We start from the raw sequence: 57,671 nt of genomic DNA, 5'->3' as shown, positions 1-57,671 counted from the left end.
TGCGCGATTCGCGCAAGGAGCCTGCTCGCTGAGAGAGCGTCTCTTCAAGACGTACTTCATTCCATCATCGTTTTGACGACTATAGTCAATGCTTTCCCAGTATATCGGGACGATTATTTTCTGTCAATCCGCAAAAAAGCCGGAAGATCCGAGGCGTTTCCCGAAGGAAACCCGATTCTTCCGGCTTGTTCGTCGTTTATTACCTTGTCAATATCAAAGGTAGAAATACGCCCTCCTGAATCGCACCAGAAGCGCGTGCGTTTCAGCAGAACGTAAATCTGTGATCAAGAGTTGAAAGGGTACTAGTTGGCCGCTTGAAGATGCGGGATCGATTCCGCGGCGCCGCTTACGCAGAACAAATCGTCCAGCGAGCTGAGCGTGCCGTCTTTTTCGACCTGATACACCGACATCTTGCCTCCGTTAACCGTCAATTCGATAAAACAGCTCCAGCAATAAAACTGATGCGAGCCGATTTTGCCGATATCTTTAGAACTGCAATTTGGACATTTCATTATGGGGATCACCTATCCGTCCGCTTATTTGAGAGTCGCCGAGAAACGCGGAAACTTGTTCCGAATTTGAACGATTATTCACAATAGGATACGCGAAGGCGTATCAAGATTTGATACGCACGCGGGCGATAATCGTTTCGATTTTTTGCACGACCGTCTCGATTTCCTGCGAAGTATTACCCAAGCCGAAGCTGAATCGAATCGCGGAGTTCAAAACTTTTTCGGGCAAATTCATGGCGCGCAGCACATGCGAGGTCTCGAGCGAGCCGGACGTGCAGGCCGATCCGCTGGCCGCGGCGATCCCTTCCATATCGAGGTTCATCAGCATCGTCTCGGTCCCCACCGCCGGGAAGCTGATGTTGATCACATGCGCCAACGTATGCTCGGGATCTCCGTTCACGACGAAGGCTTCTCGGCCGATCGAGGCTTCGAGTCCGCCGAGCAGTTCGCCGCGAAGACGCAGCGCTTCGGCATGCCGTTCGTCCAAACCGGACACCGACAATTCGACGGCTTTGGCGAAACCGGCCATGCCGGCCAGGTTCTCGGTTCCCGCCCGGCGTTTGCGTTCTTGGTTGCCGCCGTGCAGCATGGCCGGCAGCTTGATCTGCGGCGCGATATAGAGCGCGCCGATGCCCTGCGGGCCGTTGATCTTATGCGCGGAGAAGCTGATCAAGTCGGCGTTCAATTCGCCGCAGTCGATCTTCAGCGAGCCCAGCGCCTGCACCGCGTCGGTATGGAACCATACGCCGCGCTCGCGGGCGAAAGCTCCGATCTCGCGCACCGGCTGCACGGTGCCGACCTCGTTGTTGGCGAACATGACGCTGATCAGCGTCGTGTCCGGACGCGTATGCTCGCGAATCCAATCGAGATCGACTCTGCCCCGGACGTCTACCGGAATGTATTCCACTTCGAAGCCCTGCTCGGCCAGACGTTCCGCCGCATGCAGCACCGCGTGATGTTCGATCCGCGAAACGAGCAGATGCCGTCCGCGGTCGATCCGCGCATGGGCCGCGCCGAACAGCGCCGCATTGTCGCTCTCCGTGCCGCCCGACGTGAACACCAGATCGTGCGGCTTCGCTCCGATCGCCGCGGCGATCCGTTCGCGCGCGGAACTGACGATCCGCTTGGCGTCGCGTCCGAACGCGTGCACGCTGGACGCGTTGCCGAACGTGCCGGTCATGACGCGAAGCATTTCCTCGGCAACAAGCGGATGCACCGGCGTCGAGGCCGCGTGATCCATATAAATTCGGTTCATTGCCTTTTCACCTCGGATTTAAATGTAGAACATGTAGTTGTCGGGTTCGCCTTTGTCGCGGTAAGCGATCAGGTCGCCGAGCGTGGTCGAGTCGATGACGTCGGCGATCGCGTCGCGGATTTTTTTCCACAGATCGCGTTTGGCCGGGTCGTCTTCTTCGGCGAAGTCCACGACCGAGATCGGACCTTCCAGCACGCGGATGATCTCGCCGGCCGTCACCGTATCGGGATCGCGCGACAGAATATAACCGCCGTAAGCGCCGCGGATACTCTTCACGAGTCCTCCGTTGCGCAGCGGGGCGATGAGCTGCTCCAGATAATGTTCGGAGAGCGAGTTTTTTTCGGCGATGCTTTTGAGCGAGGTCGGACCTTCGCCGTACCTCGCCGCCAATTCCATCATGATGGTCAAGCCGTAACGGCCTTTAGTCGATATTTTCAATAGAGGCACCTCTTTCGATTCATTCGGGGTTCGATCGCGCCGTCTTCCCGGAATAGTCCGATTACCGCCAGCCGAATCCTTGGGATTATCCGCAAAGAGACGCGCCGTCGGCCCGGATTTGCTTCGGTCGGCACGCGGATAGGCATATACTTTGACTATCGTAACATAACCCGGGAGCGGGATGCACTACGCAATCGCGGTCCGTTCCGTAAAATGTCCGCGCACAGCGGAATCTTTGCCGGCTTCCGCCCCGTTCGGGAGTCGTCAATTTAAGGCTTTTGTGGTAAAATGCATGAAGACGCGCGCAGCGCGTTGTTTTGTTTTCATCTTATTTTATCATTTTCAGAAAATACCTCATAGAAGACGGTGATATTCATGCATAAATCTCCTCAAGAAACGCGCGTCGTCGTCGGCATGTCCGGAGGCGTCGACTCCTCGGTCACGGCCCTGCTGCTCAAAGAGCAAGGCTACGACGTGATCGGCATCTTCATGAAAAATTGGGACGACACCGACGAATTCGGCCACTGCACGGCGGAAGACGATGCCGAAGACGTTCGCCGCGTCTGCGAGAAGATCGGAATTCCTTATTATACGGTCAATTTCGAAAAAGAATACTTCGACAAAGTATTCACGTATTTCCTCGACGAATACAAACGCGGCCGCACGCCGAACCCGGACGTGATGTGCAACCGCGAGATCAAGTTCGGCGAGTTCCTGAACAAAGCGCTCGATCTCGGCGCCGATTACGTCGCGACCGGCCACTATGCCCGCGTGACGGAAGAAAACGGCGAGTTCAAGCTGCTGCGCGGCATCGACAACAACAAAGATCAGACTTACTTCCTGAACGCGCTGAACCCTTACCAGCTCTCCAAAACGATGTTCCCGATCGGCCATCTGCCGAAACCGGAAGTCCGTCGCATCGCCGAAGAAGCCGGACTCGCCACCGCGCGCAAAAAAGACAGCACGGGCGTCTGCTTTATCGGCGAGCGCAATTTCCGCGAATTCCTGAGCGGCTACCTGCCGGCCAAGTCCGGCGAGATGGTCGATATCGCGACCGGCGAATCCAAAGGCCGTCACGACGGCTTGATGTATTATACGCTGGGCCAACGTCAAGGCTTGGGCATCGGCGGTTCCGGCAGCGGCGAACCGTGGTTCGTCGCCGACAAAGATCTGGAACGCAATATCCTGTACGTCGTGCAAGGCGACAAACATCCGAGCCTGTATTCGACCGGCCTGATCGCGAGCGGCGTGACTTTCGCGTCCGGACGCGACGAACTGGCCAACGGTCCGTTGACCTGCACGGCCAAATTCCGCTACCGGCAGCCGGATCAAGGCGTGACGCTGACCCGTCTCGAAGACGGATCGGTTCACGTGTCGTTCGACGAACGGCAAAAAGCGATCACCCCGGGTCAAGCGGTCGTATTCTACGACGGCGAAGTTTGTCTCGGCGGCGGCACGATCGAACAAGTCGAGAAAGTGCCTTACGATATGCCCGCGGTCGCCAAGTAAGCGGCGGCCCTGCAAAAGAAATCCCGCTTTCGCGCCTTTGCCGGCGCGGAAGCGGGATTTTTGGTTAAACGCGGATCGGCCGTCCGGACTTCGTCGGGCCGACGGGATCGCCCGAAATTCGGGGCCGAATCTTATTGTCCGACGTCGCCGGCCGGTTGGCCTTCTTGGTCGGTATGCGAATCGCCGCCCGCGTCGGTATCGTCCACCGCCAGATCGGCCGCGGTCGAGTTCGGGTCCAGCCATTTGCCGATCGAATCGATCGTTTCCTGCAGATCGTCGTCGTCCAGCTCGTAATACCAAGCGTCGCGCGAGACCCCTTCGCCTTGCAGCATATGGCTGCTGATATTCGGCGTGGCGTCGCTCAGAATGACCGTCTTGGCAAGAGACAACATAAAGTCCGAAGTCATGTTGGTCTTGAAATTCTGACCGGCGATGCCGATCAGTTCGGGAATCTTCGCGATGTTTTCGACATTTTTCATCCGGTTCAGCATCTGCTTCAAGAAAATGCGATGGCGTTCCGTCCGCTTGAAGTCGGAATCTTCGCGGTAACGCACGTAATTCAGCGCTTCGGTACCGTCGTAGATCGGTTTGTTCGGCTCGATCGTGAATTTCTCGTGATCGGCCTGTTTGTTTTCGATTTTTTCGGTAATCGGAAGTTCGACGCCGCCCATCGCGTTGACCACGTCTTTAAGTCCGTTGAAGTTGATCGTGGCGTAATAATCCACGTCGTGATCCAGCAGCGCTTCTACCGTATCGACGCTCATCTGCGCGCCGCCGTAAGCGTAAGCCGCGTTGATTTTCGTTTTGGAACGGGTGCCTTTGATCGTCGGCGTACCGACCATCTTGACGTAAGAGTCGCGCGGAATGGAGACGAGCAGCACTTTGTTGTCCGCGGGGCGCACGACCGAATAAATGATCGAGTCGGTTCGGGCGATTTCTTTATCCCGCTGGTCGGTGCCGAGCAGCAAAACGGAGAACGGTTCTTTGCTTAATTCGGCGACGGACAGTTCTTCTTCTCCCCCGCCTTTGTTGTCTTGAGCGATCGGTTCGTACGATTTGTCCAACGTATCTTTGACCGTATCCGCGAGCAGAGTGTCGAACGCGAGCACCATCAATTCTTTGCGGAAGATGTATCCGCCTAACCCCAGAATCAGCACGACGCCCAATACGATCAGCCAAGCCCTGCCTCTGTTTTTCTTCGTTTTCTTTTTCTTCTGATGCCTTTGGGTCCTCGTCAATGCGCGAGGTTCGGCCGGCTGGTTTTTATCCATTTCGTTCGTACCTTTCTCTCTCCACAAAAGTCGTCGGCTTGCTACGTTGACCGTTTTCGACTCGATTTCAAGCCGGCGCTTCATCCGCAGAGCAATAGGCAAACGGAAACCATGAAACGAAAGCAGGTTACGGTTCAACGTACGGCGGCCCTTAAAATCCCTTATGGAAGCTAAATTAGACTTGCCTGCACAACAAAACGTCTTCGGACAAGCGAAACCAGAGCGTCCAAAGTGAAGACAACATTTAGATTACTACATTTCGTATGATTCTGACAATTCTAACATACGAAACCCGTCTTGTCCGCTCCACCGTTCTTCCCGCCTCTTATTTATTGTTCGCGGCGCCGCTGTTGATTCAGACGAATCTTGGACTCGTTTCCCTGCTCCGTCGCCTCGTAGAACACGGTCCCTTCCAGTTCGGGCGGCAAATAAGCCTGTTTGACGTAATGGTTCGGAAAATTGTGCGGATACCGGTACCCTTCGTGTCCCAGCTTCTCCGCGCCTTTGTAATGCGTATCGCGCAGATGCAGCGGCACTTCCGTCGTGCCGGTTCGGCCGAAAGCGGCTTCCGCTTTCGAGATCGCCGTATAGACGGCGTTCGACTTGGGGCTCTCGACGGCGAAAAGAATCGCCTGGGCCACGTTGAGCTTGGCTTCGGGCCAGCCGTTGTTGCGGTAAGCTTCCAATGCGGACACGGCCTGTACCATCGCCTGAGGATTGGCGAGCCCGATATCTTCGCTGCTGGCCGCGATCAGGCGGCGTATAAACGTCATCGGGTCCATGCCGAGCTTCTCGACGGCATACAAGAACCAATACAGCGCGGCGTCGCTGGAGCCGCGAATCGATTTGTGGAACGCGGACAGCACGTCGTACTGCGTCGACTCGTCGGCGCGCGCGATCGGCCGGCGCACCGATTCTTCGGCCGCTTCGAGCGTGACGCGCACGCTGCCGTCGGCCTGCGGCGGCGTGGTCAGCGCCGCCAGCTCCAGCGCGTTCAGCGCGCGGCGGATATCGCCGCCGGACATGGCCGCGATATGTTCCAGCGCGTCTTCGTCCGCGCTCAGATCCATGTAGCCGAGGCCGCGCCGCGAATCGGCCAGCGCGCGGCGCATGGCGATCAGCGCATGCTCCGCGGTCAGCGGATGCAGCTGGAACAGCGTCGAGCGGCTCATGAGGGCGCCGTTCACGTAATGGAACGGATTTTCGGTCGTGGCGCCGATGAAGATGATGGTGCCTTTCTCGACGGCCGGAAGCAGGGCGTCCTGACGCGAACTGTTGAAGCGATGCACTTCGTCCAGAAAAAGAATCGTTTTGGTTCCGTACAGCGCTTTGTCGTCGGCCGCCTGTTGAATGACTTCCCGCACGTCTTTGACCGTGGCGTCCACGGCATTGAGCCGCACGAATTTGCCTTGCGTATGATTCGAGATAATATGGGCCAGCGTCGTTTTGCCGCATCCCGGCGGCCCGTACAAGACGATCGAACCGACTTTGTCGGCTTCGATCGCCCGACGAAGCAGGCGTCCGGGACCGACGATATCTTCCTGGCCGATATATTCGTCCAGCGTCAGCGGGCGCATGCGATCCGCCAGCAGGCTTCCGCCCGCCTGCGAATCCGAGCTTCCGCCGTAATTGAACAAATCCAAAGAGGTCACGTCCTTTCGTTCCTTCATACAATATAGTGCCGTTCGGCCGCGAACGCAAATTCCGCCGCGCCGCCGCTTTCATCCGAGAACGGCAAAAGACCGCGGCTGCGCCGCGGCCTTTCCCGTCCGTTCGTCGACCTCGTCCGGCGTCGCGCCTCGGATCGCCCTCGCGTCTTTGAGCTCGAACGCTTTTCCGGCCGCAGAACGTTTACCGGAACAGATTGCTTTTCGCCAGATCGATCAATTCGTCGCCGTGGCCGCTCAAGACGGCTTTGACCGCCCAGATCGAAAATCCTCCGGCCTGCTGCATCGTGATCTTCGGCGGCATGGACAGCTCTTGGCGATTTACGGCCACGTCGATCAGCGCCGGACCGTCATGCGCCAGAGCGGTACGCACGGCTTCTTCCAGATTGCCCGCGTCGTCGACGCGCACGCCGTAGATGCCCATCGCGTTGGCGATCGCGGCGAAGTCCGTTCCGCCCAGTCCGGTACCGGTCTCCAAATAGCCGGCGGCTTTCATCTCCAGTTCGACGAACCCGAGCGCTTCGTTGTTGAATACGACCACTTTGACGGGCAGCTTGTACTGCTTGATCGTCAGCAGATCGCCCAGCAGCATCGACAGTCCGCCGTCGCCGGACAGCGCGATCACTTGGCGTTCCGGATGCGCGGCCTGCGCGCCGATCGCCTGCGGCATGGCGTTCGCCATCGTGCCGTGGTTGAACGAGCCGATCAGGCGGCGTTTGCCGTTCATCTGCAAATAACGCGCCGCCCATACGGTCGGCGTGCCGACGTCCGCGCTGAAGACGGCGTCTTCCGCGGCCAGATCGCTCACCACTTTGGTCAGATACTGCGGGTGGATCGGCGTTTGTCCCGGTTTGCCGGAAGCCAAGCCGTCGAGATCGTCGCGCACTTTGGCGTAACGATCGGCCGACTTCCGCAGATGATCCGGTTTCTTGCCTTCTTCGAGCAGCGGCAGCAGATGCTGCGCCGTCGCTTTGACGTCGCCGCAGACGCCGAGTTCGAGCGCCGCGCGGCGTCCCAGCGTCGCGGCGTTGATGTCTACCTGAACGATCTTCGCATGTTCCGGATAGAACTGGCGATAAGGGAAATCCGTGCCCAGCATCAGCAGCACGTCGCAGTCCATCATGGCATGATAACCGGACGAATACCCGATCAAGCCGGTCAAACCGACGAAATAGGGATTGTCGTATTCCAGATGTTCTTTGCCGCGCAGCGCGACGACCATCGGAGCCTGAAGCCGTTCGCAGAGCGCGAGCACTTCGGCATGCGCGCCTTTGCAGCCCGCGCCGGCCAACACGGTCACTTTTTTGCCGCTGTTCAAGATCTCGGCCAACTGCCGCAGTTCTTCGCCCGAAGGCACGACGACCGGACGCGGCGCATGAACGACCTTCTCGGGAATTTTGCTTTTGGTCTCTTCCGCGGCCACGTCGCCCGGCAGCACGATCACCGACACGCTCGAATGAGCCTGCGCGGCCTGAAGCGCCATCGTGATCGTGCGCGGGATCTGACCGCTCGTCATGATGGTTTCGCAGAACACGCTGCATTCTTGGAAGATCTGTTCGGGATGCGTCGCTTGAAAATAACCGCTGCCGATCTCGTCGCTCGGCACATGGGCGGCGATCGCCAATACCGGCAGACGGCTGCGGTGACATTCGTACAAACCGTTGATCAGATGCAGGTTGCCGGGACCGCTGCTGCCCGCGCAGACCGCGATCGAACCGTCGAGATCCGCTTCGGCTCCCGCGGCGAACGCCGCGACTTCCTCGTGACGAACATGAATCCAATCGATTTTTCCCGAACGGCGCACGGCGTCGATAACGGCATTCAGCGAATCTCCGGTAATGCCGTAGATCCGTTTGACTCCCGCTTGTACCAGTGCTTCTACCAGCGAATCCGCGATCGTTTTGCCCAATATGTCCATCTCCTGTCCATGATTTGCTCTTGCGTTCATTCATTCTTACCCGGACAGGCGGGTTGCTTAACGATCGCGGCAAAATTCGACATCGCGACAAGACCTACGCAAAAAGGACGGCAGGCGCCGCCCTTTCCTTTTGGCTATGTTGGATGGATCCTCAGGCTTCCGGCCAGCCGGTCTCGCTCCATTCGCCGCTGCAGTCCAAGAACGAAGGCACTTCGCCGCCGTGCAGGACCCACAGTTCATGAAGCGCGCGCGTGCAGCCGACATAGAGCATTTTCGCGTCCCATTCGGAGCTGCCGTAGTTGCTTGTTCCGGCATCCGCGATCACGACCGCGTCGAACTCCAAGCCTTTGGACAGATGCAGAGGCAGTACGGACAAACCGCCTTCGTATTGGGTCATGCTTCCGTCGATCAGATTGATCTCGGGAAATTCCGGTCTCAATGCCGCATGCAGCGCTTCCGCCTGTTCCTGCGTTCGCGTCAGCAGCGACACGGTCTTATGTTCGCGGTTCCATAACGTTCGCAGCGCCCGCGCGGCCGCCCGAACGCCTGCCGCTCCGTCCGCGCTGCCGAAATCGATCATGCGAACCTTGTCTCCGCTCCGGAACACCGGCACCGCTTCGATCGCGTTCGCCACGCCGCCGGACAGAATCACGTTGGCGAATCCGATGATTTCCATCGTCGAACGGTAGCTGCGCGTCAGCGCATGATACGAAGTCTCGTCGCCGCCGAACAGATCGCTCATTTCTTCCCAAGCATGAACGCCTTTGTAGGCATGAATGCCTTGCGACAGATCGCCGAGGATGGTAAACGAATGTCCGCGAACGAACCGATCGAGCACCCAGACTTGAAGCGGGGAAAAATCCTGCGCTTCGTCGATGACGATATGGTCGAACCGTTCCGCGCCTTCGATGCCGTTCAGCAGCAGATGCAGGTATAAGAGCGGCGGCAGGTCTTCTTCGCGAATCCGGCCGTCTTTGAGGTCTTTGCGCGTGGCTTTCAGCACCGAAGCCGGTATCGATTCGAACGCTTCTTGAGGCAGCACGCCGCGCGGATCTTTGGCGGCTCCGAAGATTTGTTTGTATAACGTCAGCGGAGAGAAATCCGGCCATTTTTTCGCATACGCTTTTTCTCGCGCCGCCGCTTTTTTCTTATGTTCTTTGCGCAGCGTTTCCGGCTTGACGTTCTTGAGTTCCATCTCGATCCAGCGGTGAATCCGGGCCAAGACCCTCTCTTTGCGCCCCGCCGCCGAATAATGTTTGTACTCGTCCGCATACCAATGCAGAATCGTTTCGTACGGCAAGGTTTTGCCTTCCCACGCTTCGAACGCGAGTTCCGGCGCGCCCGAAGCTTCGAGCGCGGAAGCGGCGGCGTCGAGCATGGCGCGGAAACGATCCGAACCTTTGAAACGGCCCGGCGCGTCGTCGCCCGGCGCCGTTCCGCCCGCTTCGCCGAACCAGAAGTCCAGCGTTTCCGCCGGATCGGCCAACATCGATTCGAGGCCGAGCAGTTTCGCCGCCCAATCCGTGAACGTACGCTGCTGGATATCGCCGACGCCGAGCTCCGGAAGCACGCCCGAGATATAGTCCAGGAACATGCCGTTCGGCGCGAAGATGATCATTTTCTCCGCCGATACCTGTTCTTGATACTGATAGAGCAGGAACGCCAGACGGTGCAGCGCGACGGTCGTTTTACCGCTGCCCGCTACCCCCTGAATGATCAACGCTTTGTTTTTCTCCGCGCGAATGATCTTGTCCTGTTCGGCTTGGATGGTCGAGACGATGTCGCGCAGACGATTGTCTTTGTTTTCGCCGAGTCGATAGAGCAGGAATTCGTCCGACACCGCCGGTTCTTCGCCGCCTCGCGTATACGTGTCCACCACGCGTTCCAGCTCGGATTTGCGGACCATGATATTGCGCTTGAGATGGACCGTGCCGCCGATCAGGCCTTCCGGCGCTTCGTATTCGATCCGTTCCTCGCCTCCGGTAAAGGAGTAGAACAAGCTCGCGACCGGCGCGCGCCAATCGATCACGATCGGCAGGCTGCCGCGATCGGGGCCGTCGAGTCCCGTTTTGCCGATGTAGAGCGGCGCGGGGACCGACCTTCCGTCTTCTTCGAAGTCCATGCGGCCGAAGTACGGCTCCGGCTCGGACTTCGCGAGGCGTTGACGGCGTTCTTCGCGCCCCGCTTCCAGTACTTGCTCGGTAAAATCGTGCCCGGTATACACCGGTACCGCCCGAAGGCGCGCAAGTTGGTTTCCGATCTCGCCGAGTACGGAAACCAACTTGTTTTGCTCTTCTTGATAGGCACTTTGAACGTCTTCACTCACTTCAGTTACCTCCTAAGAGAGCATTTTGCACAGAGGTTCTGGGGAACCGATCAGGCTTGACGGCCGGCCGCGCCGAAGCGCGAGCGGCCGCAAGCCGCACAAAATGCCGATAGTCATTCGCCGTGTCGCTCCGCCCGAATCCGGTACGAAGCGAAAAAGCAAAAGGACTATTAGCATAGCATAATTCGGAAAAAAGCACCTTAATTATTTTCGGACGACGCAAAAACGCGCTTTCCCCATTGAGAGAAAGCGCGTCGACGAAAAGAATGCAAGCCGGAAAAGCGGCGCGATCGGCGGCAAAGAACCGAAGCGGGCGAACTTATTTCCGCGCGCTGCCCTTCTTCTCTTATTGCTCTTGATCAGGCAGCGGATGCCCTCCGGCGATCATCAAGTCTTTGATCACTTCGCTGACCATGATCAAGCCCGCGACCGGCGGAACGAACGCGTTGCTGGCCGGCGGCTGTTTCGCTTTGCGGATCTTGGCTCCCGCGGGCGCGATCTGTTCGGTCACGTCCACGCGAGGTTTGATCGGCTTTTCGGTCGAAAAGACGACTTTGACGCCTTTTTTGATACCGTCTTCTTTGCGCAGTTTGTTGCGGATGATGCGGGCGATCGGGTCCATCTTCGTTTTGGAGATGTCCGCCACCTGAAAACGCGACGGGTCCATCTTGTTGGCCGCGCCCATGCTGGAGATGATCGGAATGCCGCGTTTCAAGCACTCTTTGATGATATGAATCTTGTAGATGATCGTATCCGAAGCGTCGACCACGTAATCGATCTTGTGTTCGAACAGCTGCTCGTACGTTTCTTCCGTATAAAACATATTCAGCACGATCGTGTTGATCTCCGGATTGATCAATTTGACGCGTTCGGCCATCAGCTCGGTCTTCTGCTGGCCTACCGTCGTGGTAAGCGCATGAATCTGACGGTTGATATTCGTGATATCGACGACGTCTTTATCGATCATGATCAGCGTGCCGACGCCCGAGCGCGCGAGCGCTTCGACCGCCATCGCGCCGACGCCGCCGATACCGAGCACGGCGACCGTGCTGTTCTTCAGCTCGTTCAGGCCTTCCGGCCCGATCGCGAGCTCCGTTCGGGAAAAAGCATGCAGCATAATGAGAGTTCCTCCTTCATCTTTGAATGACGGACCGCGGCGCCTGCGAAGCCCGGACGCTGCGGCACGAATTCCGATCCGACAAAGCGAAAAGACAGACCGACCGAAGCCGGCTGCCTTTTTTCGTTTGCGTTACGCCTGTTCGCTTTCCGCTGCCGCCGGTTTTTTGACCGGTTTCGGCGCGAGCTTGATATGCAGTTGATCCAACTGCCCTTTGTCCACCGCTGCCGGAGCGTTCATCAGCAGGTCGGTCGCGCTTGCCGTCTTAGGGAACGCGATCGTCTCGCGCAGGTTGGTGCGCTGCGTGAGCAGCATCACCAGACGGTCGAAACCGAACGCGAAGCCGCCGTGCGGAGGCGTGCCGTATTGGAACGCGTCCAGCAGGAAGCCGAACTGCTCCTGAGCCGTTTCTTCGGAGATGCCGAGCAGCTTGAACATTTTCTGCTGCAGCTCGTGTTCGAAGATCCGCAGGGAACCGCCGCCGACTTCATAGCCGTTCAGCACCAGGTCGTACGCCTGAGCGCGCACCGCGCCCGGATCGGTCTCGAACAGTTCGAGGTCTTCCGCCAGCGGACGCGTGAACGGATGGTGTTCCGCGACATAGCGCTTCGCTTCTTCGTCGTAGCTCAGCAGCGGGAAGTCGAGCACCCAAGCGAACTTGTAGATGCTGTCGTCGATCAGGCCGAGCTGGCGTCCGATCTTCAGGCGCAGCGCGCCGAGCACGTCGGCGACGACTTGTTTCTTGTCGGCCGAGAAGAGCAGCAGGTCGCCCACTTCCGCGCCGGTACGCTCGCGCAGCGCTTCGATGACTTCTTCGCTCATGAATTTGACGATCGGGCCTTTGAAGCCGTCTTCTTTGACTTGGATCCAAGCCAAGCCTTTCGCTCCGTAGCGCGCCGCGTAAGGTCCGAGATCGTCGATCTCTTTGCGCGTCCACGTGCCGCAGCCTTTGGCGTTCAGCACTTTGACTTGACCGCCGCTGCCGATGACCGAAGCGAAGACTTTGACTTCGCTGGTCTCGACGATGTCTCCCACGTCGACCAGCTCCATGCCGAAACGCAGGTCCGGCTTGTCGGAACCGTACTTCGCCATTGCGTCCGCGTGCGTCAAGCGTTGGAAAGGAAGCTGTACTTCGACGCCGATCGTTTCGCGGAACAGTTTCGCCATCAATTCTTCGATCATGCCCAGAATGTCGTCGCGGGACACGAACGACATCTCCAAGTCGATCTGCGTGAATTCCGGCTGGCGGTCGGAGCGAAGGTCTTCGTCGCGGAAACAGCGGGCCATCTGATAATAGCGCTCGATGCCGCTGACCATCAGCAGCTGCTTATAGATCTGCGGCGACTGCGGCAGGGCGAAAAATTCGCCTTCGTGCACGCGGCTCGGTACGAGGTAATCGCGCGCGCCTTCCGGCGTGCTCTTGGACAAGATCGGCGTTTCGACTTCCACGAATCCTTGATCGTCGAGGAAGTTGCGGAAGATCTTCGCGGACTTCGAACGCAGCATCAGCGTCTTCTGCATTTCCGGACGGCGCAGGTCGAGGTAACGGTACTTCAGCCGCAGCGATTCGTCGACTTCGACGCCGTCTTCGATGAAGAACGGAGGCGTCTTCGCCGCGTTCAGCACTTCGATCTCGGTCACGCGCACTTCCAGTTCGCCGGTCGGCAGGTTTTTGTTGATGGTCTCTTCGTCGCGTTTGACCACCGTTCCTTTTACCGCCAGAACGTATTCGGTCCGTACGCGCTCGGCAACGGTCAGGGCTTCGCCCGAATAAGCCGGGTTGAATACCGTTTGCACGATGCCGCTGCGGTCGCGCAGGTCAATAAACAAGACGCCTCCAAGGTCGCGGCGGGTCTGCACCCAACCGTTCAGTGTTACCGTTTCTCCGATTTGCGCGGACGTAATCTGTCCGCAGTGATGAGTCCTCAGCATCATATCGTGCATTCTCCTTTGGTTGAACCGTTTATTGGGGTCTTGCCGAAGCTTCGTGATTTCGCGAATTTATTTCAGAGCGGAAGCCAGCTCTTCCAGCTTCACCGATACCTGCTCGCCCGTCTCCATCGACTTGACGGCGATCTCGCCGCGTTCCAATTCGTCGTCGCCGAGAATCGCGGTGTAACGCGCTTTCAGGCGATCCGCCGATTTCATCTGCGCCTTCATCTTGCGCGATTGGTAATCGCGTTCCGCCGAGAAGCCGAGGCGGCGCAGCTTGTGCAGCTGCTTGGTGATCTCGCCGCTCGCTTTGTCGCCGAGCGCGATCAGATAGACGTCCAGCTTTTGCTCGTCGTCCATCTCCGTTTGCTGATCGGCCAGCAGCAGCTGCAAACGCTCCATGCCGATCGCCATGCCGATGCCCGGTTGGTCCGGTCCGCCGACTTCGGCGACCAGTTTGTTATAACGTCCGCCGCCGCCGATCGTGTCGATCGCGCCGATGCCGCTTTGCGTTTTGAACTCGAACGCGGTCAGGGTGTAATAATCCAGTCCGCGAACCAGACGCGGATTGATCGTGTAAGCGACGCCCATCGCGTCCAAATTGCTTTTGACCGCTTCGAAGTGGCTGCTGCTCTCTTCGTCGAGGCTGTCCAGAATGGACGGCGCGCCGACGAATTTGTCCTGATCGACTTTGCAGTCGAGCACGCGAAGCGGATTGCGGTCGATCCGGCTCTGGCAGTCTTTGCACAGGCTCTCGCGCATCGGGTTGAGGAACGCCAGCAGCGTATCGTTATAAGCGGCCCGCGAAGCGGCGTTGCCGACCGAATTGATCTCGACGCTCGTCCCTTTAAGGCCGATGTCTTCGAACAATTGCAGGCCGAACGCGATGACTTCCGCGTCGATCGCCGGATCGACGGAGCCGATCGCTTCGATGCCGAACTGGTGGAACTGGCGGTAGCGGCCGGCCTGCGGACGTTCCTGACGGAACATCGGCCCGATATAATACAGCTTCGAGACGTCCGGCTCTCCGTAAAGTTTGTTCTCGACATAAGCGCGCACGACGCCTGCCGTGCCTTCCGGACGAAGCGTCATGCCGCGGCCGCCCATATCTTGGAACGAGAACATTTCTTTCTGGACGATATCCGTCGTTTCGCCTACGCCGCGCTGGAACAGCTGCGTGTATTCGAAAATCGGGGTACGAATCTCGCGATAATTGAAACGACGGCACAGATCGCGCGCTTTACGTTCGACGTACTGCCATTTTTCGACGGTTCCCGGCAGAAAGTCCAACGTGCCTTTCGGTTTTTGAAAATCCATGGTTTCTCTTTCCTTCCTTTTCCGGCTTGCGGGGCCGGGTTCTTTTTATGAAATATCAAAAAGCCCCTCGTCCGCCGTCTATGCCGTTGTTACGCATAGTACAGGGACGAGGGACCGCATATACGAATCTCCCGTGGTGCCACCCACATTTCGGGATCGCCTTCCGTTGTTCAGTCGGCCGCGCACGGCCGATCTTCGGAAGAAACGATAAACCCGCTTCATTAACGACGGTTAACGCCCGCCTGTCTCGCGCATCGGCTACTTGAAGTCCAAAAAACGTATCGATTCCGATCGGAATCTTCCGTTTTTTCCGCCTTTCGCCGTGCGTTCTCGGGGAGGTCTTTCTTTCGGCCGCCGCGCGGAATTCTTCCAGCCTGAACGTTTGTCTGATTTCAAAACCCAGAACAAACGATCCGGAATTCCTCTCTTGTGCGCTTCGTTCTCCGAATTACTTTTTCCCGTCATCGAATCGTCTTATGTGCAGCAAGCCGAAAACGAACCGATCGTCCAAGCTCACTGCGTTTGTTATATTTTATGATTGTAATCAAGTACTTGATTAAAGTCAACCGTTCGACTCGGCAAAAATTCGGTCCGTTTGCCGCGAACTTCCGCGTTCATGAAAAATCCGCGCAAAAAAAGACCCGCCAGCTGCGCTGCGGGTCGTCCAAATTTATCTAAGGGGGTCATGCTTCTAATATACCCGCCTCTTGTTAAAGGAATGTGAATCTAACATTACGATTCGATTACAAATCCTCGAGCCGGGCTCAATCGTATACGTGAACGTAACCGTTGTTGTTGCGAAGTTTGCGGACGACCGCCGGATAATCCGCTTCGCTGACTTTGGCCGAAAGCGTATATCTCAGATCGCGCAGGTCCGCATCGGAAGCGTCTTCATAAGTTTCGTCCACTTCGTCTTTGTCGATCGGTTGGCCGCCCAGCGCGCCGGACTCGCGGTGAGCCGGCACCGGCACCGCTTGGTCGCCGATCATGCTGCCCGCGCCGCCTGAGCCGTTTACTCCGCCGCTGAATCCGGCATTCGACGTGCCTGCGAGCGGAACGAGCGGCACGACCACGCGGCCGCTTCCGCGGTCGCCTCCGTAACCTACGCCGCCTTGCAGTTCGCCGACTTCGAGCTGTTCGGTGCTGAACGTCATCAGACTCATTCTTGCGCCTTCGGCTTCGCTTTCCGTTTTGAAATACGCTTGGATATGTTTCGACATCGTGATTCCCTCCTCGTGTATTGGATATTCGCGGTACTTCGCAAAGCACTTATCTGGTGCACATATACGGGGTCATCGGGTCGAATCCGAGAAGTTTATAAGGGCAGCGGACCGGCCGAGCCGGTCTCACAGTGCCTTCAGGATTTCCCGCACGAACGCGGGCTCGTCGTCCGGCGTGCGCGACGTGATGAAGTTGCCGTCCACGACCGCTTCTTCGTCTTTGAATCTTGCGCCCGCATTGACCATGTCGTCTTGAAGCGGCGGGTACGAAGTAATCGTGCGGCCTTTGAGCAGATCGGCGCTGGCCAGAATTTGCGGCCCGTGGCAGATCGCGGCGATCGGTTTCTTCGACGCGTTGACGTCTTTGACGAACTGAAGCACGTTTTCGTCGAGACGCAGGTTTTCCGGCGAAGAACCGCCCGGAATGACGACGGCGTCATAGTCCGAAGCGCTGACCTCGGAGATGGCTTTATCCGTCGTGTATTCGGCTTTGCCTTGTTTGCCTTTAACCGTTTCTCCGGCTTTCAAGCCGATGATGTGGGCCGTGTGGCCGGCTTTTTGCAGCTCGTCGTACGGCACCTGCATTTCGGAATCTTCGAATTCGTTCGCGAGCAAGAATGCGATTTTACTCATCCGTGTCGAGCTCCTCTCTGCTTCTTCTTGATGTGTCGTTCTCGCTTTCTTATTACCCTGCCCTCCCTCGCTTCTAACACCGCGGCGCATGCAAAAAGAAAAACCGCTTCGCGCTGCCGCAAGGCAGGCGAAACGGTTATGCGGACGGCGCATGCCGTCATTCTTTGCTGTCGACGATCAAGGTGACGGGTCCCCAGTTGACCAGGGATACGTCCATCATCGCTCCGAAAACGCCGGTCTCGACCTTAAGGCCGCGGGCTCGAAGCGCTTCGTTAAACGCTTCGTAAAGCGCCTCGGCCGGCTCCGGACGGGCGGCAGCCATAAAGTTGGGACGTCTGCCTTTGCGGCAATCGCCGTACAGCGTAAATTGGGATACGGACAAGATCGAACCGCCCACGTCTTCGACGCTGTGATTCATTTTGCCCGATTCGTCTTCGAAAATCCGCAATCCCGCCGCTTTATCCGCGAGATACCGGGCATCTTTTTCCGTATCGCCGTCGGTCACGCCGACCAAGATCATCAGACCGTGCCCGATATTCCCTACCGTGCTGCCCCCGACTTCGACCGAAGCCGATTTGCAGCGCTGAATGACCATCTTCATGGAAAAAACATACTCCTTTGTCGGACCGAAGCCGAACGCTGCCGAGTCCTTATTGCATGATGCGGTGTACCGTATACACGTCGCGCACCCGTTTGATCCGTTCGACCACCGATTGCAGATGTTCGGTGTTGCGAATCAGGATCGTGATATGCACGAGCGCCATTTTATTTTTGTCCGCGCGTCCGGAAACGGCGGTCATGTTCGTCTTGCTCTCGGAAATGGCTTGCAGCACTTCGTTCAGGAAATCCCGACGGTCAAGACCCGTAATCTCGATATCGACGCTGAAGTTCGACTCCACGGCGTCTTCCCACTCGACCTCGATCACGCGCGCGGCTTCTTCGCCGTCGTTTGCCCCCGGGATGTTGGTACAGTCGGAGCGGTGCACGGACACGCCGCGGCCGCGAGTGATATAACCGATGATATCGTCGCCCGGAACCGGATTGCAGCAGCGGGCAAACCGAACCAAAAGGTTGCTCGCCCCTTTGACTTTGACGCCGTTGGTCGGACGTTTCTTTTCTTTGTCGGCCGGAGCGGCTTTCACTTCGCGGACTTCGTTCGTCAGCTCCAGATGATTGCTGTTTTCTTCCTGTTCGCGGCGCCATTTCTCCGTCAAGCGGGTGATGACCTGCGAAGCCGTGATGCCGTTGAATCCGATCGCGGACAGCATGTCTTCCGTATCGTTGAACGAGAACTTGTTGGCCACTTCGAGCAGTTTGTCGTCGCTCAGCCATTCCGAGACGTCGAGGCCCAATTTTTTGATCTCGCGTTCCAGACTTTCTCGACCTTTTTCGACATTTTCCTCGCGCCGTTCTTTTTTGAACCATTGTTTGATCTTGCTTCTCGCATGCGAAGACTGCGCGATCTTCACCCAATCCTGACTCGGTCCGTACGAATGTTTGGAAGTCAGGATCTCCACGATGTCGCCTGTTTTCAACTTGTGATCGAGCGGGACGATCCGTCCGTTCACTTTGGACCCGATCGTGCGGTTGCCGATTTCCGTATGGATGCGGTAAGCAAAATCGAGCGGTACCGATCCGGCCGGCAGCTCGATGACCTGTCCTTTCGGGGTGAACACGAACACGAGGTCGGAGAAGAAATCCATTTTGAGGGATTCGACAAATTCCGAGGCATCCTTCGCTTCGTTTTGCAGCTCGATGATCTCTTTGAAGAACGGCATTTTGTTCTCCAGTCCGCCGCCCGGCGAAACCGTCGTGCCTTCCTTATAGGCCCAGTGGGCCGCGATGCCGAATTCCGCCGTGCGGTGCATGTCCCAAGTCCGGATCTGCACTTCGGTCGGTTCGCCGTTCGGACCGACGACCGTCGTATGCAGCGATTGGTACATGTTCGCTTTCGGCATGGCGATATAGTCTTTGAAACGGCCCGGCATGGGCTTCCAGAGCGTATGGATGATGCCCAGCGTCGCGTAGCAATCTTTGACGTTGTCGACCAATACGCGAATCGCCAGCAGATCGTAAATCTCGTTGAACTGCTTGTTTTTGCTCGTCATTTTCTTGTAGACGCTGTAGATATGTTTCGGCCGGCCGGACAGATCCGCTTCGATGCCCATTTCGTCCAATTTCTCGCGGATGCGGACGATGACGTCGGAGATGAACTGTTCGCGTTCGGCGCGCTTTTTGTGCATGAGGTTGGCGATCCGGTAATACTGCTGCGGGTTCAGATAACGAAGCGCGATATCCTCCATCTCCCATTTGATCGCGGAGATACCCAGTCGATCGGCGACGGGACAGAAAATCTCCAACGTCTCGTACGCGATCCGCCGCTGCCCTTCTTCCGATTGGTGTTTCAGCGTGCGCATATTATGCAGCCGGTCGGCCAGCTTGATCACGATCACGCGGATATCCTGCGCCATCGCGATAAACATTTTGCGGTAATTCTCGTTCTGCTGTTCTTCCTTGGAACGGAATTTGATCCGTTCGAGCTTGGTCAGCCCGTCGACGAGCATCGCGCAGGTCTTGCCGAAGCGCTCCCGGATCTCGTCCAGCGACACGGTCGTGTCTTCGACGACGTCGTGAAGCAGAGCCGCTTCGATGGACGTGGTATCCATCTGCATGCCCACGACGATATCCGCGACCGCCAACGGGTGCAGAATATACGGTTCGCCGGACTTTCGGACCTGGCCGGAATGGGCCTTATCGGCGAATTCGTAGGCTTCCCGGATACGGGGAAGATCCGACTCTCGGATGTAAGCGGACGCCTTTTCAAGTAATCGTTCAATGCCCATTGAGTCCTTTCCGATTCCTTTCTATAAGAAAATGAAGCCTGTCCGCGAAACTGACGGCTTGTCTCCGAACATTGGCTCGGGACAAGCTCCTACGCATTCAGGCCTATCGATAGGGTTTTCCTTTCATTATGCCTTTTAGGACTACCTCCGTCAATGCGTGCAGGGAAATTGTTGCTTTCTTCACCATAACCTCATGAAAGCGCGGCGCGCGTGCGGCGGATCGGCTTTTGGTCACGCGATTGTCTAAATCCGAAAGTTATTCGCGTTTTTCGCGAAAATGTTATTGAAAAAAAACAAAAATCTCTGTAATCTAGCTAAGATGATCAAGCGCGTACGGATTTGGCTCTTTCGGCCTCGGCGTTCAGCCGTTTTCCACCCGTTTTTCTCATCCGCCAAGAGCCGCTCCCTCCGCTTGTCCGGAGCGGCTCAAACCTATGCCCTAAGGAGTGAGATTTTTTGCAGCGCGAAATCCAAGTGAATGAAAGACCGCCTTTCGCCCCCGGACTTCTGCTCAGTTTGCAGCATCTGTTCGCCATGTTCGGCAGCACCGTCTTGGTCCCGACCCTGTTCGGGGTGGACCCGAGCGTCATCCTGCTGATGAACGGGATCGGCACCCTGCTGTACATTCTGATCTGCAAAGGCAAAATTCCGGCTTATCTGGGATCGAGCTTCGCTTTCCTCGGTCCTGTCGGCGTCGTGCTGGTCGAGCCCGGCAACATGGAGAACTATTCCAAAGCTTTGGGAGCGTTCATCGTCATCGGCGTGGTATTCGTCCTCGTCGCCCTGCTGGTCAAAGCGGCCGGAACGGGCTGGATCGACTTCGTGTTTCCTCCCGTCGTCATGGGCTGCGTCGTCGCGCTGATCGGTCTCGAACTGCTGCCGACCGCGGCCAATATGGCCGGACTGCTGGGTACCGCAGACGCCGCGACGGGCAATGTCAGCTACAGCGCGAACGCGATCACCATCTCGATGGTGACGCTGGCGGTCACCGTGCTGGGTGCCGTATTGTTCCGCGGATTCCCTAAGATCATTCACATCCTGATCGGCATCGCGGCCGGATATGCCGTGGCCTACTTCATGGGCGAAGTCAACACCGCGGCGGTCGGCGAAGCCAGCTTCCTGTCCTTGCCGCAGTTCGCCACGCCGACTTGGGACGCGGCCGCGATCTTCACGATCCTGCCCGCCGCGCTCGTCGTCATCGTGGAGCATATCGGCCACCTGCTCGTCACGAGCAACATCGTCGGCAAAGACTTGTCGAAAGACCCGGGCCTGCACCGTTCGCTGCTCGGCAACGGCGTGTCGACCATCCTGTCCGGTTTCGTCGGCTCCACGCCGAACACCACTTACGGCGAAAATATCGGCGTTATGGCGCTGACTCGCGTGTACTCGGTATTCGTGATTGGCGGCGCGGCGATCATCGCGATCGTGCTGTCGTTCTTCGGCCAATTCTCCGCGGTCATCAGCAATATTCCGCAGCCCGTCATGGGCGGCGTGTCGCTGCTGCTGTTCGGCATCATCGCCGTATCCGGCCTGCGGATCTTCGTGGAACAGAAAGTCGATTTCTCCAAATCGGTCAACATGCTGCTCGCGGCGATCATTCTGGGGACCGGCCTCAGCGGCGTAACGTTGACGATCGGCACCGTAACGCTGAAAGGCATGGCCTTGGCGACGATCGTCGGCATCGTGGTCAATCTCGTTTTCCGTTTGATCGCGCTGATCGGTCTGTCCAACGAAAAAGAAGAAATCGAAACGGAAGTCAAAACGCCGGATATCTGATCCACTCGCCGGCAGTCTTATGCGAACGCCGAAAAGGCCGTGCTCCTCTTCTCGCGAAGAGGCCGCACGGCCTTTTTCTGCTGCCCGCCCGAAGGCGGTTATTCCTGTACGCCGCTTCCGGCCCCGCGAACGAACCCGACCCGCGGACTTCCCGCATCGGACGGAGACGACGCACTGCTGCACGAGTTATTTTCCCATGATACGGACATCCGGTAATGGAACGCTCCCGATCCATGTTATAGGAAAATAATTCCTGTTGACCAACGTCATTGCAGTTTGTCTCCGCCGGGCTTGGGTTTCATCGGAATGATCTTGCTCACGAACCGGTGAACCATCGCCGATTCTTTCGTCAAGAACGGCCCGAGTACCGCCAGAATCAATACGTAGATCGCCGCGAAAGGCTGAAGGATCGCCATCAGTCCGCCCGCCGCGCCCAGATTCGCCATAATGATGGAGAATTCGCCGCGCGATACGATGGTCAGACCGACGTTGGAAGAAGCTTTCGGCGACAGCTTGCCGCTGCGCCCGGCCAACATGCCCGCCGTGTAATTGCCGATGATCGTCAGAATGACCGCGCCGATCGCGAGCCATACCGCATTGCCTCCCAGACTGAGCGGATCGATCGTCAGACCGAAGCTGAAGAAAAACAAAGCGCCGAAGAAATCGCGGAACGGCAGGATCGCTTTTTCGATCCGATGCATATGCTTGGTCTCCGCGAGCACCAGTCCCACCAACAAAGCGCCGATCGCTTCCGCGACGTGGATCGTCTCGGAGAAACCCGCGACCATGAACAGCATCGCGAAGATCGTCGTCAAGAAGATCTCGTTCGACGAGACGCCGAGGATCTTGTTAAGGACCGGAACGAGCAGCCGTCCCACGATCAACACCAGCAGCATGTACCCGAGCGCGATTCCCGCAGACAGCAGAACGCCTCCGAGCGTCGTTGCGCCGCTGAGCAGCAGACCGGACAGAATGGACAAGTACACCGCGAGGAACACGTCCTCGAACATGATGATGCCCAGAATCATTTCCGTCTCCGGATTGGCCGTCCGCTTCAAGTCCACCAGAACTTTCGCGACGATCGCGCTGGACGAAATGGTCGTGATGCCCGCGATCACGAGCGTCTCCAGCACCGGGAATCCGCACAGGAAGCCGAAGATCAGACCCAACGTAAAGTTGATCGCGATATAGATCGTGCCGCCCACCGCGATCGATTTGCCGGCTTTGGCCAATCGGCCGACGGAAAACTCGAGTCCCAGATAGAACAGCAGGAAGATCACGCCGAGCCGGCCCATGAAGTTGATGAGCTCGGCGCTGTGGATAAAGCGAAGATCGATCAATCCGAAGTGCGGAGCGTGGGGCCCGACGGCCATTCCCGCGAGGATGTAGAAAGGAACGACGGAGAAGCGAAGCTTGGCCGACAGGAACCCTGCCAGCGCGATCAGCAGAACCGCGACTCCGACCTCGAAAACCATATGATCCATCAAGCCTCACCTACTTCCAGCATCCTTTTCAAAGCCTGGATGTTCTGACGTTCTCCGGCCAGCACCAGCGTCATGCCTTCGCCGAGCACGTATTCCGGACCCGGATTGACCGTCTGTTTGTGCGACGATTCGATCGACGCGATCACGACCGTTCCGGTGTTCTCCCGAATCTTCAGCTCGCCGATCGAACGGCCGATCGCTCTTGCGCCCCGGCGCAGCTTGTACCATTCGATAGACAAATGGTCGAGCGTATGCTCCGCTTTCTCCAGCGCCGTGGGCTGATAATTCATGCCGCCGATGATTCCGCCCAACTGCCGGGCTTCCGTATCGTTCAGCGTCACCACTCGCATCAATTCTTCGGGCTCCACCGGCGACGGGCAGAACAGTTCGCGTTTGCCGTCTTCGTGCAGAATCACGATGAAGCGCTCTCCCTCTTCGGTATCGACCAGGAATTTACGCCCGATCCCCGGCAGGTCGGTCTCTCTGATTACGGACATTCGATTCCCCTCCTTAACTCCAAAATGCGGACTTACGGCGCAGAACCCCAATACGAAAAGAGGCTCTAACGTCGAGTCTCCCTATGCTATACGGACCGTATCGAATTAGGTTTCAAAAAAAGGCGTTTTTTTCGCGTTTTTTGTTCTTTTCGGCGGAATAGAGGATAAAAACGAGAAAAACCCGCGATTTGCTCCCGTTTCCTTCACGGGATCGCAAATCGCGAGTTTTTACGCATATGTCTTAGTTGTCATACATACGCAGATTGTATACGTGCAGGCACTTAGCCTTGAATCAAATTGAACACGTCGACGTTGTCGAGACGGCTGCGGCCGTTCAGCTCTTCCAGCTCGATCAGGAATGCCGCGCCCACCACGTTGCCGCCGAGCTGACGAACCAGACTTACCGCCGTCGCGATCGTTCCGCCCGTCGCGAGCAGGTCGTCGGCGATCAACACGTTTTGTCCCGGTTGAACCGCGTCGATATGCATCGCCAAACGGTCCGTTCCGTACTCCAGCTCGTATTCGACTTCTACCGTCTTGTACGGCAGCTTGCCGCTTTTGCGAATCGGCACGAAGCCGACGCCCAGCGCATAAGCCAGCGGCGCGCCGACGACGAAGCCGCGGGCTTCCGGTCCCGCGATCAGATCGATCTTGAGGTGTTCGACCTGTTTCTTGAGCGCGTCGATCGCCTCGCGGTAAGCCGGACCGTTGCCGAGCAGCGTCGTGATGTCCTTAAAGCTGATTCCCGGCTTCGGGAAATCGGGAATGACGCGAATATGTTGATTAAAATCCAAATGAATCTCCTCCTAAGTCTTATCTTTCGGTTCGTCCTTGCCGGGCGGAAGAACGGCTTCCGCCCTTCCTACACCGAAAAAGTTAAAGCATCGTCCGGGGCTCCGGCACGCAGTTTCCGGACCCGCTCTGCAAGCCAAGCCGCAAGGTCTTCGCCCGGACCGAGCAATCTGCGTTCCATCTCCTCCGCATCGCGCAGAACGCGATACGCTTCGGCCGAATCCAACGCCGCTTTGGGCGGGCTCGGTTCGGCCTGCACTCTTCCTTCGCTTCGTACAATGAATCGAAGTTCTTCGAATACGTCCAGCGTCATCCGAATCATTCGCGGCGAGCAGCCGGACGTTTGGCTCAATCGGCGAACCAACGGCTCCTCGTCCGCATTCTCCGCCGCGGCGCGCCGAAGTTCCACGTAGATCGTTTTGATCCGCTCCCGGCTCGGCTCGCTGAGCCGCTCCGCGGACGGCCCGCCGACCGGATACAGCAGCACGATATTTTCGAGCGAAGGCGCTTCGGCCAACAGCCGATTCAACTGCGCTTCCGTATCGGGAAGATCGAGAAGAAAGAGCGTTTTGGTCCCCGTCGGGTTCGCGCCCGACAGCGTGATCTCCGTACCTTGAATCCCGGAATGTTCATCATACAGCCAAACGGGAAGTTGCGCTAGAGTCTTGCCCAAAACTTTTAGTGTCGTTTTGTTTACGGCGGCCGCGATCTCGTCCGGGCCGCAGGCCAGCACGGATTCCGCTCGTTTGCGGAAGCGGACGATCTCGTCGGCTGAAGCGGTCGGCGAACGCCGATCGAACACTTGAAGCGCCGGCAGCGCCAAATCCCGCACCATCAACTGCGGCTTCCGGCTCCCTCGCCACTCGTTGATTCCCGGTTCCGCCAGCAGATCGACCCGATCGCCTTCGCTCAGATATTCGGCCAATGCGCCTCTGCCGAAAGCGACGGCCTCGACGGCGCAGCCGTCCTGCTCGACGACCAATTTCAGATGCGTATTCGTTTTGCCCATCGTCATGATCCGCTGAAGCTTGACTCCGCGGAATACAAGCTGCGGCGTCGGGTTGCTCATGCCGAACGGAGCCATCCGCTCCAACTCTTCGATCACGGGGATCGTGACGTCGGAGAGCCGGCATTCCGTTTCCGCTTCGGTCGTCGGAACCAGATGTTCCGGCCGCAGCACCTGCGCGGCATGTTGGTCCAATCCCCGTTCGAAGTCTTCCAGCCGTTCGCGCAGCAGGCTCATGCCGGCCGCCGAAGGGTGTCCGCCGAAATGCTGCATCGTTTCTTCGACCGACAGCAGCGCCTCGTAGATATCGAAATCCGGAATCGATCGGGCGGAACCTTTGCAGGTGCCTTTCTCGGCATCGATGCCCAGGATGATCGTCGGACGGTAATACCGCTCGAGAATCTTCGAAGCCACGATGCCGACCACGCCGACGTTCCAGCCTTCTCCGGCCAACACGATCACGTCCGGCACCCGGCCTTCGGCGGCGATCTTGGCCTCCAACATGGTACGGGCTTCGCTGACGATGTCTTCGACGTTCTTCTGGCGATCTTTGTTCAACAGATCGAGTTCCATCGCCAGCATCTCGGCTTGGGAGCGGTCGGCCGTCGTCAACAATTCCACGGCTCGATCCGCATGTTCCAAGCGTCCGCTGGCATTGATCCGCGGCGCGATAGCAAAAGCGATGCCGACCGAAGTCAACTGCTCGGGCTTGCTGCCTGCTACCGCCAGCAGCTCCTCTACTCCGGGAGAAGGACTTCGCCGCATCATTTCGATGCCTCGGGCCACGATCAGCCGATTTTCCCCGGTCAGCGGCATCAAATCCGCTACCGTGCCGATCGCGGCCAGATCCGTCCACTGTTCTTGAGGTTCGCCGAGCAGCGCATGAGCCAATTTGAACGCGACTCCGACGCCGGCCAAGCCTTTGAACGGATACTCGCACATCGGCAGTTTCGGATTGACCAGAGCAACCGCTTCCGGAAGAACGGCCGGCGGCTCGTGGTGGTCGGTGACCACGACATCGATGCCGAGCGAAGCCGCGTAAGCGATCTGATCGACCGCGCTGATCCCGGTATCGACCGTCACGATCAGCTTGACGCCTTCTCCGGCAGCGGCGTCGATCGCATGGCGGTGCAGCCCGTAGCCTTCCTTCGACCGATGCGGAATATAAGTTCCGAAATCGGCGCCCAGACGGTTCATCAGCCGAATCATGAGCGCGGTACTCGATACGCCGTCGGCATCGTAGTCGCCGTATACCCAGATTCGTTCTTCGCGTTCCAAAGCCTCGCGAATCCGCCGAACGGCCGCTTCCATGCCGTACAGAAGAAACGGATCGTGCAGCCCGGACAAATCGGCATCCGCATCCAAGAATTCGGCCGCCGCTTCCGCGCCTTCGTATCCGCGGTTGATCAGAAGCGACGCCAACAGAGGAGACACGCCGAGCTCCGCGCTCAGCCGATCGATCGCTTCCTGCTCCGGACGCGCGATCTTCCATTGATATTGAGAATGAAGCACACGCTCACCTGCCTTTCTTCGCCTTTTACCGAACAAAATCGAACGAACGCGGATTGCTCCGCGTCCGTGTCCGTCTTCATCGGTGTATGGAATGATTTATTGAATGATCGTAGGTTCTTCGCTGCTGCCGAGCAGATCGTCGTTCGATTTGTACGGGTACCCGGTCTGGTAAGGCTCGATCCGTACGCTGACTTCGACCACCTGTACGAAACGATGCAGCAGCAGATCGCGCGAACGTTGAGCGACCTCTTCCGCTTCCCTGACCGTCATGCGCGGATTCACGCTCAAGATCAGTTCGATCTTCACCGTATCGTTCGAACGGAAAGCATGAAGCTCCCGAACCTCGATAACGCCTCGCACCCGCTGAACGGTCTCTACGAAAGGAGCGGGATCCGCTTCGCCCTGCTGCGCGGCTGTCGGCGATTCGTCGAACACCTGCAGCATGAGCCTTAGCGCTTTGACGATCGCGAGAACGGCTACGAGCAGCGATACCGCCGAATCGGCGTAGATCAACTCGGGAATCTCGAAAGCGACGCCGGCAACCGACAAAGCCATCCCTACCGCCACCAACATCGAAGCATAAAGCGAAAATCGATGTTCCGTCGCATACTGCCTAGCCGTTTCGGCTTGTTCTCGGTTCAAACTGCGGTAACGCAGCAGGAACAGCGCTTCGCCCAGAACCACCGCCGCGAAGAATGCCGCCACCGCGCGCACATCCGCCGTTTCGCCGGGATCGCGCATCAGCCGCCCGATTCCGGAGATTACGGCTTCGATCGCTCCGACCAAGATCAGCGTGGCCAACAGCATCTTGACCAGCGCTTTGCGTTTGCCGCTTGGCCGAACGGCGCGCTCCCCGCTGCCGCGAACCGCATCGACCGCCGAATTCAGCGCGTCCGCGAGAAGCGCCGGACTTCCGCCGATCCAACCTCCGATTCCTTTGATCAGCGCAGCAGCGCCAAGCATGAAAACATCGGTCCGACTTGCGGATTTCTCGATGTTTTGTTGACGGACCGTCATCCTTATTCCCCTCTCTTAGGCATCGCTTCGAATCACAAAAGCCGCGTCTCGAGAAACAGGACGCGGCTTTGCAAAGCAGCCGTAGCACGTTTGGATTTCATCCGGACAATCCGAATGCGCTTGTACATTGCCCGACCTGATCAAAAGATGATTCCGATCTTGCTGTTGCGGTCAAACCGTCAAACTTTAATTGGTTGCTTTGGCAGGTTTGGGCGCGGACGGCTTCTTCTTGCTTCGCAGAGCCAACCACAACGGGCTTGCGATAAAGATGGAAGAGTACGTACCGAACAGCAGGCCGATAACCATCGCCAGCGAGAACATGCGGATCGATTCGCTGCCGAGAACGAGCAGGGCGAAAGCCGCGATGAATACGGTGAAGACCGTACCCAAGGAACGCGTCATCGTCTGCGATACGCTCTTGTTCACGACATCTTCCAGATCTTCGTGCGTCTGCTTCTTGGCAAAACGTAGGTTCTCGCGAATCCGGTCGAAGATAACGATCGTATCGTTGATCGAGAAACCGATGATGGTCAGAATCGCGACGATAAACGTCAGATTGACCTCCAACCGCAGAATGGAAAATACGCTGATGACCAAGAACGCGTCATGCAGGAGCGCCACGATGGCCGACAGCGCGAAGCGCCATTCGAAGCGGATCGTGACATAGATGACGATGCCGACGCTCGCTACCGCGATCGCCAAAAGCGCGTTGCGCTCCAACTCTTTGGCCATTTCGGTGTCTACCGTATTGACTTCGTAAGAAGCTTTGGGATCGATCTGGCTGTTGAACGTCGTTTGCAGCGTCTGCACCTGCGTATCGGTCAATACTTCCGGGAAACGAATATTGATCCGCGTGCTGCCTGCGGTAATATTCGCTTCTTGATCGAGCTTGGCATCGCTGACGACTTTGGCGACTTCTTCTTTGCTGACGACTTTGGATACCGAGATATCCACGTTCGAACCGGAACGGAAGTCGACGCCGTAATTCAATCCGAACACCGACAAGCTGATGATGCCCGCCAGCGTCACGATAATCGAGAACATGTAGAAATACTTGCTGGCTTTAACGAAGTTGAAATTCCATTTCGTATTCTCCGGCAGTTTGGCGGATGATGTCTTAGAGCTCACGAATTTCACTCCCCTTTACTCCGAAATACCCCGGCTTCTTCAAGGATTTCGCCTTAACGAGCAGGGAGAGCAGGTAACGCGACAGGAGCACGTTCGTGATAATGCTGGTGATGATATCGATCATCAGAACGAGCGCAAACCCGCGAACCGATCCCGTACCGAGCCAGAACATAACGGCGCCGGCGATCAGCGTGGTGATCTGTGCGTCCATGACGGTCCGGAAAGAGCTCTTGCTGCCGGCACGGAAAGCCGACAAAATGCTCTTGCCGCTGCGCATTTCTTCCTTGATCCGTTCGTAGGTGATGATGTTGGCGTCGACCGCCATCCCGATCCCGAGAATGAACGCCGCGATCCCCGGAAGGGTCAACGTGATGCCCGCCCAGTTAAAGATCAAGATCGTTCCCCAGGTATGGATGATCAAGCAGAACGCGGCGATCAGCCCCGGAACCCGATACATGAATACCATGAACAGCAAAATGATGATCGAACCGATGATGCCCGCCGTCAGCGTCTGATCCAAGGATTGTTGGCCCAAAGTGGCGCCTACGCTTTGCGAGTATTTCTCGGTCAACTTCAGCGGCAGAGCGCCGAGGTTGATGGTGTCGCGCAGGTTCTGCGCTTCTTCGCGGGTGAATTGACCCGTGATCTGCGCCGTTCCGCCGGTGATACGCTGATTGACCTTCGGTGCGGACAACAATTCGTCGTCCAAGAAGATCGCCATCGGCTGATTGACCAGACGTCCCGTCACGTCCGCGAACTTGTCCGCGTTCTTCAGTTCGATCGAGATCATCGGATTGCCCAATTGATCAAACTGGACGGAAGCGCCGTTCGGTTTGAAATCGTTACCGGTCAGCTCGATTTTGTCGAAGCCCTGATACGGGTCCGCCGCCGCTCCGCTTTCCGTTTCGTCGTTTGCCGCCGTTTCGTCCTCGGCAGCGGCGTTGTTCGTCGTACTGTCCGAAGAGCTGCCCAGACTGCGGAACGTCAGGTTGGCGGGTTCTTTGATGCGTTCCCTTACGGCTTTCTCGTCCGTGACGCCTGCGATTCTGAGACGGATCCGGTTGCTGCCTTCGGTCGTGATCTCAGGTTCGCTTCCCCCGATGGCGTCCACGCGTTTTTCGAGACTCTTCGCCGTTTCGACCAGGGATTCTCGGGTGACTTCTTGTCCGCCTGTCATTGGCGACGCCTCGTACAGGATCTCGAAGCCTCCTTTTAAATCCAGTCCCAATCGAACCGAATTTAATAGGTTGGGCGTGCTCCAGACCATAACCCCGATTGAGACGAGCACAATAACAATGAAACTGACAATTCTCTTCATGCCGTTTCTGGTTCCCCCTTTTTTCTCAATATTCCCATTATAGCGACGCCGGAAATTCCAGTCAATGAAGCAAAAAGAAAGGCTCTCCTCAAGAAAGGGGAGCCTCTTTAAGCGCCGCGATCGTCAGGTAGTTCATCAGGCCGTCCGCCCGCAGCGTCAGAATGTCGTTAACGATCCGATGCAGCGGCGGTTCCTGCCTGCCTGCGTACTTCGCGTTGACGCACTGCCACACGTCTTCCCATGTCGTTTGCCGATAACCGAGATAACGCAGTTCTTCGGCTTTGACGCGGCAAAGCTCGATCACGGCTTCGGTCAGTTCTTCTCCGGTCATTTCTTCATGCGCGGGCGCTTGCCCGTTCAGCTTCTCGTCTGTCATGAACTTCCTCCTTCTCCCGCGATCCTACATCGTTCTGCTTTGGATTCGACGTCTTGCGCTTCGTTCCTGCTTCCGTGCTCCGAACGCGGACGATCCTTGCGTCTTCGTCACAAAATTTTCGCGTACAAATACCATCCTCCGGCCGCCAACGCCAATAGCGTGAGCGGAAAGGCCACGACGAAATAAGAAACGTACGAAAAGCGATACCCTTCCTTCTGCGCCAGCCCGGCCGCCAATACGCCGGCTACCGAACCCGCCAGCGTACCGCTGGAACCGATCCCGCAGCCCAAAGCCAGCGCCCACCAGAGCGGACTCAAATCGGATTGGCGTACCACTTCCATCTGAATGCCGATCGTTTGGATCAGCGGAATGGCCGCGGCCGTCAGCGGAATCGGATCGAGCACCGCCGCGAACAGCCCGGCGACGGCGAACACGACCAGGGCCGTCAACGATTTGTTATCGTTCGCGAGTTCCAGCAGACGCACGGCGAGCTCGCCGACGATTCCGGTCTCGACCAATCCTCCGGCCAGTACATAGAAGCCGATCAACACGCCGGGCGTTTTGAAATCCATGCGTTCGACGATCTGTCGAAGCTCCGCGAACGAACGCGCGTTGACCATGAGCATCGCCGCTCCGGACAATACGGCGACGGTCCCGCTGGCGAGCTTCAACGGCTCGTGCAGAACCAGCCCGAACGCCAACAGAATCAATACGGCAAGCGAAGCGATCGCGCGGCGGCGGTCCGGCACGTAAATCGCAGATTCCATCGCGCGAAGCTCCTCGCGGCGATCGGCGCCGCTTCCCATCTCCCGGCGGAAGATCAACATCAATAACGCCAAATGCACGAGCAGCAGCAGCGCGGCGGGGACGAACAAGACTTTGGCAAAATCGGGCGTATCCATGCCGGCCGCCGAACCGATCATCATATTCGGCACGCTTCCCGTCAACGTGGTCATGCCGCCCAGATTGCAAGCGATCACGCTCATGATCAGAAAAGGTACCGGTCCGATGCGCAGCGTCTTCCCGATGCGAAGAATCAGCGGCGCGAGCAGCAGCAGAGCCGGCCCGCTGCCGAGCAGCGACGCCGTAAACGCCGCAAGCAGCGTGACGAAGATCAGCACGGCGGGCAGATTTCCCGACGTCATGCGCAGAATTTTGAGCGCGATCGCCTGCACGATGCCGCTTCGATCCGCCGCTGCCGCCGTCGTCATCATGCCGAGCAGCAGCAGAAGCGCGTTTAATCCGATATGATGCAGCAAAGCGGCATTCCAGTCGACGATTCCCGATACCAGCAGAATCAAGGCTCCCAGAATCGCCGATACCGCCCCGTTTATTTTTTCCGTCACGACCAGCACATAGACGATCCCGAACACGGCGGCTGCCGTGTAGACCGGCCAAAATGCGGTATCGATTGCGGAAATCATGCCTTCACTTCCTTTCGCCTTCCCCTGCCTGACTTGTTGTTTTTTTATTCTGCCTGTTTATGTAGAGTCCTTTTTTTGCGTAAGGTTTCGGTCTCGGCCGAAATCGGGCAAAAAAAGAAGCCGCCGCAAAACGGATATCCGTTCCGTTCGGCGGCAGCTTATACGGGAAAACGTAGGGCTCCCCCCGCCGAATTTCCCGATTTGGTTTGATCTTACTTCTTCTCGAGCGTGACGTCCGATCCGGCGCTCGCCGTCGTCACGTGACTGATCGCGCTGCGATCGAAAGTCATCTTCGTCACGTCGTTCACGCGCAGAACGACGATATCGTTGGTGATCTCCAAGATCGTGCCGTGCAGACCGCCGATCGTGACGATTTTATCGCCTTTTTTGAGCTGGCCCAGCATGGAATTGCGCTGCTTCTGCTTCTTCTGCTGAGGACGGATCAGCAAGAAGTAGAAGATGGCGATCATGAATACGAAAGGCACGATCGTCATCAGGATGCTGCCGCCGCCTGCGGCGCCGGCTGTCGAAAGAGTTGCGGCATGGAACATGGTAAATCCCCCTTAGTGTGCGAATGGCCGTACGGAAGCTGCCGTACTGGACCCGTGGGGCAATTAGAACCCTTTGTCGTTAGCGTGCATGCCATACTGCTCGAAAAATTCGTCGCGGAAGTCCAGCAGACGGTCCTCGCGGATCGCCTGACGCACGCCGCGCATCAAATCGAGCAGGAAGTGGAGGTTATGATAAGTGGTCAGCCGGAGACCGAACGTCTCGTCCGCCTTGATCAGATGGCGCAGATACGCACGGGAATAATTCCGGCAGGTATAGCAATCGCAGTTCGGATCGAGAGGCCCGAAGTCCCTCGCGTACTGGGCATTGCGTACAACCACCCGGCCCTGGCTTGTCATCGTCGTTCCGTTACGCGCTATACGCGTCGGCAGCACGCAGTCGAACATGTCGACTCCGCGAATGGCGCCTTCGAGCAGAGCATCCGGCGAACCTACGCCCATCAAATAGCGGGGTTTGTTCGTCGGGAGCAGCGGTACCGTATACTCCAGCACTTCATACATCAGATGTTTCGGTTCACCCACACTCAGTCCACCAATAGCATACCCCGGGAAATCCATCGAAGTCAAATCGGCCGCGCTCTGACGGCGCAGGTCTTCGTGCATGCCGCCTTGAATGATCGCGAACAGCCCTTGGTCCTGCGGACGGGCATGCGCTTTGAGGCAGCGTTCCGCCCAACGCGAAGTCCGTTCGAGCGAACGTTTGATGTATTCTTTTTCGGCCGGATAAGGCGGGCATTCGTCGAACGCCATCATGATGTCCGATCCGAGCGCGTTCTGGATCTCCATCGCCACTTCCGGCGACAAGAACAGCTTATCCCCGTTCAGATGCGAACGGAAGTTGACGCCTTCTTCGGTGATCTTGCGCATCTCGGCCAAGCTGAATACTTGGAAACCGCCGCTGTCGGTCAGGATCGGCCGATCCCAGTTCATGAATTTGTGCAGGCCGCCGGCTTCGCGGATAATGTCGTGTCCGGGGCGAAGGAACAGATGATACGTATTGCTCAGGATGATCTGGGCGTCCATTTGTTTGAGTTCTTCCGGGCTCATCGTCTTGACGGTGGCGAGCGTGCCGACCGGCATGAACGTCGGAGTCTCGATCACGCCGTGCGGCGTGTGCACGAGACCGAGTCTTGCGCCGGACTGTTTGCAGGTCTTGATATGTTCGTAACGGATAGCGGAGGTCATAGGATTCGTTCCTTTGCAAGAAAATGAGAAGATGAATTTAATAAATGAACATGGCGTCGCCGAAACTGAAGAAACGGTATTCTTTCTCCACCGCTTCGCGGTAAGCCGACAAGACGTGCTCGCGTCCCGCGAGCGCGCTGACCAGCATCACCAGCGTCGACTTCGGCAGGTGGAAATTCGTGATCAAAGCGTCGACCACTTTGAAGTCTTCGCCCGGATACAAGAAAATCTGCGTCCAACCGCTGTCCGCGCCGAGGCGTCCGTCCGCGTCCATCGTGCGTCTCGCCGCGGATTCCAGCGTCCGCGTCGAAGTCGTGCCGACCGACACGACCCGTCCTCCCCGTTCGCGGGTCCGGTTGATCAGCTCGGCCGTTTCCGCGGGCAGCTCGTAATACTCTTCGTGCATGACGTGTTCCTCGACGTTCTCTACCGAGACCGGACGGAACGTGCCGAGTCCGACATGCAGGGTGACGAAGCCGATATCGACGCCTTTGGCGCGCAGTTTATCGAGCAGTTCTTCGGTAAAATGCAGCCCGGCGGTCGGAGCCGCGGCGGAACCTTCGTGCTTGGCGTAGACCGTCTGATACCGTTCGCGGTCGTCCAACCGCTCCTTGATATAAGGCGGGAGAGGCATTTCTCCGAGCCGATCCAAGATCTCTTGGAAAATGCCTTCGTAACGAAACTCGATGATCCGCGCGCCCATATCGCCTTCTTCCAGCACGACCGCTTCGAGCTCGTCGCCGAAGCTGAGCACCGCGCCGGTTTTGATCTTTTTGCCCGGCTTGGCCAGCGTTTCCCAGCGGTCGCCTTCGATATTCTTGAGCAGCAGCAGTTCGACTCGAGCTCCCGTCTCCGGCTTGATGCCGTGCAGGCGGGCCGGCATGACTCGCGTATCGTTGAGAATCAGCGTGTCTCCCGGATTCAGCTTATCGAAAATATCGTAAAAGTGCAGATGTTCCGTTTCTCCCGTCGTTTTGTTCAACGTCAACAAACGGGAGGCGGTACGTTCGGCGAGCGGCGTCTGAGCGATCAGCCGCTCGGGCAGTTCGAAATCGTAATCTTCTACATTCATGGATGTCTCATTCCTTAACCAGTTCTACGTTATTGTAATAGTGCAGCAGGATGTCTTTGTACGTTTCGCCTTCGTCGGCCAGTCCTTTGGCTCCCCATTGCGACAGTCCGAGTCCGTGGCCGTTCCCCCGGCCCACGAAGAAGAATCCGGCGCTCGAAGCGACGGTCGACGTATCCGTGCCGACGGCCGCCATCGTGCGGCTCAGGCCGGCCGATTTGGCCGTAGCCCCGATCTTGAGCTGCGCCGGCGTCATGCCGGTCTGCCCGGCAGGGACGGTCAACTGGGACGGAACGGCATTATAGATATCCGCCGACACGACGTCGAACAACGTGCTCGGAAGCCCGTTCAGCGCCGAACGGAACATATCCGGATATTTCACGTCGACCTTCGTGCCGTTGATCTTCAGTTCGGTGACGCGGCCGGAAGGACCTCGCTGGCTGATCTGGATCGTCTGGATGGTCGCCGGAAGCGGCGTGCTGGTACGTCCTTTGAGCGCGGCCAGAAGCTGAGCCGACGTATAAGGTCCGCGAATCCATTCGAACGCGCTCGATTCTTTCACGACGTCCAAGACCAGCGCTTCGTCTCCCGGATTGAGCTGCGCCAATTCTTTGACGCCGCTCTGAATTTGCGGAAGCTGGCGCACTTTGGTGCTCTTGGCGGTCACGGTCATCTTGCGTACGCCGGTCACGTCGATGCCTTTGTCCGTCACGTTGTCTTCCCGTACATAGCCGACCGTACCGCTCGGAAGCGCGACGTGATACCATCTTTTCAAGTTTGCCGATGCGGCGCTGTCCGCCTCGGACGGCACGCTGGAGAACAGATTGCTTCCTCCGCTGTTCCAGACTTCGACCGGATCGGAAGTCATCCCGCCCGCGTTGGACGAGAACAGCGCTTCGATCGGTTTGCCGTTCTGCTCGAGCAGTTCGCCGGCCGTTTCGTCGACCGCCGCGTTGACCGTCTTGCTCTCGGAAGAGATCCCGTTATAGGCCTGGCTGAGCGTCGAATCGACCACGTCGGCCACTTTGAACTTGGTGGTCGTTTGCGTCTGCACCGCAGCGTAGCTGCGCGCGGCGACGGCCTGCGCTTTGAGCGACTCTTCCGGCCAAGAAGACGGAACTTCGGAGCCTACGACCGAATACAGGTATTGTTCCATCGGCAGCTCGTTGACCAGATATAACGATCCGCCGTACAGGCCGATCTCCAGATCGCCCCGATACGAACGCTTGGAACGTTCGTCGACGCGGATTCCGCCGTCCGAGCTTCCGTCGACCCAGATTCGGTCGTCGACTCCGAGCGTCAACAGATAGAGCGGCGTCGCGGACCCGCCTTTAAGATCGGCAGCAGCGTCCGCTCGCAGAACGGCCGAAGCGGCCGCGTTGTCGGTTTCCGACAATGCCGCGCCTTTCAGTTGAACCGCGGCCGAACTTTTGAGCAGGTCGCGCGCGGCGGCGCTGCTCTCTTCGCCGATCCGCACCGCATAGACGGCTTTGCCCGTCGAAGACGCGGAGAACGCGATCGTGCCGTCCAACCCGGCATCGAGCGCTTTTTGCAGCGCGGCGGTCGCGTCGCTTAGCGACGCGTAACTGCCGGCGGTCAGCGAGAAACTGCCTGTCGCTTTAGGCGACAGCGCCCCCAAACTCTTGACCGACGCATTTGACGCAAGACGCGCCGCCGCGTCGGAAGCCGCTTTATCGCTCGCGTACGGCCCCGTATACAATTGATAAACGTCTTGGCCGTTGCGATTGATCTTATAGACCGACAGTTTGTCGGAACCCGACTTCAGTTTGCCCGCAAGACCCGAGATCGCTTGAAGATCGCTGCTCTCCCCGAGTTTGACTTTAGGTCCGTCCAGAGCGAAGACCGCCGTGCTTCCGGCCGCGACGGAGAACCATTTGACGTACCCCGCGTCTTTTTTCAGCCCTACGGCCGCAGCCGTTTCCGGCGTCAGGGTGATCTTGGACGTCGTCTGCTTATACGTGCTGCCCAAGTTCAAGAACAGCCCTACGCGCACGTTCGTGTCGCTCGGCGCCGCGTATGCGGGCGCCTGAAGCGGCAGCAGCGACAAAGCGACAACGGTGGCGAGCAGCGGTTTCCCCCATTTGGCGGTCTTTCCGTTCGAGCGTTGCTTAGTCATGCTTGCGTTCCTCCTTGTAATAGCGCGTCTCCTGATACGCGAGACGCGCCAACAGATCCAGGCCTCGGCTACGACAGCCGCCGAGGCGAATTATTTTCCGTCTTCCGGCATCGGCAATCCCAGGTGCGAATAAGCCTGGGCGGTGACAACGCGGCCTCTCGGCGTGCGCTGGATAAACCCGCTTTGCAGCAGGTAAGGTTCGTAAACATCTTCGATCGTTTGGCTTTCTTCTCCGATCGTGGCGGCAATCGTGTCCAGACCGACCGGGCCTCCCCGGAAATTCTGGATCATGGCTTTGAGCATCTTATGGTCGATGCTGTCGAGCCCCCGCGGATCGACCTGCAAACGCGTCAGCGCTTCGGCGGCGATCTCCGGCGTGATGATGCCGTCGCCGCGCACCTGAGCGAAGTCCCGCACGCGCTTCAGAAGCCGGTTGGCGATCCGCGGCGTTCCCCGCGCCCGGAGCGCGATCTCTTCCGCGGCGTTGCCGACGATCTCGACGTTCAGCGTATCCGCGTTGCGCGAAACGATGAACGCTAATTCTTCGACGCCGTAGAACTCCAATCGGCTGACGACGCCGAAACGGTCGCGAAGCGGCGCGGACAGCAGTCCCGCGCGCGTCGTCGCCCCGATCAGCGTGAACGGCGGCAGGTCCAGACGCACGGAACGCGCGCTCGGGCCTTTGCCGATCATGATATCGAGCGCGGAATCTTCCATCGCCGGATACATGACTTCTTCGACCGTGCGATGCAGGCGGTGAATCTCGTCGATGAACAAGACGTCGCCTTCCTGCAAATTGGTAAGCAGCGCCGCCAGATCGCCGGGGCGCTCGATCGCCGGTCCCGACGTCGTGCGGAGATTGACGCCCAGCTCGTTGGCGATGATATTCGCGAGCGTCGTTTTGCCCAGACCCGGAGGCCCGTACAGCAGAACATGGTCGAGCGCTTCGTTCCGCATTTTCGCCGCTTCGATATATATTTTCAGATTTTCTTTGACCTGATTCTGACCGATGTATTCCGACAAATAGCGGGGACGCAGACTCAGTTCCACCGCCTGGTCTTCCATCATCAGATTGGCCGATATGATCCGGTCATCCATAAGTCCACACTTCCTCCCCGTTCATACTACCGCATTTAGCCTCTGTAGAGAACCTTTAACGCCCTTTTCATCAGCACGTCCACCGGTTCTCCCGGCTGCAAGTCCTCTTTCAAGTGCATCCATGCTTTGTCCAGCTCCGCTTCCGTATAGCCGAGAGCTTCGAGACCTTCCCGCGCTTCTTTCCATCCTCCGCCGTCCAGTTCCGCTTCCGCGGCGACGTTGTTGTCGAACAATCCGCCCAGCGAAGGCGCGACGAATCCGTCCAAACGGTCTTTGAGATCCAGAATCATGCGCTGCGCCGTTTTCTTGCCGATTCCCGGTAGCTTGGTCAAGAACGTCACGTTCTCCTGCTGAATCGCCGATACGACTTTCTCCGGCGTTCCGCCCGCCAGAATGCCCAGCGCGACTCTCGGTCCGATGCCCGTGACGTCGATCAACCGGCGGAACAGCTTCTGTTCTTCGCGCGTCGCGAATCCGTACAGCAGAATAGCGTCTTCGCGCACGCTGTGATGGGTATACACCGTTACCGGCTCCGACCCTTTGGCGGCAAAAGCGTACGGGTTCGGACAGAATACCCGATATCCGATCCCCTGCACGTCCACGACGATATATTCGGTTTCCATATGGGCCACCTGCCCGCGCACAAAATCGATCATTTTCGCAATACCTCGTTTAATTTGGAATTCAGACTCACCGAATGGGCATGGCAGACCGCTACCGCCAGCGCATCCGCCACGTCGTCGGGCTTCGGCACGGCCGACAGCTTGAGCAGCAGCTTGACCATTTCCTGCACCTGCTTCTTCTCCGCTTTGCCGTAGCCGACGACCGCCTGCTTGACCATCATCGGCGTATATTCCGCGATCGGCAGACCTTTCTGCACGGCCGCGAGAATGACGACGCCGCGCGCCTGCGCGACGGGAAGGGCCGTCGTCACGTTTCGGCTGAAATACAGCTTCTCGATCCCCACGGCGTCCGGTTTGTATTTATCGATCAACTGCACCATACTCTCGTACACGTCGCGCAGCCGCTCTTCTTCGGGCGTATGCGCCTTCGTCTGGATGCATCCGTACTGTACCGGCGTGAGCTTGTTGCCTTCTTTATCCACGAACCCGAAACCGACGATCGCCAGGCCCGGGTCGATGCCCAAAATACGCAAAATCCATCTCTCCTCTAACCTTTAACGGCGAATTCTTGCCCGGAATGTAGTCCTGCCTTTCCGAGAAGTGATTCTCCGGAAGCGAACATATGTATTCCTTCTCTTCATTATAGCAAAAATAGCCCCTGCCGGGAAAAAACTTTGGCGCGCTTGCGTCCCGATCGCGTCTATCCCTTTCGGTCCGCGTTTCGTGTATAATTTGGCTGTGCATCCGCAAAAACGTTCCGATTACATAAGACAGAAAAAGGAGACGACGAATATGATTATCCAGCCCAAAACGAGAGGCTTCATCTGCACGACCGCTCATCCCGAAGGCTGCGCGAAACAGGTCGGGAAGCAGGTCGAATACGTCAAAGCGCAGAAGAAAATCGAAGGTCCCGCGAACGTGCTCGTGATCGGTTCGTCCACCGGCTACGGCCTGGCTTCGCGCATCGTCGCCGCCGTCGGCGCGGGCGCGAACACGGTCGGCGTATTCTTCGACAAACCGGCGGAAGGTTCGCGCACGGCTTCGGCCGGCTGGTACAACACCGCAGGATTCGAAGCCGAAGCGGCCAAGCTCGGCGCGAAGTCGTTCAACATCGTGGGCGACGCCTTCTCGAACGAGATCAAAGCGCAAACGATCGAGCTGATCAAAAAAGAACTGGGACAAGTCGATCTGGTCGTCTACAGCGTCGCTTCCCCGCGCCGCACGCATCCGGACACGGGCGAGACGTTCACTTCGGTGATCAAACCGATCGGCCCCGCGTACAGCAACAAAACGATGAACTTCCATACCGGCGAAGTGTCCACGACCACGATCGAACCGGCTGCCGAAGAAGAAGTTCGCCAGACGATCGCCGTCATGGGCGGCGAAGATTGGAAAATGTGGATCGACGCGCTGCAAGAAGCCGGAGCGCTCGCGCAAGGCGCGACGACCGTCGCTTATTCGTATATCGGGCCCGAAGTGACGCACGCGATCTACCGCGAAGGCACCATCGGCAAAGCCAAAAACGATCTGGAAAACACGGCATCCGTGCTGAGCGACAGCTTGAGCGGCATCGGCGGACGGGCTTACGTCTCGGTCAACAAAGCGCTTGTCACCCAATCCAGCTCGGCGATTCCGGTCGTGCCGCTGTATATCTCGGCTTTGTACCGCGTCATGAAAGAGAAAGGCCTGCACGAGAACTGCATCGAGCAGATGTATCGTTTGTTCGCGGACCGTCTCTACGCGGAAAAAACCGAAGTCGACGAAAAAGGCCTGATCCGCCTCGACGATTGGGAGATGCGCGAAGACGTGCAGACGGAAGTGACGCGCCGCTGGAACGAACTGTCCACCGAAAACGTCGAAGAACTGTCGGATCTCGAAGGCTACCGCCGCGAATTCTTCCAACTCTTCGGATTCCGCACGGACGGCGTCGACTACGAAGCCGACACCGATCCGAACGTGCCGATGCCTAACCTGCGTCCGTAAATTTGCGGATTTTCGTTTTCGCATACAAACGTCCAAACACGCCTTTCCCGCTTTTTCGGCGGGGAAGGCGTGTTTTTGGGAAGGCGTGTTTTTGTTCGGGCGGTCGGCGTTCGCTCCGACTCGCATGATGCGGCATATCGCCGGCCCGAAGTTTCGAACAAACAAGTACATATGCAAAAAACGCCGATCCCATGTAGTCAAGCTACATTGAAACCGACGTCGGATTTTTAAAATGGCGCGCCCTGAGAGATTCGAACTCCCGGCCTTTTGATTCGTAGTCAAACGCTCTATCCAGCTGAGCTAAGGGCGCAAAATAATGGAGCGGACGACGGGAATCGAACCCGCGACCCTCGCCTTGGCAAGGCGATGCTCTACCGCTGAGCCACGTCCGCAAAACATTATTGAATTAAAATGGCGGAACTGACGGGATTCGAACCCGCGGTCTCCTGCGTGACAGGCAGGCATGTTAGGCCTCTACACCACAGTTCCAAGCCAAAAGTGAAGCAATTGCGGGGGCAGGATTTGAACCTGCGACCTTCGGGTTATGAGCCCGACGAGCTACCGAGCTGCTCCACCCCGCGTCAGAGTGTCAATCTTGGTTCCATGATTCGTTCGACTTCGTCACTAAAGTCTTCATGGTGGAGGCTGAGGGGATCGAACCCCCGACCCTCTGCTTGTAAGGCAGATGCTCTCCCAGCTGAGCTAAGCCTCCGTATGTATGACCCGTAGGGGATTCGAACCCCTGTTACCTCCGTGAAAGGGAGGTGTCTTAACCCCTTGACCAACGGGCCTTACTTCGAATGTCGTCCGTTCTGCGTCTCGCTCGTTTCAGCGTGTTGCCCGCGGCGACAAGAAATAATATACCATGCGAGCATTCTAAAGGTCAACCCTTTTTAACAAAAAACTTCAGAAAACTTTAAATCGTTCTGACAAACCCGATAACCGTGCGTATTATTACCCTTATTCGAAGCTTATCCAAACCTTGCCCACACACAAAAAACTCCCGATCGAAATCGGGAGTTCGGCTCGGTTCGACTCGAACGTCGATAAAGAAACGAGTTCAGATCAGCTTGTCTTCCCATAACTTATACAGCGCTTGAGTTCCTTTGTCCGCATAATCGGCGTCGGCCAACTTTTGATACAGCGACTCCGCCAGCTTCAGCCCCGGAAGTTCCAACCCCATCTCGGCGGCCGAATCCAGCGCGATCCCCATATCCTTGATGAAGTGCTTGATATAGAAGCCCGGCTCGAAGTCTCCGTTCAGCATGCGCGGAACGAGATTGCTGAGCGAAAAACTGCCGGCGGCTCCCGTTTCGATGCTTTTGAGCACGTTCTTCGGATCGAGGCCCGCTTTTTCCGCGTACACGATCGCTTCGGTCACGCCCATCATGTTGGACGCGATCGCGATCTGATTGCACATTTTCGTATTTTGCCCGGCTCCGGCTTCGCCTTGATATACGATATTGCTGCCCATGATCTCGAGCAGCGGCAGCACCGCTTCGTAGTCTTCTTTCGCCCCGCCGACCATGATCGACAGTTTGGCGTTCTTCGCCCCCACGTCTCCGCCCGATACCGGAGCGTCCAATACGCCGATGCCGCGTTCTTTGCCGCGTTCGGCCAGACGGCGCGCAAGCAGCGGGCTGGAGGTCGTCATATCGATCAGATAAGCGCCCGGCTTCGCATTCGGAATCAACCCGTCTTCGCCCGCGTAGACGTCTTCCACGTCCTGCGGATATCCCAGCATGGTGATGACGACGTCGCAGTTTCTCGCAAGCTTGCCCGGCGTATCCTGCCATACGGCTCCGCGATCGATCAATTCCTGCGCTTTGGCCGGCGTGCGGTTATAGACGTGTACCTCGTATCCTTTGTCCAAGATATGGCCGGCCATGCTTTTTCCCATTACTCCGATACCGGCGAATCCGACAATCGTTTTAGCGGAATCCAAATGTATTCACCCTTTCCGCAGACTTAACGTCCGCATCCCTCGATTAAGCGAAACGGCGCAGACGGCTTTCCCTGTTCGCAAACGCGACAAGCCGACGCTTCAACGGTTCAGCGTTCGGTACTGGCCCGGCGACATATCCAAGCAGCGCCGGAAAGCCCGATTCAAGTTGCGTTCCGAATACCCCACCATGCCGGCGATATCCGTCACGCTGCAATCCGTTTCTTTGAGCAGCCGCTTCGCTTTGTTCACTTTAAACTCTATCATATATTCCACGAAAGAGATTCCCATTTCTTTTTTGAACAATCGGCTCAGCGCCGAGGCGCTGACGCCTTCGTTCGCCGCGCACTCCGCCAGCGTCAGGCTGCCGTCTTCGTCGCTTTCGATTCGGGCGCATACTCTGCGCAGCAGCTGACGCGACGAATTCCCCGCGTTTTCGCCGCGGATCCGAATCCAAGCCGGGAACACGACTCCCGCGAACCAAGCGTGCATGTCGCGCGACGTTTGATTTTCTTTCAACTGCTCGAACAGATTTTCGCCGAACACCTTGCCGAGAACCGCCCCGTTCGCTTCCAGAGCTTGGATCAGCGCGGACAGCAGCACATGGTAGCATTGGGAAATGACGTTGTAAGACCCGGCCGTGCGCACCCGGTCCGTAAATTCTTGCAGCGCCGCTTCGGCGCCCGCCGCGTCGTTTTCGCCCAGCGCTTCGATGAGGCCGCGCTCCGCTTCTTTCGGGTAGGCGAACAACGGGCTTCCCGCATCCAAACGAATCGGTTCTTCGTACCAGAGCACCCGGTCCGAATCGCGGAACAAGCGGTATTTCAGCGCCGTTCGCGCTTCCGAAGCGCTTTCGGGCAGCCTCGGAAGCGGCACTCTGCGGCCGATGCCCGCGGCGGCCGAAAACGACAGGTACCGCGCCAACGCTTCCACGATCCGTTCCCCGTAACGCCCGGCGCTTTCCCGGATCGTTTTGGCGGGCGTTCCGGGCGGAAAGCAGAGCACGGCCGCGCTTTCTTGTTCCCCGTCTTCCGCCGTCCAGCCGCTCAAGTCTCCGTTTTGGAGCAGTTCGTTCATGACGTTGCGGACCGCGAAGCGGATCACCGCGCCTTCCTGCGGCAAAAAGCGCTTTTCCCGCAGCAAATCTTCGACTTTGACGACCACGACCGCCGCTTCCCCGGCCGGATCGATGCCGTATCTCGCGCATTGGCGGGCCAACTCGCCGGGATCGCCGGCATAATCGCCGCGCAGCAGCTTCTGGAAAAAGCGGTCCCGCAGGTCCGGCTGCATGCTGCGCACGTAACGGTCGAGCGATCCCGCCTGTTCGTTCAAATAATCCATGCAGGAACGGATATATTCGATCTCGTTGCCGCCGCGTTCGGAGACTCCCGACGACTGTCCGCTGCGCAGCCTCGCTCCGTGTTGAAGAAGCCGCTGAACCGGATTGTACGCCAGCTTGGACGCGACCACGCTGAGAATCAAGCCGAACAGCAGGCAGGCCGACGCGGTAAATACGATCAGACCGCGGATCCAGCTCAACTGCTGCATCATCGAAGACTCCGGCAGCCAAGAGACGTAGGTTCGGCCGAACGAAGTTCGTTGGAAAGCGAGCAGCGCTCCTCCTTGTTCGCTCCGCACCAGACGGCTTCCCGACGTTTCTTCTCCCGTCGAAGCCGAACGAAGATCCGCGCTTTCCGGCAGAACGGCGTTCGCCCCCGCTCCGGAAGCTTGCAGCAGCGGCGTTCCGCCCGGAGCCAGCACGAACAGGGCCTGATCTTCGAGCGACGTGCGGTAGCTTTTCAACATCCGGTCCAGCCCCGTTTCGTCCACCTGCATCACCAGCAATCCTTCGGGTTCTCCCCGATGCATCACCGGCAGAGGACGCACGTAAGACAGATACCCTTCCCCGGCCGACTCTTCAAGCCGCAGCCAACCGCTCTCCCCGCGCTTCAACGCTTCCCCGAGATCTTTGCGGTAACGGAAATCCGATTCGGCGACATGGCCGTACGTATTGGATAACGTCGTTCCCGATTCGGTACGGTAAAACACGATATCTCCGATCAGCGCTTCCGTTCCTCTTCGCGCCTGAAACAAATCGAGCAGTTCCATCTGCGCCAAATAATCTTCGTTATACGCCGGATCGGCCAACGCTTGGCGAATCAGAGGTTCCATCGACAGCTGCAACGACATGTTTTCGATGCTGCCGAGCGTTTGCTCCATCCGGTCTTTGAGCAGCAGCAGCGATTCCTCGCTGTCCGCTTGAAACTGAGTCGTCAGTCGATTCGTCGAGATATAATAGTAAGCGCTTCCGATCAGTAATACGGGAACGAGCACCGATAGGCAGCCGAGCCAGATCAGCCGATTGAAATAAGTGTCCGCCGGCAGTATGCGGCGCGCGTTTCGTTTCACGGATTGCGTAAATTCGCTCATGGATGCTTCCCCCCGTCCGTCTTGGCATGCTGCTTCCATTATACCCGAAATCGAACGCCGCTTCGGCGCGAACGGCCCGCTCTTACCGAGACGGAGCGAATCTTTACGGTGCGGGCACGATACGCACGCATTCCCAAGAAGCCAGTTCGGGAAGTCTCACGACCAATCTTCCGCCGCGAACCGACGTTTCCGGACGTTCGCCGGAGATCAAGCATTCGGCCGCATATCGTTCGGGATCGCGCTCGGTCGTCACGCTCAGTTCGACTCCGTGCAGCGGAATGATCGAAGTCAGCGGCCGCCGTCCGGCTCCGTTCACCAGATGCACGATCCGTTCTTCGCCTCGGCGGAACACGGTCAACTGCAAGCCCGGCAGCTCGCTCGTTTCGACGGCGGGAGGCCGGCCCAACAGCCAGCGTACCGAATTGGCGGCGAGGCGGTAATGATCGGACAGCTTGTATTCCGCGACCAAAAGGCTTAACGAAAACGGCAGGTACAGCGTGCGGCCCTGCCCCCGCCGTCCGGCGACGATCATCGGCAGATCCGTTCGCGGAACGGGCAGCGAAGCCCGTTCCGGAGGAGCGCCTACCGCTTCCGGCGGCGAAAAAGGCGGAACCAGCGTCGCCAATACGGATGCGGCCGCTTCCTTCCCGTTCGCTTCGCCGTCGGTCTCGCAGTACGATACCCGCCCGCGCAGCGGCAGCAGCTCGGTATCCTCGAATCCGATATGCAGCGGATGGCTTTCGGCCCGCGGCTCGAAGCGGATATACGCGGCCTGCAATTCTTCGCTGCGCACGCTTCTTTCGGCGACGCCCATCAGTTTCGCCGGGCTGACGGCTCCGGATACGCCCGAACCGCCGGGAAGCTGACCTTCGCTCAGCAGTCCTCCGCCCCGCTCCACGAATCTTTCGAGCGCCGCGCCCAACGCCTCCGTCCATATCGATCCTTCCGACACCACTACCGTTCGGTAAGCGTCCAGCCCATTTTCCGCGGCCGCTTCCGCCGTCAGTACCGCGAAAGGAAGCCGCGCCTGAATCAGCGCTTCCGCCCATCCTTCGGCGGAAGCGGCCGAGTTCCAGAGCAGCGCGATCTCCTGTTCCGGCTCCGCGCCGCGCATCGCCGCTTCGACTTTGGCCGCGTCCCGGTTCAATCCGGACACCTGCTCCAAGATCCGTTTGTCGCCGATCGTGTCGGGAATCCCGGTCAGCGAATGCCAGATCTGTCCGCCGTTCGCCGGCACCTGCGCCATCCAGAAACGGTATTCGGCGGGCGGCAGCCCGGTATGCCGCCAATCCATGCCCGGGCAGGAATGCACGATGCCGAGCGGGGCGGGCAGTCCGTGCTCGGTCGCCGAACGCCCGAACCGCATCGACAGCGCGGGCTTCCAAAATTCGGGGATATGCCGCCAGCCGAGCGACAAAACATCCTGCGGCTCCGCGCAGATCAGATCGGCGATCTGCGCGCGTTCTTCCAGCCGGTCGCGGTACAGATCGTAATACAGGATCGTCGGCACGTCCGGTTTGACCGCTTTGATGTTCGCGTTCAGCCGCCGCATATTGTCCGTCATGCAGCGCAGCGGAAAATCTTTCTCCAGCAAGCTTCGCGTCTCCGGCAGTTCCGCTCCGTCGTACAGCTCCGCGTATCGGCTCCGGCACGTCTCGCAGCGGCAGAACTCGTAACCCGGCGCATTGAAAAATACCCCGTCGATCGCGTAGCGCTTCAGCGATTCGGTCAAAACCCGTTCCGCCACGCCTTCGTTCCGGTATCCGCCGTTGATGCACGTTTTCAGCAGCAGCGGCCACGGACCGGGACGCATGGCCCCGATCGTTTCCGGACGTCCTTCCGAATCGCGCACGAACCACTGCGGACGGCGCAGCCAGACCGAATCGTCCGCTTTGCTGAAGTCGTAACGGGCGATGAATCGGATATTCCGACCGTGCAGTTCGTCGATCACTTCCCCGAGCAGATCCCGTCCTTTTTCCAAAAACGGATTCCGCGTATGATACGGCACTTCCGTGTCGTACCAAGCGTAAATGCCTCCTACGTTGAACACCGCCGCATTCGCGCCCAATTCTTCCAACTGCGCCGCCAGACGCCGAGGTTCGATCTTATCGGTATCCGCGACTTGAAGGTTGGGCTGGATGATGCGCAGCGGCCGCCGCCACCAGACTTCTTCCGCGTTTTGCATGCGTCTCCTCCTTTTCGCGTTCGGCACGCGCTTTTTCGCTCGTTCTACGATTCTTGGAACTGCTTATAGGCTTCCGCCATGTCGAGAAACGCCTGCTTCAGCGCCGGCTGTTCGCGCAGCCCCGCCACGTAAGCGTCGAACTCCTCCATCGTGATCTGCCCCACGATCGCTTTGGTCATCATGGATTTGTATTCGGTATCGTGCTGCGGCCAAGCGTTGATCCAAGATTCCACCGTCACCACGCGATACGGGTCGATCTTGCCGACCTCGTCGAAGTCTTCGACTTCCGCGATTTTCGCGTCGTTGAACGCTTTGCTCGCCGACGCGCTGATGACTTTTCCCCATTTGGCGTACGCCAGCACGCCCGCGCCTTTGCTCGTCGTATTGACCTCTTTGACGCCCTGCTCCGTCAGCACCTTTTGCCCGTCTTCGACCGTATGATGCACGCCTTCTTTGCCGTAATACGCGTAATCCGTCATTTCCTGCGAAGCCGTTCGTTCGAAATACGCCAGCAGCTGCTTTACCTTTTCTTCCGGCACTTTTTTCGAAATGTAGAATCCGCCCGATACGCCCGTCTCCAACGCCACCGCATCGTCCCCGTGCGGTCCTTTCAGATGCAGATTGAGGATTTTGGCGTCCTGCTCGCCGGATTTGCGCATCGCCTTCTCCCACTCGTCGTCCCACCAGATCGGTCGTCCGTAGGAAGCGGCGCGGTTCGTTTTGAACAGCTCCTCGGCCTGCGTTTCTTTCATGACCGCGTACTCTTTGGACATCAAGCCTTCGGCGTACATCTCCCGGAAAAAGCCCACCATCTCCACGTACTGCGGCGTCAGCCGGGGATTGATCAGGCCGCCCGCGTCGTCGTACGTCGGGTCGTAAACGCCGAAGCCCGCCTGCATCGCGGCCGTCGGATTGTCCACGAACAAATGTCCCACCGTGCCGGGTTTGGCTTTCACGATCGCCGCCAGCGCGTCTTTGTATTCGTCCGTCGTCGTCGGCACGTCGATGTTCAGCTCTTTGAGCCAATCTTCGCGAATCTTGAGACCGCCGTCCACCCGCGATCTCGATCTCGGCAGCGCATAGATTTTACCGTCGACCGACAGGTATTTCAGCGCGTCTTCCGCCAGATTTTCTTTGAGATTCGGATATTCGCTCAGATCGCCGAGGAAAGGAGTCAAGTCCCAGAACGCTCCGTTTTTGATCGCGCTGATCAGGGTCGGACGGGTAAAATCGGTCGTCGACACCACTTCCGGCAGTTGTCCCGAAGCCAGCAGCAGATCCAGCTTCGTGTTCAAGTCGCCCGACGGCACCCATTCGATGTCCAGCTTGGCGTTCGTCATCTCCTGCCAGCCGGTCCAATACTCGTCGTTCATGTCCGGCAGCTCGCTGAACAATCCCGCGAACATTTGAATGTTGACCGGTCCTTCCGCGCCTCCTTCTCCCTGCGCCGCCTGCGTGCCTCCGTTCGGAGAACCTCCGCAGGCCGTCAATACGGACAGCGTCATCGCGGCTCCGCACAAAGCGGCGATCCATTTTCCGCGTACCTTTTTCGTTTTGCCCATGTCGATAGACCTCCTTGGATATGAAATCGGGAATCACCCTTTGACCGAGCCCAACATCACGCCTTTGGCGAAATGCTTTTGCAAGAACGGATAAACGATCAAGATCGGCAGCATCGACAGCACGATGGACGCCATGCGGATCGTTTCCTGCGGCATGACGCTTTCGTCGCTCGCTCCCGCTCCTGCGGCAGCCGACGAATTCGAATCGATGACGAGCGTTTTGACCAGTACCTGAAGCGTCCATTTGTTCGAATCCGTCAGATAGATCAGCGCGTTGAAGTACGTATTCCAATGCGCGACCGCGAAAAAGAGAGTGAACGTCGCGATCGCGGGCATGGACAGCGGAATCACGATGCGCCAAAACACGCCGAGATCCGAACAGCCGTCGATCTGCGCCGCGTCCTCCAATTCCGAAGGAAGCGATTCCAAAAAACTTTTGATGATGATCAGGCTCCAAGCGTTGGTCAAGCTCGACAAGATCAGCGACCAATACGAATTGATCAAGCCCAGTTCGCGGATCAGCAGATAGTTCGGCACGATCCCGGCGCTGAACACCAACGTAAAGATAACAAATCCCAAGATGAGTTTGTAGCCCGGCAGCGTGCGTTTGGTCAGGCCGTAAGCGAACGTGAACGAAACGATCAGGTTCAGCGCCGTGCCGACGACCGTGATGAACACCGTGCTTTTGAACGCGTTCAGAAAACTGTTCGTGGACAAAATGTACCGGTACGCGTCGAGCGACCATTTTTCCGGGAACAAATAGAACTTCAACGGCACATAGACCTCGGGATCGGTAAACGACACGCTGAACACGTACAGAAAAGGGAAAACGCAAATCAGCGAAATCAGCAGCACCAGACTGTAATTGACCCAATCGAACGCGGTCGGCTTTTTGCTTTTGGCGAAACTCATAAAGCGGCTCCTTTCCGAAGGAAGACGTCGTCGGCGCGCCGAACGGATCTCGCGCGGCCCGACGTCAATAGATCCCTTCCTGCCCCGTTTTTTTGACGATCCGGTTGGCGGCGACGATCAGCACGAGTCCGATCACGCCTTTGAACATTCCCACGGCGACGCCGACGCTGACGTTTCCTTGCAAAATGCCGCGCGTGTACGAATACGTATCGAACACTTCGGCGACCGACAGAACGAGCGGGTTCATCATCAGCAGTACCTGCTCGAAACCGACGTCGAACATGCTGCCCAGACGCAGCACCAGCAAGATGACGATGGTCGGACGGATCGCGGGAAGCGTGATATGCCAGATCTGCCGCCAGCGGCTCGCGCCGTCCACGACGGCCGCTTCGTACCGCTGGGGATCGACGCCGGCCATCGCGGCCAAGAAAATGATCGTGCCCCAGCCGGCTTCTTTCCAGACGCTTTGCGCCGTGATCATGGCCCAGAAGTAATTGACCTGCGACAGGAACGAGACGGAATCGCCTCCCCACGACACGATGATCTTGTTCACGATGCCGACATCGGCCGACAAGACGAAATAGGTCATGCTCGCCACGACGACCCAAGACAGGAAATGCGGCATGTACACGATCGACTGGTTGATCCGTTTGAACGTCTCGTGCCGGATTTCGTTCAGCATCAGCGCCAGCACGATCGGAACGGGGAAATTGAAGATCAAGCCCAGCAGATTGATCGCCAGCGTGTTGCGCAGCATGACGTAGAAATTCGGGTCCGCGAACAGCGCCGAGAAATGATCGAAACCCGCCCACTCGCTGGCCGCGAAGCCGAGGTACGGATTGTAGTCTTTGAACGCCAGCAGCAGCCCCCACAGCGGACCGAATTTGAAGACGATAAAAAAGAGCAGGCCGGGCAGCATCAGCAGATAAATGGTCCGATGCTTGACGATGCGCGACCAGAGCGAAACGGAATGCGCCTTGCTCGGAGAAGCAGCGGTTACGGGTTGTTCCATGGTCGGTCTCCTTTCTTCCGAAAAAATCGAGCGAAAAACAAAGATCGCTTGAACGCGTCCGCTTATTCGCTAGGCGCTTCGCGAATCCGCATCGCTTCGTAACGTTCCAGCCGTTCGAGCGTGACGGAAAGTCCTTCGGCCGTCCGTCGGACGCTCGCGGCTTTTCCGCTCATCAAGGACGAGGCTTCGTACAAGCGGGTGCCGGTCGGAATGCCGGGCGCGCCCGCAGCCTGCCGCTTATCGGCTCGGGGAAGCACGTCCGATCCGATCGTAAACGTCAAGGGCCCGATAGGAAGCGCTTCATGATAGGTCATGCCGTCGAAGCCCGACAGATTGAGGCATTGCAGCAGCAGATCGCCGTCTCCGACGCGATGCAGGAACGCTTCTACCGAAGGCGGCGCATCCGACTTCAGCGTCCACCCGCCGTCCAATCCGTCTTCCAGCAAGGCGGCGAACGCCTCTTTATGGTCCTGCCAGCCGTAGCGGCCGTACCATTCGCCCGGCTGCCAGCCGTAATACACGCCGCTGCCCGCTCCGCTTCGGCGGATCGACACCGCGTCGAATGCTTCGCTGCGCGCATGTCCGTACGCCCGTTCCGGCGGCCCGAACGTCGCGGCTTCGATGCCGCGCAGCCGGCCGACGACGTCCGGCTCCGATACCGCCGCCCAGCACGGTCCGGGCGCCACGATCCATCGCCGGCCTTCTGGTATGCCGGCCAACCCTTCCCCGTCCGCCTCGAAATAGGCGGACTCCGCATCCGGCAGTCGCTTCAGCTCCCGGATGCCGAACAGCGCGCGCAGCGATTCGGCGTCTTCCGCCAGCGCCCCGCCCGTGGCGGCGATCCGCAGCCCTGCCCGCTGCTTCCGCTCCAACAGTCCGCGTTCCCGTTCGGTCAGCCGGCCGATGCCCGGCAGCAGCAGCACGCGCGCCCGTTTTTCTTTTTCCAACCTCGGGATCAGCCTTTCCCTCGCGACGACCTCGAACAAGATATGCTTTTCTTTCAAGATCTTGAACAGTCCCGAATATTCGCCGCGAGCCGCGCCGGATTCCGGTTTGACCAGCAGCACGTCGGCAATCGGGTTCAAATCGTTGAATACGCTCTCATTTTCTTGTTGAAAACGGAAAATCCGCCGCACCGCCGGCAGATTGGACGCGTCCGGGTAATCCGGAAACGTCCCGATGATGCAGAAATCGAGCACCGATCCTTGCGCCAACGCTTCGTAGAGCCGGATCTCCGTTTCGTGCACCGATACGCCGGTGAAGCGATACGGCAAATCGACCGCGTTGATGCTGCAGCAGCTCGACCGTTTATCGTCCCAACCGCCTTCGACCGAGGCCACGTTTTCCGAAGCCGCGTACAGCCATTTGGGCAGCGGCCGCTTCAAAGACGTGTTCGACTCGCTGCGGACCAGATCCACGCCTTCCGTATGATAAGTGGAGATCGCGACATGCGGATGATCCTTTTTCACGAAATCCCGTATGTTCCGCAGCATCTCGCGCGTCGTCCGCTCGCAAAATTCCGCGTACTCCCGCTGCAAGGTCCCGCCGTTTTCGTCGTAATCCTCCAGATCTCGGCCGTACATTTCCCGGAAACGGCGGCGGCAGTTCCCGCAGCAGCACGGTCCGTAATGATTGCCGCTGTAATCCCAATGCTGATAACCGAACATATTGAAGAAAATGCCGTCTACCGGATAACGCGCCAGTACTTCGCCGATGATCTCGAGCGAAACTTTTTGCTGGTAATGACCGTTTACGCAAGTGTGCATGATGCCGCGATAGTTCACCGCCCGCCCTTCGCGGGTCCGGTAAAACCATTCGGGGTGACGCTCGAACAGCGACTCGTGCGCTTTGCTGAAATCGAACCGCACGATAATCCGCTTGCCTCGCCGATGCGCCAATTCCGTCAACGTGCCGACCAGATCGTTTTGCAGGAACGGCGTCACGTATTGGTGTTCCAGCTCGGACGGGTAAAAAGCGAAAATGCCTCCCGCGTTCACCATCAGCACATTGGCCGATAACGCGTCCAGATCGTCCATCAGTCCGACCGGGTCCATCGCCGCATCCGTTTCGCGCAGATTGGTTTGGATCATTCGGATCGATTCTTCCATCCACCAACTCATCCGCTTCATCACCTCCGCTTTCTTGGGCTTGTGGGGCTGCCTTCAGTGTGCAAAAAGACGGTCCGGCAGGATACAGACAAGTTTTGCGCAGGAAATGTCCGGAAATTTTTGTCCGTTTCGTCTCCGATTTTTCGTTAAAACAAGCATTCCGAAGGCCGATCCGGACCGCTTATACGTTTCGGCCTGCAAAAAAAGTCCGAATCGCGAAAGCATGGGTTTGACCCGAACCTCCACGCGAGTCTGACGAATTTTTCTTTTTCGAAGTAAAACTTGCAAAATGAAACACGAGCTTTTATATTAGTACCAGGTACTAAATCAAAGTGCTAAAGGAGCTGACCTGCGCATGACTCAATTCCGTTCGACCGCACGCCTTGCCGCCCTCGGCACTTACGTTCCCGAACGCAGACTCACCAACGACGACCTGGAAGCCATGGTCGATACGAACGACGAATGGATCGTGCAGCGTACCGGCATCCGCGAGAGACGGATCGCCGCCGACGACGAATTCACTTCCCACCTCTGCATCAAAGCGGTCCGAGATCTGGTTCGCCGTTATCCCGATGCGCTGGACGGCGTCGATCTGGTGCTGGCCGCGACCACGACGCCCGACTATCCTTTCCCTACCGTGTCCTGTCTGGTACAAGACGCCTTCAAGCTGCAAAATGCCGGTACGCTCGACTTGAGCGCCGCCTGCGCCGGTTTTACGTACGCGCTGCATTTGGCCAACGGAATGGTTACCGCCGGCCTTCACCGCAAAGTGCTGATCGTGGCGGGCGAGTGCATGAGCAAAACCGTCGATTACAGCGATCGCAGCACCTGCATTCTGTTCGGCGACGGCGCGGGCGCGGCTGTCGTGGAATACGATGAGCAGGGCGCTTTTCTCGCCAGCCATATGGGCAGCGACGGCAGCGGCGGCCAGCATGTCTACCGCACGGGCATGTCGGATACGTTAAACGGTCAGGCGCTGGACGGAAACGGAAAAGTCGTCCAGAACGGCCGCGAGGTCTACAAATGGGCGGTCCGCACCGTACCGGAAGGCGTACAGCGGCTGAGCGAAACGCTGCCGGGCGGAATCGCGGACGTGAACTGGTTCATTCCCCACAGCGCCAACTTGAAAATGATCGATTCCATCGCGGAAAAAACCGGCATCGGCGGCGAACGCACATTGACGAGCGCGGAATTCTACGGCAACACGTCGGCGGCTTCGATTCCGCTGGCGCTGCAATTGGCGATCGACGAAGGCAAAGTCAAACGGGGAGACCTGCTGCTGATGTACGGTTTCGGGGCCGGGCTTACCCACTCGGGCGTGCTGGTTCGCTGGTAAGCGGGACAGAACCTCCAACATTCGAATCCGCTTGACTGCCTGCAAAATAATTTCGGATAAAGCGATACGAAAAAACGCGCAGCCCCTGATAAACGGGCTGCGCGTTTGGCATACGGAGCTTTGAAAAGGCAAGTTCTTGAACCGGAGATATCGGACTTTCGCCGCTAGGATTCCGCCGAACCGTCAAGGTCAGCCGCGAAGCCATGGCGCGGCGTCGGCGAACGCGGATGCCGCCGCTCTCGCATCGGGCGCGCCCGCGATCGCGGAAATGACCGCGACGCCGTCGGCTCCGGCCGCCAGCACCGGAGCGGCCAGATCGGCCGTGATCCCGCCGATTCCGACCATCGGAACCGCGAGGCCTGCGGCGCGCAGTTCCCGGATCCCTTCGATGCCCAGCACGGCATGGGCATCCGCTTTGGAACGCGTCGGGTAGATCGGCCCGACGCCGAGGTAGTCCGCGCCCGCCTGCACGGCAAGGCGGGCTTCTTCGACCGAGTGGACGGATACGCCGAGCATCCGTCCTTCCCCGATTCGGGCGCGTACCCGCGACGCGTCCGCGTCACTTTGGCCGACGTGGACTCCGTCGGCCTCGATCGCCACCGCAAGATCGACATCGTCATTCACGATGAACGGGATCCCGTTCTCGCGGCATACATCGCGCAGCCGCCGCGCAAGCGCCAGACAAGCTTCGCCTTCCAGAGCGCCCGGCCCTTTTTCCCGGAATTGAAAAAGCGTAATTCCGCCCGCGACGGCCTCGCGCAGAACGTCGACCGGATCTTTTCCCGATTGCAGGTTGACGCTGCCCATGACCAGATAGACCCGCAGCGCCTTTTTGATCTTGGTTTCGTTCCGACGGTTCATCGCTGCTCGCTCCTTTGTCTATGCCGGTAGGCAAAATGGTTCGTCGGGCCGTGACCGCCGCCGATTCCCAACTCGTCTTCGATCGCGGCCTGAATAAAAGCTCGGCCTGTCCGGATCGCGTCTTCGATCGAATTTCCTTTGGCAAGTTCGGCCGTAATCGCGGCGGAATACGTGCATCCCGTTCCGTGCGTATGGCGCGTAACGACCCGAACGTTCTCCAGATACCGATAAGAATGACCGTCGTACCAGAGGTCTACGACAGTGCCGCTTCTTTCGTCGTGTCCGCCTTTGATCAGCGCGCAGGCAGAACCCATCTGCACGATGCGCTTCGCTGCTTCTTCACGCTGGCCGAGACTCGAAATCGACATTTCGGCAAGGAGTTCCGCTTCGGGAATATTCGGCGTCGTGATAAGAGCGAGAGGAAGCAAGTTCTGAACGAGCGCTTGTACAGCTTCTTTTTGCAGTAAAGACGCTCCGCCTTTGGCGACCATGACCGGATCGATCACCAGCTTGGACCAACCGTACTGCCGGCATTTCTCCGCAACGAGCCGGATGATCTCGCCGCTATAGAGCATGCCGGTCTTGACCGCTTCCGGTCGAAGATCTTCTCCGATCGAATCCAACTGTCCGGCGACTCCGCCGCGATCAACGGGAAATACGCCTTGTACGCCGAGCGTATTCTGGGCGGTAATCGCGGTGATCGCGCTCATGCCGTACACGCCGAGCTCTTGAAACGTCTTCAGATCGGCCTGAATGCCGGCGCCGCCTCCGCTGTCGGATCCTGCGATCGTCAACGCTTGCGAGACCGTCATTTGACGGCACCGTAGACCCGACGGATTCTCGCGCGATCAGCCAACAGCTCCGGCGTCACAAGAGTAAGCTGATTCAGCAGCTCGATCTGGAAGCTTCCCGGTCCTTGCTGCGCTGTCCGCTCGGCCGCGATCTCGGCGGCTATCCCGTAAAAAGCCAGAGCTTCGACTGCGCTTTTAAGCATATCGGTTCCAGGTTCCGCCACAGCCGCAAATGCTCCGATCACCGCGCTCAACAGACAGCCCGTACCGGTAACTCGAGTCAGCAGTTCATGGCCGTTACTTGCCAAGTATGTAGTCTGTCCGTCGGTAATCACGTCTTCTTTTCCGGTAATGACGACGATGCAGCCCAGCTTTTGCGCGGCACGTTCCGCGATTCCGACTCGGTCGCCTTCGCCTTCTCCTGCGTCCACGCCTTTGATGTTCCAATGTTCGCCGACGACGTTCGCGACTTCCGCCACATTGCCTCTCAACACGCCGAGCCGAAGCTCTTGGGTAAGCATTTGCACGATTTCCGTACGGTACGCCGTAGCGCCCGCTCCGACCGGGTCAAGAACGACAGGAACTCCGTAGGCATTGGCCGATTTCCCGGCAATCCGGATCGACTGAACGATCTTCTCGTCGAGCGTTCCGATATTCAATACGACGGCGCCCGCCATACGCGCGACTTCCGCGACTTCTTCGATCGCATCGGCCATAAACGGCGAAGCGCCGAGGGCAAGAAGACCGTTGGCCGTAAACGGAGCTACGACGATATTCGTAATGTTATGGACCAAAGGATTCTGATGACGCACGCGTTTCAAATAAGACACGAAAATTCCTCCTTGTAATGAAATCATTCAGCATCTTGCACCTCGCAAAGTGAATACAAAAAAGCCACTCATTTCCGAAGAAATAAGTGGCTGGTCAGTTTATTGAAATTCGGTTCTTCTCCGCATAGAGAAAATGCCGTTCCATGATTAAAAACTGTTCCACTTCCCTCCGCTGGTATGATCCAGATCAGGTTCAAAGGGTCCGAATCTTAAGATTCGTCTCAGCCGTAGGCTCCCCTAGTGCAATCATGCAAAGTATGCTGTTGTGTTCTTAGCATACCTTAAGTCTATGCAGAATGTAAAGAATTTCTCTTCTTGAAAAAAACTTGCACTTGGTTAAACAAAAAAGCCTTCTCCGTTACGCGCGGAAAAGGCTTTTTCTTTTTAGCTTGGCAGCTTCCTACTCTCCCAGGACCCTGCGGTCCAAGTACCATCGGCGTTAGAAGGCTTAACGGTCGTGTTCGAGATGGGAACGTGTGGAACCCTTCTGCTATCACTACCAAACTAGGATTTGGGAAACAAATCCGAACAGTTGTCTTTCATTTGAATTACCGAATCCCTTACGGGCACGAGTCATTCAAATCAAGCACTGTTGTTCAAGGTTTGCACCTTGAAAACTGGATCCGAAACGATCAATTCGCGTCATTTGAAGTTTCTTGCTCGGTACACGTACCGGCAAGATGGAGGATAAGCCCTCGACCGATTAGTACTGATCAGCTCCACGCATTGCTGCGCTTCCACCCTCAGCCT

At 57.9% G+C, this 57,671-nt stretch carries 44 protein-coding genes, 6 tRNA genes, 1 rRNA gene and 1 riboswitch; of the genes, 4 read left to right on the top strand and 47 right to left on the bottom strand.

Annotation, left to right across the window (positions count from 1 at the left end):
• Positions 1-302: 302 nt before the first annotated feature.
• The 3 genes from CDO73_RS14230 to cymR form a co-directional block, all read right to left on the bottom strand.
• A complete protein-coding gene (locus tag CDO73_RS14230) occupies positions 303-512 on the bottom strand; it encodes a hypothetical protein (protein ID WP_088489193.1) in 210 nt (69 codons plus the stop codon).
• A 103-nt stretch (positions 513-615) separates the two neighbouring features.
• Entirely contained in the window at positions 616-1,767 is a 1,152-nt protein-coding gene (locus CDO73_RS14225; RefSeq protein ID WP_088489192.1) for a cysteine desulfurase family protein, read from the bottom strand.
• Positions 1,768-1,785: 18 nt separating this feature from the next.
• Positions 1,786-2,205, bottom strand: coding sequence for a cysteine metabolism transcriptional regulator CymR (cymR, locus tag CDO73_RS14220; RefSeq protein ID WP_087796492.1), 420 nt, complete (start codon positions 2,203-2,205; stop codon positions 1,786-1,788).
• A 375-nt stretch (positions 2,206-2,580) separates the two neighbouring features.
• Between cymR and mnmA the strand changes: the two genes are divergently transcribed.
• A complete protein-coding gene (gene mnmA, locus CDO73_RS14215) occupies positions 2,581-3,714 on the top strand; it encodes a tRNA 2-thiouridine(34) synthase MnmA (RefSeq protein WP_088489191.1) in 1,134 nt (377 codons plus the stop codon).
• A gap of 131 nt (positions 3,715-3,845) precedes the next feature.
• On the opposite strand, the gene CDO73_RS14210 is transcribed toward mnmA, so the two are convergent.
• The 11 genes from CDO73_RS14210 to CDO73_RS14155 all read right to left on the bottom strand — a co-directional run bounded on the left by CDO73_RS14210 (position 3,846) and on the right by CDO73_RS14155 (position 19,958).
• A complete protein-coding gene (locus CDO73_RS14210) occupies positions 3,846-4,985 on the bottom strand; it encodes an LCP family protein (RefSeq protein WP_088489190.1) in 1,140 nt (379 codons plus the stop codon).
• Between the two features lie 329 nt (positions 4,986-5,314).
• A complete protein-coding gene (locus tag CDO73_RS14205; protein WP_088489478.1) occupies positions 5,315-6,628 on the bottom strand; it encodes a replication-associated recombination protein A in 1,314 nt (437 codons plus the stop codon).
• Positions 6,629-6,836: 208 nt separating this feature from the next.
• Positions 6,837-8,570 (bottom strand): ubiquinone-dependent pyruvate dehydrogenase, encoded by a 1,734-nt coding sequence (gene poxB, locus CDO73_RS14200; protein WP_256972710.1) that lies wholly within the window; start codon positions 8,568-8,570, stop codon positions 6,837-6,839.
• Positions 8,571-8,721: 151 nt separating this feature from the next.
• Positions 8,722-10,896 (bottom strand): HelD family protein, encoded by a 2,175-nt coding sequence (locus tag CDO73_RS14195; protein ID WP_088489188.1) that lies wholly within the window; start codon positions 10,894-10,896, stop codon positions 8,722-8,724.
• Positions 10,897-11,242: 346 nt separating this feature from the next.
• On the bottom strand, positions 11,243-12,013 hold the full coding sequence (locus tag CDO73_RS14190) for a tRNA threonylcarbamoyladenosine dehydratase (protein ID WP_088489187.1): 771 nt from the start codon (positions 12,011-12,013) through the stop codon (positions 11,243-11,245).
• Positions 12,014-12,145: 132 nt separating this feature from the next.
• Positions 12,146-13,945, bottom strand: a complete 1,800-nt coding sequence (gene aspS, locus CDO73_RS14185; protein WP_088489477.1) for an aspartate--tRNA ligase — start codon at positions 13,943-13,945, stop codon at positions 12,146-12,148.
• Between the two features lie 69 nt (positions 13,946-14,014).
• Entirely contained in the window at positions 14,015-15,262 is a 1,248-nt protein-coding gene (hisS, locus tag CDO73_RS14180) for a histidine--tRNA ligase (RefSeq protein ID WP_088489186.1), read from the bottom strand.
• 764 nt (positions 15,263-16,026) lie between these two features.
• Complete coding sequence (locus CDO73_RS14170; RefSeq protein WP_088489184.1) at positions 16,027-16,482, bottom strand: hypothetical protein; 456 nt, start codon at positions 16,480-16,482, stop codon at positions 16,027-16,029.
• A 126-nt stretch (positions 16,483-16,608) separates the two neighbouring features.
• A complete protein-coding gene (locus tag CDO73_RS14165) occupies positions 16,609-17,115 on the bottom strand; it encodes a type 1 glutamine amidotransferase domain-containing protein (RefSeq protein ID WP_088489183.1) in 507 nt (168 codons plus the stop codon).
• Between the two features lie 157 nt (positions 17,116-17,272).
• Entirely contained in the window at positions 17,273-17,716 is a 444-nt protein-coding gene (gene dtd / locus CDO73_RS14160) for a D-aminoacyl-tRNA deacylase (RefSeq protein WP_088489182.1), read from the bottom strand.
• Positions 17,717-17,765: 49 nt separating this feature from the next.
• On the bottom strand, positions 17,766-19,958 hold the full coding sequence (locus tag CDO73_RS14155) for a RelA/SpoT family protein (protein WP_088489181.1): 2,193 nt from the start codon (positions 19,956-19,958) through the stop codon (positions 17,766-17,768).
• Positions 19,959-20,414: 456 nt separating this feature from the next.
• On the opposite strand from CDO73_RS14155, the gene uraA reads away from it, so the two are divergent.
• Positions 20,415-21,734, top strand: a complete 1,320-nt coding sequence (gene uraA, locus CDO73_RS14150; protein WP_088489180.1) for a uracil permease — start codon at positions 20,415-20,417, stop codon at positions 21,732-21,734.
• A gap of 266 nt (positions 21,735-22,000) precedes the next feature.
• Here the strand turns inward: uraA and CDO73_RS14145 are convergent, their stop codons facing one another.
• The 16 genes from CDO73_RS14145 to ruvC all read right to left on the bottom strand — a co-directional run bounded on the left by CDO73_RS14145 (position 22,001) and on the right by ruvC (position 39,502).
• Positions 22,001-23,218 (bottom strand): cation:proton antiporter, encoded by a 1,218-nt coding sequence (locus CDO73_RS14145; protein ID WP_088489179.1) that lies wholly within the window; start codon positions 23,216-23,218, stop codon positions 22,001-22,003.
• Positions 23,218-23,715: a cation:proton antiporter regulatory subunit gene (locus CDO73_RS14140; protein ID WP_088489178.1), complete on the bottom strand. Its 498-nt coding sequence runs from the start codon at positions 23,713-23,715 to the stop codon at positions 23,218-23,220. Before CDO73_RS14140 ends, CDO73_RS14145 begins: the two co-directional genes overlap by 1 nt.
• A gap of 281 nt (positions 23,716-23,996) precedes the next feature.
• Complete coding sequence (locus CDO73_RS14135) at positions 23,997-24,509, bottom strand: adenine phosphoribosyltransferase (RefSeq protein WP_088489177.1); 513 nt, start codon at positions 24,507-24,509, stop codon at positions 23,997-23,999.
• A 68-nt stretch (positions 24,510-24,577) separates the two neighbouring features.
• Positions 24,578-27,025: a single-stranded-DNA-specific exonuclease RecJ gene (gene recJ / locus CDO73_RS14130; protein ID WP_088489176.1), complete on the bottom strand. Its 2,448-nt coding sequence runs from the start codon at positions 27,023-27,025 to the stop codon at positions 24,578-24,580.
• 96 nt (positions 27,026-27,121) lie between these two features.
• Positions 27,122-28,042, bottom strand: coding sequence for a cation diffusion facilitator family transporter (locus CDO73_RS14125; RefSeq protein ID WP_088489175.1), 921 nt, complete (start codon positions 28,040-28,042; stop codon positions 27,122-27,124).
• A gap of 186 nt (positions 28,043-28,228) precedes the next feature.
• Positions 28,229-29,170 (bottom strand): protein translocase subunit SecF, encoded by a 942-nt coding sequence (secF, locus tag CDO73_RS14120; RefSeq protein WP_256972702.1) that lies wholly within the window; start codon positions 29,168-29,170, stop codon positions 28,229-28,231.
• Positions 29,160-30,488: a protein translocase subunit SecD gene (gene secD, locus CDO73_RS14115; RefSeq protein WP_088489174.1), complete on the bottom strand. Its 1,329-nt coding sequence runs from the start codon at positions 30,486-30,488 to the stop codon at positions 29,160-29,162. Before secD ends, secF begins: the two co-directional genes overlap by 11 nt.
• A gap of 88 nt (positions 30,489-30,576) precedes the next feature.
• The gene (locus tag CDO73_RS14110; RefSeq protein ID WP_256972701.1) at positions 30,577-30,864 is read right to left on the bottom strand and encodes a post-transcriptional regulator; all 288 of its coding nucleotides are present in this window, start codon (positions 30,862-30,864) and stop codon (positions 30,577-30,579) included.
• Positions 30,865-30,971: 107 nt separating this feature from the next.
• The gene (locus CDO73_RS14105; protein ID WP_088489173.1) at positions 30,972-32,288 is read right to left on the bottom strand and encodes an ArsB/NhaD family transporter; all 1,317 of its coding nucleotides are present in this window, start codon (positions 32,286-32,288) and stop codon (positions 30,972-30,974) included.
• 212 nt (positions 32,289-32,500) lie between these two features.
• The gene (gene yajC / locus CDO73_RS14100; RefSeq protein ID WP_088489172.1) at positions 32,501-32,839 is read right to left on the bottom strand and encodes a preprotein translocase subunit YajC; all 339 of its coding nucleotides are present in this window, start codon (positions 32,837-32,839) and stop codon (positions 32,501-32,503) included.
• Between the two features lie 63 nt (positions 32,840-32,902).
• Positions 32,903-34,042: a tRNA guanosine(34) transglycosylase Tgt gene (gene tgt, locus CDO73_RS14095; protein ID WP_088489171.1), complete on the bottom strand. Its 1,140-nt coding sequence runs from the start codon at positions 34,040-34,042 to the stop codon at positions 32,903-32,905.
• 37 nt (positions 34,043-34,079) lie between these two features.
• Complete coding sequence (queA, locus tag CDO73_RS14090; RefSeq protein WP_088489170.1) at positions 34,080-35,114, bottom strand: tRNA preQ1(34) S-adenosylmethionine ribosyltransferase-isomerase QueA; 1,035 nt, start codon at positions 35,112-35,114, stop codon at positions 34,080-34,082.
• 7 nt (positions 35,115-35,121) lie between these two features.
• The gene (locus CDO73_RS14085; RefSeq protein ID WP_088489169.1) at positions 35,122-37,248 is read right to left on the bottom strand and encodes a SpoIID/LytB domain-containing protein; all 2,127 of its coding nucleotides are present in this window, start codon (positions 37,246-37,248) and stop codon (positions 35,122-35,124) included.
• Between the two features lie 90 nt (positions 37,249-37,338).
• On the bottom strand, positions 37,339-38,346 hold the full coding sequence (ruvB, locus tag CDO73_RS14080; protein ID WP_088489168.1) for a Holliday junction branch migration DNA helicase RuvB: 1,008 nt from the start codon (positions 38,344-38,346) through the stop codon (positions 37,339-37,341).
• Positions 38,347-38,381: 35 nt separating this feature from the next.
• Positions 38,382-39,002: a Holliday junction branch migration protein RuvA gene (ruvA, locus tag CDO73_RS14075; RefSeq protein WP_088489167.1), complete on the bottom strand. Its 621-nt coding sequence runs from the start codon at positions 39,000-39,002 to the stop codon at positions 38,382-38,384.
• Positions 38,999-39,502, bottom strand: coding sequence for a crossover junction endodeoxyribonuclease RuvC (ruvC, locus tag CDO73_RS14070; protein ID WP_088489166.1), 504 nt, complete (start codon positions 39,500-39,502; stop codon positions 38,999-39,001). Before ruvC ends, ruvA begins: the two co-directional genes overlap by 4 nt.
• Positions 39,503-39,761: 259 nt before the next feature.
• Here ruvC and fabV point away from each other — a divergent pair, with 259 nt between their 5' ends.
• Positions 39,762-40,952 (top strand): enoyl-ACP reductase FabV, encoded by a 1,191-nt coding sequence (gene fabV / locus CDO73_RS14065; protein WP_088489165.1) that lies wholly within the window; start codon positions 39,762-39,764, stop codon positions 40,950-40,952.
• A 233-nt stretch (positions 40,953-41,185) separates the two neighbouring features.
• On the opposite strand, the gene CDO73_RS14060 is transcribed toward fabV, so the two are convergent.
• The 13 genes from CDO73_RS14060 to CDO73_RS14000 all read right to left on the bottom strand — a co-directional run bounded on the left by CDO73_RS14060 (position 41,186) and on the right by CDO73_RS14000 (position 53,115).
• Positions 41,186-41,262, bottom strand: a tRNA-Arg gene (locus CDO73_RS14060).
• A 7-nt stretch (positions 41,263-41,269) separates the two neighbouring features.
• Positions 41,270-41,344, bottom strand: a tRNA-Gly gene (locus CDO73_RS14055).
• Between the two features lie 20 nt (positions 41,345-41,364).
• Positions 41,365-41,441 (bottom strand) — tRNA-Asp (locus CDO73_RS14050).
• A gap of 18 nt (positions 41,442-41,459) precedes the next feature.
• Positions 41,460-41,533: transfer RNA gene (locus CDO73_RS14045), tRNA-Met, on the bottom strand.
• A gap of 55 nt (positions 41,534-41,588) precedes the next feature.
• Positions 41,589-41,664 (bottom strand) — tRNA-Val (locus CDO73_RS14040).
• A gap of 7 nt (positions 41,665-41,671) precedes the next feature.
• Positions 41,672-41,743, bottom strand: a tRNA-Glu gene (locus tag CDO73_RS14035).
• A 269-nt stretch (positions 41,744-42,012) separates the two neighbouring features.
• Complete coding sequence (locus CDO73_RS14030; protein WP_256972700.1) at positions 42,013-42,897, bottom strand: NAD(P)-dependent oxidoreductase; 885 nt, start codon at positions 42,895-42,897, stop codon at positions 42,013-42,015.
• Positions 42,898-42,996: 99 nt separating this feature from the next.
• A complete protein-coding gene (locus tag CDO73_RS14025) occupies positions 42,997-45,324 on the bottom strand; it encodes an AraC family transcriptional regulator (protein ID WP_179218707.1) in 2,328 nt (775 codons plus the stop codon).
• 103 nt (positions 45,325-45,427) lie between these two features.
• The gene (locus tag CDO73_RS14020) at positions 45,428-47,509 is read right to left on the bottom strand and encodes an alpha-amylase family protein (protein WP_088489162.1); all 2,082 of its coding nucleotides are present in this window, start codon (positions 47,507-47,509) and stop codon (positions 45,428-45,430) included.
• A gap of 44 nt (positions 47,510-47,553) precedes the next feature.
• The gene (locus tag CDO73_RS14015) at positions 47,554-49,071 is read right to left on the bottom strand and encodes an extracellular solute-binding protein (protein ID WP_088489161.1); all 1,518 of its coding nucleotides are present in this window, start codon (positions 49,069-49,071) and stop codon (positions 47,554-47,556) included.
• Between the two features lie 33 nt (positions 49,072-49,104).
• Positions 49,105-49,983 (bottom strand): carbohydrate ABC transporter permease, encoded by an 879-nt coding sequence (locus CDO73_RS14010; RefSeq protein WP_088489160.1) that lies wholly within the window; start codon positions 49,981-49,983, stop codon positions 49,105-49,107.
• Between the two features lie 64 nt (positions 49,984-50,047).
• Positions 50,048-50,995 carry an ABC transporter permease gene (locus CDO73_RS14005; RefSeq protein WP_088489159.1) on the bottom strand — a complete coding sequence of 316 codons (948 nt, stop codon included), beginning with the start codon at positions 50,993-50,995 and terminating at the stop codon, positions 50,048-50,050.
• Between the two features lie 62 nt (positions 50,996-51,057).
• Positions 51,058-53,115 (bottom strand): alpha-amylase family protein, encoded by a 2,058-nt coding sequence (locus tag CDO73_RS14000; RefSeq protein ID WP_088489474.1) that lies wholly within the window; start codon positions 53,113-53,115, stop codon positions 51,058-51,060.
• A 343-nt stretch (positions 53,116-53,458) separates the two neighbouring features.
• On the opposite strand from CDO73_RS14000, the gene CDO73_RS13995 reads away from it, so the two are divergent.
• Positions 53,459-54,439: a ketoacyl-ACP synthase III gene (locus CDO73_RS13995; protein ID WP_088489158.1), complete on the top strand. Its 981-nt coding sequence runs from the start codon at positions 53,459-53,461 to the stop codon at positions 54,437-54,439.
• 189 nt (positions 54,440-54,628) lie between these two features.
• Here the strand turns inward: CDO73_RS13995 and thiE are convergent, their stop codons facing one another.
• The 4 genes from thiE to rrf form a co-directional block, all read right to left on the bottom strand.
• Complete coding sequence (gene thiE / locus CDO73_RS13990; protein WP_088489157.1) at positions 54,629-55,300, bottom strand: thiamine phosphate synthase; 672 nt, start codon at positions 55,298-55,300, stop codon at positions 54,629-54,631.
• Entirely contained in the window at positions 55,297-56,112 is an 816-nt protein-coding gene (thiD, locus tag CDO73_RS13985) for a bifunctional hydroxymethylpyrimidine kinase/phosphomethylpyrimidine kinase (protein WP_088489156.1), read from the bottom strand. The genes thiE and thiD overlap by 4 nt, the downstream gene beginning before the upstream one ends.
• Positions 56,109-56,948 (bottom strand): hydroxyethylthiazole kinase, encoded by an 840-nt coding sequence (thiM, locus tag CDO73_RS13980; RefSeq protein WP_088489155.1) that lies wholly within the window; start codon positions 56,946-56,948, stop codon positions 56,109-56,111. Before thiM ends, thiD begins: the two co-directional genes overlap by 4 nt.
• A 120-nt stretch (positions 56,949-57,068) precedes the next feature.
• Positions 57,069-57,170: riboswitch (TPP riboswitch) on the bottom strand.
• 138 nt (positions 57,171-57,308) lie between these two features.
• A 5S ribosomal RNA gene (gene rrf / locus CDO73_RS13975) occupies positions 57,309-57,425 on the bottom strand.
• Positions 57,426-57,671 lie beyond the last annotated feature (246 nt).

This window comes from Saccharibacillus sp. O23 (genome assembly GCF_002205895.1).
GTDB lineage: Bacteria > Bacillota > Bacilli > Paenibacillales > Paenibacillaceae > Saccharibacillus.
Note: the sequence above shows the minus strand (reverse complement) of the source record. Positions and strands in the feature narration are given on the sequence as shown.

Coding starts and splice junctions, on each gene's coding strand:
- CDO73_RS14230 (WP_088489193.1), bottom strand. CDS start 512: ATGAAATGTCCAAATTGCAGTTCTAAAGATATCGGCAAAATCGGCTCG.
- CDO73_RS14225 (WP_088489192.1), bottom strand. CDS start 1,767: ATGAACCGAATTTATATGGATCACGCGGCCTCGACGCCGGTGCATCCG.
- mnmA (WP_088489191.1), top strand. CDS start 2,581: ATGCATAAATCTCCTCAAGAAACGCGCGTCGTCGTCGGCATGTCCGGA.
- CDO73_RS14210 (WP_088489190.1), bottom strand. CDS start 4,985: ATGGATAAAAACCAGCCGGCCGAACCTCGCGCATTGACGAGGACCCAA.
- poxB (WP_256972710.1), bottom strand. CDS start 8,570: ATGGACATATTGGGCAAAACGATCGCGGATTCGCTGGTAGAAGCACTG.
- CDO73_RS14190 (WP_088489187.1), bottom strand. CDS start 12,013: ATGCTGCATGCTTTTTCCCGAACGGAGCTCGCGATCGGGCCGGAAGGC.
- aspS (WP_088489477.1), bottom strand. CDS start 13,945: ATGCTGAGGACTCATCACTGCGGACAGATTACGTCCGCGCAAATCGGA.
- hisS (WP_088489186.1), bottom strand. CDS start 15,262: ATGGATTTTCAAAAACCGAAAGGCACGTTGGACTTTCTGCCGGGAACC.
- CDO73_RS14170 (WP_088489184.1), bottom strand. CDS start 16,482: ATGTCGAAACATATCCAAGCGTATTTCAAAACGGAAAGCGAAGCCGAA.
- CDO73_RS14165 (WP_088489183.1), bottom strand. CDS start 17,115: ATGAGTAAAATCGCATTCTTGCTCGCGAACGAATTCGAAGATTCCGAA.
- dtd (WP_088489182.1), bottom strand. CDS start 17,716: ATGAAGATGGTCATTCAGCGCTGCAAATCGGCTTCGGTCGAAGTCGGG.
- CDO73_RS14155 (WP_088489181.1), bottom strand. CDS start 19,958: ATGGGCATTGAACGATTACTTGAAAAGGCGTCCGCTTACATCCGAGAG.
- CDO73_RS14145 (WP_088489179.1), bottom strand. CDS start 23,218: ATGGATCATATGGTTTTCGAGGTCGGAGTCGCGGTTCTGCTGATCGCG.
- CDO73_RS14140 (WP_088489178.1), bottom strand. CDS start 23,715: ATGTCCGTAATCAGAGAGACCGACCTGCCGGGGATCGGGCGTAAATTC.
- CDO73_RS14125 (WP_088489175.1), bottom strand. CDS start 28,042: ATGACGGTCCGTCAACAAAACATCGAGAAATCCGCAAGTCGGACCGAT.
- secD (WP_088489174.1), bottom strand. CDS start 30,488: ATGAAGAGAATTGTCAGTTTCATTGTTATTGTGCTCGTCTCAATCGGG.
- CDO73_RS14110 (WP_256972701.1), bottom strand. CDS start 30,864: ATGACAGACGAGAAGCTGAACGGGCAAGCGCCCGCGCATGAAGAAATG.
- CDO73_RS14105 (WP_088489173.1), bottom strand. CDS start 32,288: ATGATTTCCGCAATCGATACCGCATTTTGGCCGGTCTACACGGCAGCC.
- yajC (WP_088489172.1), bottom strand. CDS start 32,839: ATGTTCCATGCCGCAACTCTTTCGACAGCCGGCGCCGCAGGCGGCGGC.
- tgt (WP_088489171.1), bottom strand. CDS start 34,042: ATGACCTCCGCTATCCGTTACGAACATATCAAGACCTGCAAACAGTCC.
- queA (WP_088489170.1), bottom strand. CDS start 35,114: ATGAATGTAGAAGATTACGATTTCGAACTGCCCGAGCGGCTGATCGCT.
- CDO73_RS14085 (WP_088489169.1), bottom strand. CDS start 37,248: ATGACTAAGCAACGCTCGAACGGAAAGACCGCCAAATGGGGGAAACCG.
- ruvB (WP_088489168.1), bottom strand. CDS start 38,346: ATGGATGACCGGATCATATCGGCCAATCTGATGATGGAAGACCAGGCG.
- ruvA (WP_088489167.1), bottom strand. CDS start 39,002: ATGATCGATTTTGTGCGCGGGCAGGTGGCCCATATGGAAACCGAATAT.
- fabV (WP_088489165.1), top strand. CDS start 39,762: ATGATTATCCAGCCCAAAACGAGAGGCTTCATCTGCACGACCGCTCAT.
- CDO73_RS14025 (WP_179218707.1), bottom strand. CDS start 45,324: ATGAGCGAATTTACGCAATCCGTGAAACGAAACGCGCGCCGCATACTG.
- CDO73_RS14020 (WP_088489162.1), bottom strand. CDS start 47,509: ATGCAAAACGCGGAAGAAGTCTGGTGGCGGCGGCCGCTGCGCATCATC.
- CDO73_RS14015 (WP_088489161.1), bottom strand. CDS start 49,071: ATGGGCAAAACGAAAAAGGTACGCGGAAAATGGATCGCCGCTTTGTGC.
- CDO73_RS14010 (WP_088489160.1), bottom strand. CDS start 49,983: ATGAGTTTCGCCAAAAGCAAAAAGCCGACCGCGTTCGATTGGGTCAAT.
- CDO73_RS14005 (WP_088489159.1), bottom strand. CDS start 50,995: ATGGAACAACCCGTAACCGCTGCTTCTCCGAGCAAGGCGCATTCCGTT.
- CDO73_RS14000 (WP_088489474.1), bottom strand. CDS start 53,115: ATGAGTTGGTGGATGGAAGAATCGATCCGAATGATCCAAACCAATCTG.
- CDO73_RS13995 (WP_088489158.1), top strand. CDS start 53,459: ATGACTCAATTCCGTTCGACCGCACGCCTTGCCGCCCTCGGCACTTAC.
- thiE (WP_088489157.1), bottom strand. CDS start 55,300: ATGAACCGTCGGAACGAAACCAAGATCAAAAAGGCGCTGCGGGTCTAT.
- thiD (WP_088489156.1), bottom strand. CDS start 56,112: ATGACGGTCTCGCAAGCGTTGACGATCGCAGGATCCGACAGCGGAGGC.
- thiM (WP_088489155.1), bottom strand. CDS start 56,948: ATGATTTCATTACAAGGAGGAATTTTCGTGTCTTATTTGAAACGCGTG.